Source organism: Burkholderia sp. LA-2-3-30-S1-D2 (assembly GCF_001523915.2).
Taxonomy (GTDB): Bacteria; Pseudomonadota; Gammaproteobacteria; order Burkholderiales; family Burkholderiaceae; genus Burkholderia; species Burkholderia diffusa.
In genome coordinates this window covers 1,320,470-1,378,140 of record NZ_CP013384.1, presented here as the reverse complement: position 1 = coordinate 1,378,140, position 57,671 = coordinate 1,320,470, and the positions used below count along the sequence as shown (strand labels likewise).

Sequence of the window (57,671 nt, the reverse complement as noted above, 5' to 3'; positions counted from 1 at the left end):
GCGCCTCCCCCGCCGTCACGCCGTCGTGCAGCACGATCGTCTCGCCGATTTGCGCACCGATCGTGTACAGCGGGTTGAGCGCGGTCATCGGCTCCTGGAAGATCATCGCGATGGCCGAGCCGCGCAGCCCGCGCATCTCGCGCTCGCTCTTGCCGGCGAGGTCGTGCCCGGCGAAGCGGATCGTGCCGCTCACGTCGGCGTCGCGCAGCAGCCGCAGGATCGACAGCGCGGTCACGCTCTTGCCCGACCCCGACTCGCCGACGAGCGCGACGCGCTCGCCGCGGCCGATCGCGAGCGTCACGTCGTCGACGGCCACCGTGTCGCCGAAGCGCACGTGCAGGTGCTCGAGCGACAGCAGCGGTTCGCCCGCGTTCGATACGACCGTGTCGCTCATCGCTGGCCTCCTGCCGCGCGCACCGAGTCGGCGATCCGCGTGTCGAGCGCGTTGCGCAGCGCATCGCCCATGAAGGTCAGCAACAGCAGCGTCGCGACCAGCACGCCGAACGTCGACAGCGAGATCCACCACGCGTCGAGATTGCCCTTGCCCTGCGCGAGCAGCTCGCCGAGGCTCGGCGTCGGTGGCGGCACGCCAAGCCCGAGGAAGTCGAGGCTCGTGAGCGCGAGGATTGCACCGCTCATCCGGAACGGCAGGAACGTGATCACGGGCGTCATGCTGTTCGGCAGCACGTGGCGCCAGATGATCTGCCAGTTCGTGAGCCCCATCGCGCGGGCCGCCCGCACGTAGTCCTGCGTGCGGTTGCGCAGGAACTCGGCACGCACGTAGTCGGCCAGGCCGATCCAGCCGAACAGCGACAGCAGCACGATCAGCAGCAGGAAGCTCGGCTCGAAGATCGATGCGAAGATGATCAGCAGGTACAACTCGGGCAGCGAACTCCAGATCTCGATCAGCCGTTGCCCGACGATGTCGATGCGTCCTCCGAAGAAGCCCTGCACTGCGCCCGCGGCGATCCCGAGCAACGTGCCGATCGCGGTCAGGATCAGCCCGAACTCGACCGACACGCGGAACCCGTACACGAGCCGCGCGAGCAGGTCGCGCCCCTGCGCGTCGGTGCCGAGCCAGTTCGCGCGCGACGGCGGCGCCGGGTTCGGCACGGTCGAAAAGTAATTCAGCGTGTCGTAGTAATAGCGGTTCGGCGGATAGACGACGAAGTTGCCCGGCGCCTCGAGCCGCTTGCGGACGTACGGATCGAGATAGTCGGCCGGCGTCGGGAAGTCGCCGCCGAAGGTCGTCTCCGGATACGCATGGAACATCGGGAAATAGGTCTGGCCGTCGTAGCGCACGACGAGCGGCTTGTCGTTCGACCATAGCGGTGCCGCGAGGCTCGCGGCGAACGCGACCGCAAAGATGACGAAGCTCCAGTAGCCGAGGCGCTGCTGGCGAAAGCGCTGCCAGACGCGGCGCGCGGGCGAAGGTGACACGCGCGCGCGCGCCGCGTCGATGCGGGACGACACGACGGCCCGGTTCATCGCGCACCTCGCCCGGCGAGCGCGGGCAGGCGGACAGGCGCGCCGGCTGGCGGCGTGCTGGCGGACGGTTTCATGTCAGCGCTCCAGATTGTCGAATTGAATGCGCGGGTCGACCCACACGTAGCAGAGGTCGGAGATCAGCTTGGTCGCGAGCCCGATCAGCGTGAACAGGTACAGCGTGCCGAGCACGACCGGATAGTCGCGCCGCACGACCGACTCGTACGACAGCAGCCCGAGGCCGTCGAGCGAGAACAGCGTCTCGATCAGCAGGCTGCCCGTGAAGAATGCGCCGATGAACGCGGCTGGAAACCCGACGATCAGCGGCAGCATCGCGTTGCGGAACACGTGCTTCCACAGCACGGTGCGCTCGGCGAGCCCTTTCGCGCGCGCGGTCAGCACGTACTGCTTGCGGATTTCATCGAGGAACGCGTTCTTCGTGAGCATCGTGATGACCGCGAAACTGCCGACGACCGATGCGGTGATCGGCAGCGCGATGTGCCACAGATAGTCGAGCACCTTGCCGGCGAGCGACAGCTGGGAAAAGTTGTCCGATGTCAGCCCGCGCAGCGGGAACAACTGCCAGAACGTCCCGCCACCGAACAACACGAGCAGCAGCACGCCGAGCACGAAGCCCGGAATCGCATAGCCGACCAGCACGATGAGGCTCGTCGCGACATCGAACGGCGAACCGTTGCGCACGGCCTTCGCGATGCCGAGCGGCACGGAGATCAGATAGGTGACGAAGAACGTCCACAACCCGATGCTGATCGACACCGGCAGCTTCTGCACGATCAGCGACCACACGCTCTGGTGGCGGAAGTAGCTATCGCCGAGATCGAAGCGCGCGAAGCGCTTCAGCATCAGCCAGTAACGCTCGAGCGGCGGCTTGTCGAAGCCGTACAGCGCCTTGAGCTGTGCGAGCTGCTGCGCGTCGACGCCGGTATGCGCACGCATCCCGAACGGCGCCGCGCCCTGTTCCGTCGCGCCCTTGCGCAGTTCCTGCACGGCCTGTTCGACCGGGCCGCCCGGCACGAACTGGATCACCGCGAACGTGAGCGTGAGCACGCCGACGAGCGTCGGGATCATCAGCAGCAGGCGTTTGAGGATGTAGCTCCACATAGGGCGTCGACTCGCGATCGATAGGCTGGGTTGAACGAAAGACCGGCAGGCTTCAGTGATCGGGCTTGGCCCACCAGGTCGACACGACCCAGCCCTCGGCCGAATAGTACAGCGGCAGCGTCTGTGGATAGCCGAGCGTGCGCTTGTAGGCGATTCGGTGCGTGGTGCTGTACCACTGCGGGACCGCGTAATAGCCATGCATCAGCACGCGATCGAGCGCATGCGTCGCGTCGAGCAGGTCGTCGCGCGTCTGCGCGGCGCCGAGCGCATGCAGCAGCGTGTCGACGGCCGGCGACTTCAGGCCGATGATATTGTCGGAGCCCGGCTCGTCGGCGAACTTGCTGGCGTAGCGCGAGAACTGCTCCGCGCCCGGCACCTGCACGCCCGGCAGGCGGACCGTCGTCATGTCGTAGTCGAACGCGTCGAGCCGCTTCTGCAGCAGCGCGTAATCGGCCGTGCGAAAGCGCGCGTCGATGCCGAGCTTCGCGAGATTGCGCTGGTAGGCGGTCACGACGCCTTCCATCGCCGCGCCCGAATCGTCGAGAATCTCGAACGTGAACGGCTCGCCCTGCGCGTTGCGCAACGCGCCGTCGCGGTAGGTCCAGCCGGCCTGCGCGAGCAGCGCGCGCGCCTTCAGCAGATTCGCGCGCAGCGAGCCCGGCGGGTTTGTGTTCGGTTGCGTGACCATCGGCCCGAACACGGCCGGGTCGAGCTGCGCGCGCAACGGCTCCAGCAGTTTCAGCTCGCCCGGGCCCGGCGTACCGGTCGCCTGCAGGTCGGTATCGGCGAAATAGCTGTCGAGGCGCGTGTACGCGCTATAGAACAGCTGGCGGTTCAGCCATTCGAAGTCGAACGCGAGATCGAGCGCCTGGCGCACGCGCACGTCGCGAAACTGCGGGCGGCGCAGGTTCATGAAGAAGCCCTGCATGCCCGCGCCGTTGTGCTGGCGGAATTCGCGCTTGACGAGCTCGCCGCTGTCGAAGCGCTTGCCGACGTCGCGTCGCGTCCAGTTGCGCGCGATGTATTCGACCAGCACGTTGTATTCGCCGGCCTTGAACGCCTCGAGCCGCGCGACGCCGTCGCCGTACAGCTTGTAGACGATCCGCTCGAAGTTGTCGGTGCCGATCCGCACCGGCAGATCGGCGCCCCAGTACGCGGGATTGCGCCGGTACGTAATGGTGCGGCCGTTGTCGTAGCGCTCGATCAGGTACGGGCCGCTGCCGATCGGCTGTTCGAACGCGAGCTGGTCGAACGGAATCCGCGAACCGTCCGCGCGCAGCCCCCACTTGCGCGAGAACACCGGCACGCCGCCGGCGATCAGCGGCAGCTCGCGGTTCGCGCTGCGGAATTCGAAGCGCACGGTCGCGGGGTCGACCACCACGGCCTTCGCGATTTCGGCGAAATATGCGCCGAACTGCGGTGCGGCCAGCTTGCTCTTGAGCGTGTCGAACGAGAACCGGACGTCCTCGGCCGTGACCGGATCGCCGTTCGAGAAGCGCGCGCGCGGATTCAGGTGGAACGTGACCGAGCGGCGGTCCGGCGCGATCGCGATGTCGTCGGCGAGCAGCCCGTAGGCGGATGACGGTTCGTCCATGCTGCCGGTCGCCAGGCTCTCGAACAACATGTCGATGCCCGGCGCAGGGTTGCCGCGCATCGTGAACGGATTGAACTTGTCGAACGACGTCAGCCGGTTCGGGTTCGCGAGCACGAGCGTGCCGCCCTTCGGCGCGTCCGGGTTCACATAGTCGAAATGCTTGAAACCCGGCGGATATTTCGGCTCGCCGTACTGCGCGATCGCATGGGCCGCGTGCGCGGCCGTCGCGGCGAGTACCGCCTGTATTGCCCATGCTGCCGCCGTGCGGCCGGCGGCACGTACTGCACGCGCGGCGCCGGAGCGGGTGCGCGCGGCGGCGGCCCGGGGCGAACCCTTCGTCATAGAGGCCCTGTCGGTCGATTGAGGGATGGAACGTGGGTCGATTCTACCCATTCAATTCGACGTCGAGCCAGCGTGCGGCTTTTCGCGCGTGGCGCCAACGCATCGCGACTGCCGCGCGCGGCCCGCGCAGGCAAAAGAAAACCGCCTCGCGGGCGGTCTTCATCTCATGCGCGCATGTCGATCAACGCCAGCCGTTGTGGCGGCCGTTATCCCAATGACCGTGACCGCGATCGCCGCCCCAGCCGCGGCCATGATGGCGATACCACTCGTCGCGGCCCCAGTAGCGGCGGCCGTCCCAGTAACGATCGCCGTGCCAGCCGATCACGATCGCCGGTGCCGGCGCGTAGACGGGCGCCGGTGCATACACGGGCGCCGGCTGGTAGACGACCGGCGGAGGCGGCGGCGCATACACGGGCGCGGGCGCGACGTAGACCGGAGCCGGCACGCCGACGTTGATCCCGACATTGACTCCCGCCATTGCTGCGCCCGACACGAGCAAGGCCGTCATACCGGTCAAGAGCGAGGCAATACGCAAAGTCTTCATGGATTCCTCTTCGAGTTGTTTCATGTGTGATTCGACTATAGCGACAAGCGCCGTCCCGGCATATTTCAAGTTTGTAAGAACTGATGCGCAGCGTCGCAACGGGAAGCGCCCGCTAACGTCTTGTAACAATTGGCGCCCGGCCGTCGCGTCCGCCTGCCCTGCCCGGCCCGCCTTGCCGTGCCGGCCGAGGGCCCGTTCCGCCCTTCCTGGAACATCTTTCATCCTGGCCCGCGCCCGGCGTCAAGCGGCGCAGCTTTGACGCTCGGCGGACCCGCGCTCGCGGTCGGCATTCTCGTCGACGATGCGACCGTCACTATCGAGAACGTAAACTGGCACCTCGAACAGGCCAAGGGCGTCCGCGGCGCGGTCCTCGACAGCGCGAAGCATCGGCTCGACGCGGAGTACCGCGCGGACTGCTCGCCTGCGCTGACGGCTGACGCGGGCACGAGCACGCACTGACGACCGGTGCGTATTGCGCGGCCGAAATGAGAAAAAGGCGGCACTCGCGTGCCGCCTTTTTTGCATGAAGCGCATGGAGATCGTCCGCTGCGCCGCGATGCCGTTCAGCGTGACATCATGTTCATGCTGACGTTGTGCATCACCCACAGCGTGCCGACGATCAGGATCGCCGCCGTCAGCACGGTGTAGCTGAACGCCATCACGTTCCAGCGCTGGCCGGACGAACCGTTCATGTGCAGGAAGTACACGAGGTGCACGACAATCTGCACGAATGCGAGCGCGGCCAGCGCGATCAGCGACGCGTGCGGCGACAACACGCCGCCCATCACGAGGCCGAACGACGCGGCGGTGAGCAGAACCGACAGGATGAAGCCGGCGACATAGCCGCCGACACTGCCGTGCCCTTCTTCGAGTTGAGACGAATGCGAATGAGCCATTTAGATCACGCTCGCGAGATAGACAAAGGAAAACACGCAGATCCACACGATGTCGAGGAAGTGCCAGAAGAGGCTCAGGCACGTCAGGCGCCGCAGGTCGCGATCGGTCAGGTCGCCGCCGCGCAATACGATCTGCCCGGCGAGCACGATCATCCACAGCAGGCCGGCCGTCACGTGCAGCCCGTGCGTGCCGACCAGCGTGAAGAACGCCGACAGGAACGCGCTGCGCTGCGGGCCCGCGCCGTCCGCGATCAGGTGCGAGAACTCACGTAGTTCCATCGCGAGGAACGCCGCGCCGAGCACGAACGTCACCGCGAGCCACGCGAGCAGCGCGCCGCGCCGCTGCTTGTACGCGGCCAGCATCGCGAAACCGTAGGTGATGCTCGACAGCAGCAGCGCGGCGGTTTCGACCGCGACGCCCGGAATGTCGAACAGGTCCTTCGCGGTCGGACCGCCCGCATACTGGTTGCCGAGCACCGCGAACGTCGCGAACAGCGCCGCGAAGATCACGCAGTCGGTCATCAGGTACAGCCAGAAGCCGAACACCGAGTGCGACGGCGGATGGTCGTCGTGCTCGAGCAGGGTTGCGCTCAAGGTTTTTTGCAACATCAGTTGGCCTCCAGTTCCACGTCGTCGACATGCGTGGCCACGCGTGCCGCAGGTTGCTTCTCTTCGATCCTGCGCACCTTCGATGCCGGGATGTAGTAGCCATCGTTGTCACGCGAGCTGTAGATCACCAGCGTCGCGACGATGCCGACCAGGCCGCCGATGGCCATCCACCAGATGTGCCACACGAGCGCGAAGCCCAGCACCAGGCTGAAAATCGCGACCACGAGGCCCGCACACGTATTCGACGGCATGTGGATGTCGCGGATCGTCGCCGGGTTCGGCCGGCCGTCGCCGCGTGCCTTCATGTCGGCATACGCGTCGAGCGTGCGCACTTGCGGGATCACCGCGAAGTTGTATTCGGCTGGCGGCGACGAGGTCGCCCATTCCAGCGTGCGGCCGCCCCACGGATCGCCCGTGGTGTCGCGGTAAGCCGGCAGGTTGCGGTTGCGGATGCTGACGACCAGTTGCAGCAGCTGGCATGCGATGCCGATCGCGATCAGCACGGCGCCGAACGCGGCGACCAGCAGCCACGGACGCCACGCCGGGTTGTCGTAGTGGTTCAGACGGCGCGTCATGCCCATGAAGCCGAGCACGTAGAGCGGAACGAACGCGACGTAGAAGCCGACCTGCCAGAACCAGAACGCGGCCTTGCCGAGCTTCTCGTTCAGCTTGAAGCCGAACGCCTTCGGGAACCAGTAGTTGAAGCCAGCGAGGTACCCGAACAGCACGCCGCCGATGATCACGTTGTGGAAGTGCGCGATCAGGAACAGGCTGTTGTGCAGCACGAAGTCCGCGCCCGGAATCGCCATCATCACACCGGTCATGCCGCCGAGCGTGAACGTGACCATGAAGCCGATCGTCCACAGCACGGGCGTCGTGAATTCGATCCGGCCGCGGTACATCGTAAACAGCCAGTTGAACACCTTCACGCCGGTCGGGATCGCGATGATCATCGTCATGATGCCGAAGAACGCATTCACGTTCGCACCCGAGCCCATCGTGAAGAAGTGATGCAGCCACACGAGGAACGACAGCACCATGATCGCGCAGGTCGCGTACACCATCGTCTTGTAGCCGAACAGCGGCTTCTTCGAGAACGTCGCGATGACTTCCGAGAAGATGCCGAAAGCCGGCAGGATCAGGATGTACACCTCCGGATGGCCCCACGCCCAGATCAGGTTCAGGTACAGCATCGCGTTGCCGCCGGCTTCGTTCGTGAAGAAGTGCATGCCGAGGTAACGGTCGAGACCGAGCAACGCGAGCGTCGCGGTCAGGATCGGGAACGACGCCATGATCAGCACGTTCGTGCAGAGGACCGTCCACGTGAACACCGGCATCTTCATCAGCGTCATGCCGGGCGCGCGCATCTTGATGATCGTCACGAAGAAGTTCACGCCGGTCAGCAGCGTGCCGACACCCGAGATCTGCAGCGCCCACAGGTAGTAGTCGACCCCTACCCCCGGACTGAACTGCAGCTCCGACAGCGGCGGATACGCGAGCCAGCCCGTCTGCGCGAACTCGCCGATCACGAGCGACACGTTGATCAGGATCGCGCTGACCGCGGTCATCCAGAAGGACAGCGAGTTGATGAACGGAAACGCGACGTCGCGCGCGCCGATCTGCAGCGGCACGATCAGGTTCATCAGGCCGACCATGAACACCATCGCCATGAAGAAGATCATGATCACGCCGTGTGCCGTGAAGATCTGGTCATAGTGATGCGGCGGCAGGTAGCCGGGCGCGTTGTAAGCGAGCGCCAGCTGCATGCGCATCATGATCGCGTCGGCGAAGCCGCGCAGCAGCATGATCAGCGCGACGATGATGTACATCACGCCGAGTTTCTTGTGGTCGACGGTCGTCAGCCACTCCGTCCACAGCCACTTCCAGCGGCCGGTGATCGTCAGCGCGGCGAGAATGCCCAGCACGGCCAGCCCCATGAAGGCGCCGGCCACCATGATGATGGGCTGATCGAACGGGATCGCCGATAGTGTGAGTTTGCCGAACATGCGTTACCCCTTCGTGCCGCAGGCGGCGTCCTTCAGGTCGAGGACGTGGCCATCGTTGTATTTCGCGATGATGTTGTGGAAGAGCCGCGGATCGACCGACGAGAAGTAGCGCACGGGCGCCTTCTCACTTGGCTGCGCGACGGTGCCGTACACGGTCGCGTCGAGCCGGTCGGGCGAAGCCTTCACCTTCTGCACCCAGGCGTCGAACTGCTCGCGCGGCTCGGCGAGCGTGCGGAACTTCATGTCGGAGAAGCCGCGGCCGCTGAAGTTGGCGGACGTGCCCGCGTAGTCGCCGGCTTCGTCGGCGATCAGATGCAGACGCGTCTGCATGCCGGCCATCGCGTACACCTGGCCACCGAGCTGTGGAATGAAGAACGAGTTCATCACCGAATCCGACGTGATGCGGAAATTCACCGGTGTGCCGACCGGAATCGCGAGCTGGTTCACCGATGCGATGCCGAGTTCCGGATAGATGAACAGCCACTTCCAGTCGAGCGCGACGACCTCGACGTCGATCGGCTTCACCGACGACTCGAGCGGCTTGTACGGATCGAGTTCATGCGTGGTTTTCCACGTGAGCACGCCGAGAAACAGGATGATCAGCGTCGGCACCGTCCAGATCACGACCTCGATCGCGGTCGAGTGCGACCAGTTCGGCGCGTAGGCGGCGTTTCGGTTCGATGCGCGGTAACGCCACGCGAACCACAACGTGAGCAGGATCACCGGCACGACGACGATCAGCATCGCCCATGTCGACGTCGCGATCAGCGCCTTTTCCGCGGCGCCGACGCTTCCTTTCGGATTTAGTACATCTAAATTACAGCCTGACAGGCTCAGCGCCGCGCCGATCGATATCAGCGCCGTCCAGCCTCTTGAAGCTTTTCTTTTCATCACACAGCCCGAGGGTCATTGAATCCGTTGCGTATGCCCGATGCGCATTCGATCCACGAAAGTGGCCGAATCATACGTCGCGCGGGTGCGACGAAAAACCGGTGGATGCGACAAATCATCATTGCAAAATCTGCCGTGAGACAGATTGTCGCGGGGCAATTTCACGCAGCCGGACGGCGAGCGCGAGCCGGCCGGACGCCGCCCGCGCCAGCCGCAATGGATGTGCGCACAACGACCGCGCCGTCAGGCCATCAGCCGTGCGTCGCTGCCATGTACGCCTGCGCGGGTGCGCCACCGTCCCCGGCCGGCAGCTTCGAATGGCTGGCGTCGTCGATCAGCCGCGCAACGGTCGGATCGATCGCGTCGGTGAACGGCTTCGGATCGACGCCGACCATCAGCACGATCAGCGCGAGCGACGCGAACATCACGATCTCGCGGCGGCTGAGGTCGGCGAGCTTCGCGATGCGCGCGCTCGCGATCTTGCCGAACACGACGCGCTTGACCATCCACAGCGTGTACGACGCGCTGAGGATCAGCGTGAGCGCCGCGATCGCGCCCACCCAGAAATTGACGCGAATCGCGCCCATGATGACCATGAACTCGCCGACGAAGCCCGACGTGCCCGGCAGGCCGACGTTGGCCATCGCGAACAGCAGCGCGAACGTCGCGAAGCGCGGCATGACACCCGCCACGCCGCCATACGCGGCGATCTCGCGCTGGTTCGTGCGATCGACCAGCACGCTCACGCACAGCAGCATCGCGCCCGCGACGAAGCCGTACGACACGAGCTGCACGATCGCACCCTCGACGCCGATCTGGTTGAACAGAAACAGCCCGAGCGTGACGATCCCCATGTGCGCGACAGTCGAATATGCGAGAAGCTTGCCGAGATCAGTCTGCGCGAGCGCGATCAGGCTCGCGTAGACGATCGCGAACAGCGACAGCGCGATCACGGCCGGCGCGAAGAAGTGGCTCGCGTCCGGCGTGATCGGCAGCGCGAAGCGCAGGAAGCCGTAGCCGCCGAGCTTGAGCATCGCGAGCATCAGCGCCGCGCCCGTCGGGCCGTCCGTGTAGACGTCGCGCAGCCACGTATGCACCGGCCACATCGGCACCTTGACCGCGAACGCGGCGAAGAAACCGAGGAACACCAGCAACTGCGGTGCGAAGCCGAGCTGCAGCGTGCGCCATGCGTTCATGTCGAACGTATGCGACTTCGCGTACAGGTACAGCATCGCCATCAACAGCAGCAGCGAACCCGCGAACGAGATGAAGAAGAACTTCACGGCCGCGTAGACGCGGTGCTCCCTGCCCCACGTACCGATCAGCAGGTACAGCGGAATCAGCGTCGCCTCGAAGAAGATGAAGAACAGCAGCCCGTCCTGCGCGACGAACACGCCGACCATCAGCCCCGACAGGATCAGGAACGACGCGTAGTACTGCGCGACGCGCACCGTCACCGACTCCCACGACGCGATCACGACGACGAGCGTCGTGAAGGCGGTCAGCACGACGAGCCACAGCGATGCGCCATCGATCCCGACGCGCCAGCCGGCGTTGAAGGCTGCCAGCCAGTTGCGGGTTTCGGCGAACTGCATCGCGGCCGACTGCGAATCGAAACCGGCGACAAGCGGCACGACGGCGGCCAGCCCCGCCAACGCGCCGACGAGCGCGATCAGTCTCGTGCGCTGCAGATGACGGTCGGAACCCGCACGCAGCAGGCACGCGCCGAACAGGATCGGAACCCAGATCGCCAGGCTCAGAAAGGGGAAATCAAGCATGTCAACAGGCCTTGAGAAGGTCGCGCACTGCATTGGGAACAGGCGCGACGAAGGAAACGAAATCAAATCGACAGATAGATTTCGTGGATCGCCATTGTTGGCAAAATGTAAAGCGGAATCAGCGCAAAGGTTGACGCCGCTCAAGCGCAATCGGGTTAACCAGCATAAGGCGATTGATTATTTTTTGCATCGCAGCAAAGCTTCGTTTCACGATGCCCAGATACGCCGCTGATTTTTATGAGTAATTTTTTGTAATGCGACGCAGCGAAGATCGTGTGAATCGGTGCGATGCCGCATTTTTGACTGAAGACCGATTCTTCGGGGTGCAGGCGGTGAATCCGGGGAAGGATGAATGAGACCGATTCAATCCTTACATCGATACTTTCATTTTCACTTCAATGACGGCCGATCGGCGCGATCCGGAACACCGGAAGTCGCGGCGCATTCCGTTAGCGCTGATGGCTCAGCCTGTCCCACACGCGCATCGTCACCGCTCGATAGTGGTTGTGTTGCGCGGGGAAATGGACGAAACGGCTGTCGCGCGTCGCATAGACCGGCGACGACGCGAGCGACGTCGCATCGACGATGTAGCGCGCGTCGATCATGCCCGCCTCCAACAGTTCGACATAGATCGCCTGCTGATCGCCGCCGCTCGCATAGACCGACGACCGATCACCGATATTCTCGATGCGCGCGCATATGCGCTCGACCAGTTCGCGCATCGGCGAGACGTTGCGCACGCCGATCATGCACGAGTTGATCGCCCAGGCCGTGTGATCGGTGCCGATCACGAAATCGCGGCCGTCGATCACGCTGTCGACCGTCTGCCGCTGGTCGATCGCGAGGATGTCGGCGTCGACCCAGAACACGAACGCGTGATCCGGCAGATGTTCGCGAATCAGGTGCAGCTTCGCCCAGTTCGCATCGACCCCGGCCGGCAGGAACGCGGGCGGTTCGCGATACGCGTGGTACGCATAGCCGTGTCGCGCGCAATAGCGAACGAAGTTCTCTTCGTGGAGATCGCCGTAACCCGCGATGTGCGACGTGTGCAGACTCACGAACGCGATGTCTGCATGCGGGTTCAGGTGCCGCGCCGGCTCGCGCGTTCGTTGCTGCGCGGCGCGCCAGTCATCCATTGCACGCGGCTGCTCGCCCCGCTGAACGCGCGCCGCATCGTCGACGAGCGCGAGCACGTAGCGAAAGTCGTAGTCGGGCGTCGGCGCCCATACGCCATCGATCTGCTGCCATTCCGGCGCGTGGTGCGCCACGAGCGGATGCGCGCCGACGACGCCGTCGATCGCAAGCCCGTCGCCCCACACTGTCTGGGCCGACGCGAAATAGCCGGTCGCGAGCGGCTGATCAAACGGCAGCGGCGGGAATTGCTCGGCAAGCAGCGTTGCCTCGCACGCATGTTGCCGCTCGGGCAGGCGCATCGCCCACTTGCCGAGCTCGACCACCAGCTTGCGCAAGCGCTCGCGCACGTCGGGCACGTTGCGAAAGATCATGCCGCTTGCGGCGGGCAACGGCGACTTCGACGTCTGCGTCGTGACGATCGCGTCATAACCGTCCGCGACATCCGGCAACGCATGCTGGCCGAACACGACCGAGAACGGATCGAGCACGAGCAGCAACGCACCCTGCTCCATCGCGACGAGCTGCGCGACGATCACGTGGTACTTGTGGAGCACCTGCTGACGCTCGCCGTATACGTGCGTGCCGTCGACGATCGCGTGCCGGTAGCCGCGGCCTCGCGCGTAACGTCCGTGATTGTCGACAAGCCCGTCGACGGGTCGATGCGAAAGGATGGTGAGTACGGAATGCATGCGTGCCGGAACTCCGGATTGAGCCGCGCGAGGCGATACGCCTATTTAGCGCATGAGCACCGCTCAAGTCGAGCATTGATTGGCTATCCGGACGACAGCGAGGCGACGAGCGGCGAGCCCGTCAGCGCAGCGGAAAAGAAAAAGCCCCGCAAGTCCGAGAACTTGCGGGGCTTTGTCACCGCTTTTGGCGGAGACGGAGACCGCCAAATCAATCTCCAATGACATCCATCAAAATTCAATCACTGTCAAACTTCGATGACAATTTGCCGCTCTAGTGGGTCAGTTCTGCGCGGACATCAACAACGGTGCGTTCCTAGATACTGCCCATCCATCCATTCACCGCCATTGGCCGTCGGTTTAGCCTGGCGCATCGCCAGTCCGTCCGAACGTCTCAGAATGTTACCGACAGGCGCGTTTGCGCACCGCCAACACCAGCTCCCCCGCAATACACCTGCCGTCTGCCATCCATGACCTTCGGCGCAGTCAAAGGTGTATTGCGCGCGTACTTCGTTATAGCGATCGGCTAGGCATCGCCCGCCGTGCGTCTGCGCAGCGGCGTCTTGGAATCGCGTCAGGCCATTCAGGAGCTGTACCCCTGTCAACTGGCCATTCAGTGCAGCACAGACCGTACACCCTGCCCCGCGCAACAAAGACTGGCCGCCGCATGACCACCAGTGTCCGCCATTACAGCAGAAACGGTATCGCGCAGCCGTGCCTCGCCACTTTGCGTTCAGGCAGATCGAATCGGCCGGCTGCGCGAGACGGTGCATGCAAGCCGTAGCCGCAATCTGAGCACATTCCCGGCAACCGAGTTCCCGCTGACGGATCAGGTTGCGCGGGCTGATACGGGTTACGTGACCATATTCGCATGCGAATTGGTTCTTTTCCTTCAATCCTCGACAGGTCAAATCCAGGCAAATCCGCTCATGCTTTCCGGCTGCGCTGCGCAAGGCGCGACTACGGCCCAGCACCCGGATGCGACTCACCTTGTTGAACGGACATGTGCGACAAAGATACGTTGTGGGCGGTACAAAACGTTCCGATCCCGCTGATCGCGGCGTCCAGCGAGCCACCGAGTCGATCGACGTGCAGGCCTTCCCCGTTAAGCGGTTATCATAGCAACGTCAAACGTTAGCGTGCCCGACACCATTCAGCGCAACTGCGCCGGACGAAGACTTTGCGTTTTACTGTCCGGTCGGTTCATTATTTCACGCGATGGATCATCTGCTTCCGCACTACGAACGAGAGCTTTCACTACTGCGCCGGTCAGTTGCGATCTTTGCGACACGCTATCCCAAAATTGCCGTTCGTCTCGGGATTTCCGGCGACCACTCCGAAGATCCGCACGTCGAACGAATGCTGCAGTCGTTCGCTCTCCTCGCTGCGGATATAGGAAGCCGGCTCGACGACAACTATCCGGAATTCGCCGAAGCCCTCCTCGGCATGCTGTATCCCCAGTATCTTCGAACGGTTCCTGCGTGCGCAATCGCCCAGTTCGATGTCTCAGACATGTTCGAAAAGCTCAATGAGCCATCGCTCATTGCCCGCGGCACTGAACTGGCGAGCAAAACGGAAGACTGCCTTTTCCGAACCGTATATGACGTAACGTTAGCTCCCGTGCGAATTGCGGCTGCGCGCTACGCCCCGGCAACTGCAGTTCCCTCCGACGTCGTCCTGCCCGCCGGCACAACCGGTCTGCTCTCCATCACCTTTGCAGTTGCCCGCCCCGACTTTCGCATCGAAACCGTTCCCGGCCCGTTGCGCATCCATGTCAACGGCCATCGCGAAGTCGTCGGCGCGGCAATGGATACGATGACGATGCGCACGGCAGCCGCCTTCGTCGAAAGCGCCGAACGTCGCTGGTCAACGCTGACAATGCCACCGCTCGCCGCCGCCGGCTACGATGAAGCCGAGAAACTGCTCGACGAAGACGACGGGCCGCCGGCCCTGCGGCTATTAAGCGAATATTTTGCGTTTCCGAAGAAATTCGATTTCGTTGACGTCGACCTCGCCGCACTCGCATATAAGGCGGGCTCCAGCCAGCAACTTACCTTGCATCTCGCCATTTGCGACGTTCATCCAGATTCGTGGGCGGCACAGCGATTAAAAAATCTGTCGGCGGACAACCTGAAGCTCTTTTGCACGCCGATCGTCAACCTATTCAGGCTTACGTCGCTGCCACTCAAGCGGAGTCCGACCACGAACACATACCCCGTGCAATCCCAGAATACGGACGTTGCGGGTGTCGAAGTTTGGTCTGTCGAGTCGGTCCGTGCCACGACAGGCAGTTCCAGAGCGAACATCATCCATCCGTTCGTGTCGCTCATGCACGGCAGTTCCGGAAAACCGGCCGGCCCCTATTGGGTTCTCATGCACCATAACGCGGCCTCGCCATCGGGAAAAAAGGAAACCGCGCTCAGCCTGGTCGACCTCGACGGCCGACCGGCAACCGACACCGGAATCGAACAGATAACGGCAGACGTCACCTGCTCGAATGGCAATTTCCCTCGCTCGATGCGGGCCGGCGCCGAGGATGGTGATCTGGTAAACGAGCAGGGAACGATGGTTTCACGCATCGTGATGCTGGACGCACCAACAGAAATCGTGCGATTGTCGAGCGAAAGCGACGCGGCTTGGCGGCTCCTCACGCAGTTCGCCCCGCACTCGATCGAATTAACCCGTACCGGGCTTGCGGAATTGAAACGCCTGTTCCGCCAATTCACCGTTCATTCCACGGGACACGCGAAACTGCTCGACGGACTGACGGACCTGAGCCATCGGGCCAAACAGCTCTGGCTTCCAGGAAAACCAATGCCGAGTTTCGTGCGGGGTCTGGAAGTGACGTTGACGGTCGACGAACAAGCGTTTGCCGCCGTCAGTTTGAACGCGTTCATCAGCGTAGTGGATCACTTCTTCACGGTGCACGCGCCTGTGACAAGCTTTGTCCAACTTGTCGTGATGTCGGCTAACTCCGGCGCGGAAATTCGACGTTGCACGCCGCGGCCAGGCACAATCATACTCGCCTGATTTTCCTGCCTCCAAACCGCGAAGATAAAGTTACTCTGTAGCTCGTGCCGATCAAGTGAGGCTCGATATCAGGTGACAACCGCAGGTCGCCCTGTGACCGTGCCTAGCGATCGGAACACCGTTATCTGCCATCGATTCATCGCCCTCTTCGATCAAATTCGGTTTGACGTCCGGGTGTTGGGGGCAGGTTACCTCGTCCCCCTTGCGAGCAACGAAACGGCCATCGAAGCGCATCGTCGATGAACCAGTAATCACCTTGCCGCCGTGGTCAGTGTCATCACCGACGCGAATAAGATTCATCATCGTCAAATACCTTACGGACGGTAGCGAAAGTAGTGAATTCCATAGTCAATATCTCGATTCTCCGGTTTCATCTGCATCGACGACCGCACGAGATTAATCCTACGCACATCGCTCCAGCCATAGCACGAGAAAATTACTTCCGCCAATTTAGCAAAGTGCCTCATTTTCAGATAAGCGCGGTGAAATAGCATCCAGAATATCATTAGAGCAGCGGCGCCGGTTATGCCGAGAAAGATTATGAGCGTCGTTCTTTCAACGCCATCGGCATCGCGAAATAGCAGAATGCACAACAACCCAAAAATCGGCACGAAGAGACTCAGCATAATCTTCGTAAGCCATCGATAAAGTGCTGATCTCCCTCTCGTTGCGTGCGGATACACCGCAACCACATCATCATTGACCCTTCGGACGGAATAGGCGAAGTATCGATCCCGTGGCCTCAACTCAGCAACGATCTCGACGACATCACCGTCTTTCATCGGCATCTTCCAGAGCCAGCCCTCAATCTGCTTGCCGTCGAGTTCAAATTCCACCCAGTCCGCTTCCTCCTCGGAATTTGCAGACGATTGGATCAGTCCGATCGCGGACGCACCCATGCCCGCCAACGCTGCGCCTGCAGCCGTCGCTTCTATGTAGGCATGTTGCGCTTCACTTAAGACGAAGTCCTGCTGGCGACGCCGGCACTTCAGCTTGCTGATCGTGCCTCGCAGCACCTGAACCGCATACTCTCGCTCAGAACTCATGCCATCTCCGTCATTCCCCTTCAAGGCCGATAACGAAAGTAGTGAATTCCGTAGTCAAGATCTCGATTCTCCGGCTTCATCTGTTTCGACGAATGTATCAGGCTGATTTTACGTACATCCCTCCAGCCATAACACGAAAAAATAACTTCAGCCAATTTTGCAAAGCGCTTCATCTTCAGATAAGCGCGATAAAACAAGATCCAGAATATCAATAGAGAAAAGGCACCTGCTCCGCCGAGGACTATCACGAGAGTCGTCCTATCGATACCATCTGCATCACGTGACAGCATGAAGCACATTAGGGCATAGATCGGTACAAAAAACCACAGCATGACCTTCATCAGCCATCGATAAAGGGCCGTCCTGCCCCTCGTCGCATGCGGATACACCGCCACCGTATCGTCCCCGACTCTCCGGATTGAATACGCAAAGTACCGATCACGCGGCCTCGGTTCGGCAACAATTTCAACCTCGTCACCATCTGTCATCGGCATCTTCCAGAGCCATCCCTCGATCTGCTTGCCATCGAGTTCAAATTCCACCCAGTCCGCTTCCTCCTCGGAATTTGCAGACGATTGGATCAATCCAATCGCGGATGCACCCATGCCCGCCAACGCTGCGCCAGCAGCCGTCGCTTGTATGTAAGCATGCTGCGCTTCACTTAAGACGAAGTCCTGCTGGCGACGCCGGCACTTCAGCTTGCTGATCGTGCCTCGCAGCACCTGAACCGCATACTCTCGCTCAGAACTCATGCCATCTCCGTCATTGCCTTATCGACGGCTTTTTTCTGCTGCTCCATATCCGTGTACTTTTCAACCCTTTGATCTTTGATGTGGAGAATAGCCTCTTGCCGCGTGCCAATAGCTCGCAAAAACAGATTGGCGAATACCCCATCAACATGGGACGCAACTCTTCTTCAGACTGTCGAACATCCTGATCCACTGCTCGCCTTAACGTGGTTCGCTCTGCACGGACATAGCACCAGATCGCCATCCAGAACGCACGATCTGCCGTCCTCTTGCATATCGGTACCGCTACCTTGGATTGGATACTCGCCAGGACATTCACGGCACGTTGCCATATCGTGATCCAGAGCGATACGTCTGTCGCCGTCGTACATACTTGAAGCGACCGCGATGACACGCCCGCCGGTCGTAGTCGGATCGCCATCACATACCAATGCTTTGCTCATAGTGCCCTCCAGCTAGTAAGCGGGTCAAGGTGTCTTCGCAATCTGTTCGACGAGGATTCAAGACTCGTTGTAGCGAAAAATAAGCTTCCCCATCTGCCACGTATCTTCGGGTTTCCGCAACTTCCTTGATGTTTTCGGCAGACTTACATTGGGCGGATCCTTCCAACCAAATGTGGCAAATATTTTGTTGGCCATTGGCAGTTGCTTTCTAAACCTGCGACTGATTCTATAAGCAATAAAGACGGCCGTAGCCTCCCACACGGTCCACGCAAATGCGAATACCCCTAAACTCCCCCCCCAACCATTAGGCATACCATTAGACATAGCCAACACCACGACGAGTAGCGTCGCGATCAATCCGCAACCGGTCCAAAATAATACGGACCATTTCAGAAAAAACTTAAAAACCGCTTTACTACCCCGTTCACAATGAGGATGAATTGACAGCACCCCGTCACGGCATCGCCTGATTGCATACCCTATCCACTCTGATCCAGCTCGCTCCGCTACGACCTCGACTTCATCACCATTTTCGAACACAGACAACCATATCCACGCACGAATCTGCTCACCATTCAGGCTGAAGGTCACGAGATCCCCAACCGTGTCGGTGAACTGAGTGGAAGTACTGAGGTTAAGTGCTATATCGTTCAGGCCTGCCAGCGCCGCAACAACTGCGGTACGCTCCATTGCCTCCTTGTCCGCCTCCGTGAAGACGGTGTCGTAAGAGGCACGTCGCTTCGTCAGTCCCGTAATGATCCCGCGCAAGAGCACTGGAACAGCAATCTGCTTACTTTCCATCTTTGTATCCCGTTGCAGCGAGCGCAGCCTCAAACGCCGTCTGCTGCTTTTCCAATGTTCGCCCTGTGTCCGGTGCTGTTCCAAACGGCGAGGCTGATAGCCAGTTCTCAAGGTCGTCGGGCGAGAAATAATTGTAAATGAGCGTGATCACTGTCAAGATCACCGCAACCTCCCAGCCGGTTGCTATCAAGATGAGGCGCCCGCTCAGCAATAGCCATCCGCCAGCAGATACTTCGGTCGCAATTCCGGCTGCGACTGTCTCACCGGCAAAAGCGCCGACTGACTTAAAGACGGTTCTTCCTACAAACGCTTCCAGTTTCCCACCTGCAAGGCCAGCCGCCTTACCCTCAATCCGAGCTTGAGCACCGACCATACTCGCCGACAACCTTCCAAGGAATCGCACCTTTCCCGGCGATAGATTAGCTGAACGCATCAACAACGGCGCCGAAGAGCTAATTGCCGTCAAAACGGCGACTGCACCGGACACTATGTCGAAACCTGATTTCATTAGATAGAATGCTGCCTGCTTATAATTTCCCGTCGACAATCCAGAGGCCGCTTTCTTTGCATCAGTATAAGTGGATACAAACGATGAAATTCCGCCTAAACAGCTGGACGCAACCTTCATATTTGCAAGTGCAACACTAGCTGCCGATTTGGCAAAGCTTCCAAGCCACTTACTATACGCATTGAGACCCGCCCCGACTAACGATAATGTCCCGCTTGCAATAGCCAATTCATCATCCGGCGTTTTATTCGGTTTCGTCCAAAGGAGAACATAGTTCATCATTTCGATAATGAACAATGCGCCGGAGAGCTTCACCGATGCAGTAGCCTTGTCCCGGGTAGCCGCGGACGTTTGCTTCGCGTCCGCATATAGCCTGCGCACAAGCACACCTCGATCATCGTTCGCCAGAGCTTCGTATGCTTTTGCTCGAATCTGCATCGGACTCAGCCCCGGATTCTGCGCCTTGATCTCTTCCACCTTCTGCTTCAACACAGAAGTCATCTGACCTTCCCATGCGGCCAGCTTTACCGTAATACGCTTCGCATCCTCTAGGGCGATACCGCCGCGGACGATCAATGCTCCTTTGATAAGGATGCCGCCAATGGTACGAGATATCGGACCAAAAACATTGACCAATGCTCGTCCAGACCACATCATCAATCGATCGATCTGCAAAGCCTTGATCGGTCGTTCGGTCGCAGAACCCGCTCGCTCATGCTTAAATACCTCGTCCATCTTTTCATAGAACTTCACAAATGACTTCAGATAGCCAAGATCGACTGCAATTGACGCTTGCTTCGCGTCATACCACGCCGAAGCTTGATCTATGATCGATTCGCTTTTTGTAGCCTGCACCCTGGCCAGGAACGTTTTCATCTCCTGACGAATATCTGTCTGGTTATAAGAAAAAGCTCTCCAGAAATAGCTGCGCTCATCAGTCGGATCCATGTTATTGATGAGCCTTTCGACAATACGAAGCCCCACATCAGTCGCCGGCAATCCAGCATATGCTTCATCAATCAAGCCGTGAAACGCCATGCCGTCACCCGGATCGTCGGGATGATAGTCGTTGAGGGCATGTCGAAACGTATCGGAGGAAAGCCAAGCGTCGCGATCTGGCACACGCTGCTTCTGCAATTGTTCGCACTTGCTGGTGACCTGATCGAACCAAATGCTAAAGCTGTTCGGCCATTTCCCGCCCCTGATACTCGCTTGGTATTTCCGCCAAGCCTTGTCGCCTGCGCTCTGTTTTTCTTCAGGCGTAAGTTGCCCCGCCTTTTCAATCTGCTCCTGCGCACCGGGCATCATTAACCCCATGCCTTCATAGCCACCGAGCCCCGCAGCCATCATCCCCTGACGCAGGGTACTCTCACTTAACGCCGCACCACTGCGAACCGACCTTTCGGCCGCTTCTATAGACTGCATTGCATCCACACGAAGCTGTTGTGCACTGGTGTAGCGCATCAGCATGCCGACAGGATCGTTATGGAATCCGGCGAGCTCGTGCACAATGCCAATCCCGTCCCACAACGCCAGCAGCATCGGTTTATGAGGCGCACCACCAGCATTCTCCCCAATCTCGTTCATTAGCCTGACCAGGTCCTTGCTAGCGGAACCAGACGGCGAGGTCTGGCGAATGTGCAAGGGATAACGTGTGGCTTCCTGCTCCCAAATGGTGTCGTCAGTCGCACGCCCATACTCATCAATGGCGATCGGCTTGGCGGGCGGAGCGAGCAAGTCGGCTTTCAATCCCGGCTGATACTCGACGATCTGATCTATCCCGGCCTGAGTTGCAACGGTCGCATGTCCGGCCTCGCCTTTTTTCATGCCGAACATGCCGCTTCCCGACTGGATCCATGCGGCCGGCATGATCACCTGCATACGTTCACCACGCAGCTTCGCATCCGTCGCATACTTCTGGAATACTTCTTTGATCCACGGATACTCGGAGAAAGCGATGAAAACCCGCGTCGCCTTCTCGGGCTTCTCGATCGAGATGACGTCCATAGGCACCGCACCGCCACCCTGTGCGCACGCCGGGTCTGTCTTCGGTACCGACGGCAACGGAATCGTCTGCTTCCAGAGCCGTCCGTCTTCGGTTACCCGATAGGCTTCCCAGTAGTTGCTGCCACGTGCTCCCTTCTCGTAAAAAAGATAAAGCCAACCCTCTCGGAGCGTTCTTAGACTGTAGTGATGCGCGGTCAGTGCGATGTCCATGACACCGGGACCGACAATGCCGGGAGGCATCGCATTCGACATGGTTTTCGGCACAACGGCATATCGAACTGGCAGAATCGCAAGACCCGATTTCATACAGTTCGGACACGTCGCGGTACAAGTCAGCGGAGTGTTTGCCATGATCTGAGAGGTGGCCTCGCTCGTTCGGACAGTTTTCTGAGAGTTTTAAGTGGACCGTCCAGGGCGATCATGCTGCCGATTTGATCGCAGGCAGCGTCGCGAAGTATGCCTCATCGGGCGTCTGATCCGCCAGGCTCGAATGAGGCCGTTTGCGGTTGTACAGCTCAATGTATTGGCCAATGGAGCGCCGGGCATGGCTTACCGACTCGTAGGCTCGCAAATAAATTTCTTCGTACTTGATGCTGCGCCACACGCGCTCGACGAACACGTTGTCGCGCCAAGCACCTTTGCCGTCCATCGACAGTCGAATGCCTCGGCCCAGCACCGCCTCGGTGAATGTTCCCGCCGTGAACTGGCTGCCCTGATCGGTGTTCACGATGTCGGGGTGCCCATGGCGGGCGAACGCTTCTTCCAGCGCTTCAACGGCATGCACGGCCTCCAGCGTGATCGCCACGCGGTGCGCGAGGATCTTGCGACTGGCCCAGTCCACCACCGCCGTCAGATACACGAAGCCTCGCGCCATGGGAACGTAGGTCGTGTCGAGTGCCCAAACCTGGTTGGCCCGCTCGATCTTCATGCCGCTCAGCAGATACGGCCAGACCTTGTGCTGCGCGTTGCGCCGACTCGTGTTCGGCTTGCAGTACAGCGCCTCCACGCCCATGCGCTTCATTTGCGTGCGTACGCGGCGCCGGCCGACCTCGTAGCCTTCCCGGCGCAGCAAGCGCGCCAGCATCCGGGCACCGGCAAACGGGAACTCCAGATGCAGTTCGTCGATCCGGCGCATCAGCCGTTGATCGACTTCGCCCACAGGCCGCGCCCGGTAATACGCGCTCGATCTCGCGATACCAACCAGCCGGACTTGCTGCGAAACCGGCAACGCATGGCCACGGTCAATCATCGCTTTGCGCTCAGCAATCCCGCCTTGGTGAGCGCGCCGCTTAAAAAATCATTTTCCAGGCTGAGTTGGCCGATCTTGGCGTGCAGGGTCTTCACGTCTACCGGTGGCTCGCTAGACACCGGGCCAGCCGCACCGAACACGTCGGCCGCGCGCTCCTGCAACTGCCGTTTCCATTCTGTGATCTGGTTCGGATGCACATCGAACTGCTGCGCCAGTTCGGCCAGCGTGCGCTCGCCCTTGACAGCCGCCAGGGCCACTTTCGCTTTGAACGCCGCTGAGTGCGTGCGTCGGGTTCGTTTCGTCATTTCCTCGGTTCCTTTGCCTGCATTATCGCTGGCTCAGGCCCCGGCCGTTCCACTTATCCCGCTGTCCGATTTTGCGCGGCCACCTCTATGTACGATCCACCGGCCCCGATCCAGATCTCCTTGTCCGCCGAAATCACGACTCGACCGTCAACACTGGTGATATTCAGATCCTGCTGCGAGCTCAACGCCATGGCATCGCTTTTCGCCTGGATCTCTACCTTACCCTTCGCCGCAAACAACTTGATTCCGGCGTTCTGCGCGAACAGGCTAATCTTCTCCATCACGCTTACGATCAGCGATTTGCCGGCCGCCACGTGCGTGCTTTTACCGCTGACGATATTGACTTGCTGATTGGCCGTCAGTTGCGCTGAATCCTGAGTCGACAGCCCCAAGCCCGCAGGACTCGCCATCAGCATGATCGGTGTCGAAAAGCCATTCGCGTTGCCCGTGCCACCGCCTGCCGTGCGACCGCCGCTACCAGCGCCGCCGCTCACGCTATAGTGCGTCGCATCGGTGAACTTCTTGAGTGCGTCCTGCCCCTCCCGCAAGCTTTCGGCCTGATTCGCCGAGCTCGCCTGCGACGTCAAATCCACAACGGTTTCCGCACTGGCTAACTGCTCGGACTCAGCCGTTACATTCAACGGTTGGTTCGCCGTTGTCGGGTGGGTAGATACGAACAAGCCCTGCCCCGCCCGGATGGCGCCGTAGGCGTCTGACTTGAGGTCAAAGCCGCTTCCAAGGAAAGCACCACGCGTATTGTCGGTCTGCTGGATCAGGTACCCCAGGTGCAAGTGGGACTGATAGCTGCTCGAGTAAAGGTGAACCCGGTTCTGTTGCGTCGAGTCGTCCATTACGAGCTGGTTGTAGCCAGTGCCGCCGTACTCACGCGAGCGTTGACCGGACAGCAAGCCGTTCGTGTGCCACACCGGCTGCGTCGCGCCCCCGTACATTCTCGCGATGATGACAGGCCGGTCACAGTCACCTTCCATGAAACCGACGACCACTTCGTCACCCTTGCGCAGCGGCTGAATCCCACCTCGATTCGAGCCGGCATCAAGGAACGTCGGGCGCACCCAGCACGACGCGCGCTCATCCTGACCATTGCGGCGATTCCAGTGGAACCACACCTTCACCCGGTTCAGTGAATCGGTATACACCTCTTCCCCGCTCGGCCCCGCGACGATTGCATTCTGCAACTGCATCACCGGCTTCTTATGTTCGAACGGGCTACGGAACGGAACGTTGCGCGGTTGCGCCTCGACCACCACATGAAAGAAACCTTCGCTGCCGTCTGCGTGGCGAACCGTCGCGCCAGCTTTCGCTTGCGCAACTTCCGCAGCCAGCCCGTCGGGAAATTGATCCGCCTCGTCCAGACCAGGCAGGTTATTGCAAATCAGCCAGTCAACCCCAAGCAGAACAAATTCGCGATCGGGTTGACTACCCGCGTCATGCACCGGATGACCACGAAGTTCAAAGCGCCGCCCCGGCATCGCGCAGCGCAAGCCGCCAATTCCATGAAAACGTTTCATCCGCGATTTGCGCTCTTCAAGGCGAATCTGAGCAAGACGCTCACCTTGCTCACGGTCCGACCACATGTACGCGCCAGGGTAGTCATAGATTTCCCCATCGGTCGGCAACTCGCCGTTCACGTCCGTCACACCCTGTACCTGCCGAGGGAGATCGGGGCGCTTGTAGTCGAACGAGCGCGACGTCAGTTGTGCACTGTCAATCTGACGCTGCTCCTGCCACTGCGCGAACCCGTCCAGTTCCCCGCTGATTTCCGTGGGACCGAACTCGACAACGGGCTGTTTCAGTTGCGGGACGAAATAAACGTCGTCCGTCAAAACCATCGTGTGCGAGCGGCCATTTTCGGCTTGCTCGAAGTACGGAAATACGCCTACCTCCTCCATGCTCCGATAGACGAAATTCAGGTCGTATTCCCACTGCACGCGATTCGAGTAGGAAGGCAACGGCTTGTGCAGATCGATGCGGAACGCGCCCCGTGCTTGCGGGTGCTCATTGAAGACGTCCACTAAAATCTGCTCGCCGTTCTGCTCCTGCCAGTCGCGCATATCGCGGCGCAGGCGCAAGAAATAGAGCCAGGACGAGAACGCCAGCTTGTAAAAAGTCAACGGCCCATCCGCGCCCAGCCTGCTGAATCGGTGAACGTAGCCATGGATCGGCATGTATGAGCCGTCCGTCTGCTGAATCCAGAGTGTGACCGGCTTGGCGAGTAGCGCACTCAGTTCAATCTGGCTACCGCGTGGCGAAACGGCATCAATCACGAATTCGTAATCGCGACCGAGCCGAGCCGTTCCTTTCACATAGAGCGGCAATAACCAGTCGACGCCAAGCGGCGTGTCGAGTTTGACAAGACGATTGTATTGCGCGTCGCCCAGACGCAACGTCTTATAAAGTGCGGTGTGGCCCATGCAGCTTTCCCTTGGTTGGTATTCAGGTGGGGTTTCTGCCGAGGGCTGATTATAAATGCCTTTCGGAACAAGACGATAGTGCGCCTCGCAGACCGACCTATCTCGAATACATTGGCAGCCTGAAGTTCGTGCGTAAAATTGCCGGAATCTCACAATCTTTCTGAAAAAAATTTCCGACTGCTTCGTGAGCCAGATTTTTTAAATCACATATCACCTTCCTGAGCCCGGCCAGCTATGGCCGCTCCGTCGATGCATTTCCGCATCGGCGCAATTCGCTCAGGAGTTTCCGTGATTATTGATTTCCACCGAGTCTTAACCCACCGTTTTCATCTAAATCTGACCCACCCCGAGACAGCCTAGTACATCCATTCCGGTGGGGATAACTCTTCGTTTTCAGCCGGTTTCGCTGCTCTCTTCCTCGTTGCCTTTGCTTTGGCAGATCGTGTGCTCTTACAGCTTTGAGAGCAGATGGACCAGCAGTGCGCCACCGGTCTGGCTGAACGGCAGATAGCCCAGTTCATCGAGAATCACCAGATCGACGTGCATCAGCTTGTGGGCGATCTGGCCTTGTTTTCCGGTCGACTTCTGGAGCTCCAGTGCGTTGGTCAGCTCGATGGTCGAGAAGTAGCGCACACGCTTGCCGCGGCGTTGGACGGCCTCGATTCCGATCGCTGAAGCGAGATGGGTTTTCCCGGTGCCGGGCCCGATGAACACGACGTTGTGCGCACTCGCGCAGAACGACAGTTCGCTGAGTTCGCGCATCACCGCTTCATCAACGTGTGCCTAGGCGAAGTCGAAGCCGTTCAGGTCACGGTGAGCCGGGAAGCGCGCAGCGGTCATTTGATAGGCGATCGAGCGCACCTGCCGTTCGGCGGATTCGGCCATCAACAGCTGCTTCATGAAATGCTCCGGCTCGAAGTCCGTGTGGCGCGACTGCGCGAGCAGCTCCGGCCGCGTGCTCGCCGTGCCGTGCAGTTTAAGGCCCTTGAGCTGGGCCGCGATATTGTTAGGCATGACGATCATCCGGTGGGTTGGCGCGCAGCGTCTCAACGGCTCACGTCGTCGGCCGCGGGCTCTTCCTTGAGCTGGAGTTTCGTCGTGGCGAGGCTGCCATTCGTGACGGGCGCCCTCAGCCTGCTCAGCACGTTCAGGACGCGCGCTGCGCTGGGGTGTCCTGAATCCAGCGCAGCCAGTACGGTGTGCAGCACCGCATTGAGCCCGTGTTCGCGCTCGAACAGGTAGTGGCTGCACATCGCTTCGAACCGCGCGTTGACCGCGCGCTCCTTGCCGCGGCCAACCTTGTCCACGGCGGTCTTCATATTGTCATAGATGCCGCGCCGGGGCACGCCGTCGAACGCGGCGAATGCGCGGGAGTGTGCGTCGAACAGCATCTCGTGGCTCTGGGTGAGATCGGCGACAAGCTAGAACGCGCGGCTGGCGTTCAGCTTGATGTGGGCGACGTCCAGGCGTCGCCGCAACCCGCCGATTACGGCATATTCGCAGTTCCAGTCGAACTGGAAGGCTTCGCCGGGTTCGAAGGCGAGCGGCACGTACGCCTTCCTGCGAGGTGCTTCGGCCTGCTCCTCGTGCCAGCGCCTCACGAATGCGCTAACGCGGCCGTAGCTGCCAGCCTAACCCTCGCCGCGGATCGCCTCGAACATGAACCGCGCGGTGCGCCGGTCACGCTTCGGGCGATGACTGTCCGCACGCAGCCAAACCGTCAGCAGCGCGACCCACTCGTCGATGACGCTCGGGCTGACGCGCTTTGGATACTGTGGCTCGACGGCATCGAACTGCCGCAACCAGTTGCGCACCGTGTTTCGGGACAGCCCCGCACGCCTCGCAATCTCGCGTAGCGGAACCTTCTCGCGGAAATACATCCGCCTGATCTTGGCCAATATGCCCACCGTGATCACCTTTGCATCCCCTGCTCAAGGACTGAGCAGGGGATGCAATCACGTGGGGCGAAATTCGATGAAAACTACTGGCTCAGGTGGGTCAGTTCTGCACGGACATGAACACACAAGCAATGATGGTCTTTACCAGAGCCGTCTTGATCGCCACGGCAGCCCCCATCTCGTTTTGTTCTCGAGTATAGGTTGAACGCGAGCCACAATAGAAAAAGCCCCGCAAGTCCGAGAACTTGCGGGGCTTTGTCACCGCTTTTGGCGGAGACGGAGGGATTCGAACCCTCGATCCAGGTTTTGGCCCAGATGCTCCCTTAGCAGGGGAGTGCCTTCGACCTCTCGGCCACGTCTCCCAAACCTTCGCTCGCACCAGGGAGGCAGTGCGACGAGAACAAGATCATATAGGGTTTGGAGCCGTTGGTCAATTTCTATGATGCATTTTCTTCAATGCATCACAAAAAATTCACGCGGCCTGATCAAGTTCGAATGCCTTGTGCAGCGCGCGAACAGCCAGCTCCATGTATTTCTCGTCGATCAGCACCGAAATCTTGATTTCGGACGTCGAGATCATCTGGATGTTGATGCCCTCTTCCGACAGCGTGCGGAACATCTTGCTCGCGACGCCCACGTGCGAACGCATGCCGACGCCGACGACCGACACTTTCGACACCTTCGGGTCGCCCTGCACGCGCTCTGCGCTCACATGGCCCTGCACCTGGTTGGTGAGGATGTCCATTGCCTTCTGGTAGTCGCCGCGGCCGACCGTGAACGTGAAGTCCGTCTTGCCTTCCACGCTCTGGTTCTGGATGATCATGTCGACGTCGACGTTCGCGTCGGCAACCGGGCCGAGGATCTGATACGCGATGCCCGGCTTGTCGGGCACGCCCATCACCGCAATGCGTGCTTCGTCGCGCTGGAACGCGATGCCGGAAATGACTGCCTTTTCCATGGTCTCGTCTTCTTCAAAAGTAATCAGGGTGCCCGAGCGCATTTCTTCGTCGAGCGCAATCAGCGGATCGGTCAGGCTCGACAGCACGCGCGTCTTCACCTGGTATTTGCCGGCGAATTCGACCGAGCGGATCTGCAAGACCTTCGAGCCGAGGCTGGCCATTTCCAGCATTTCCTCGAACGTCACGCGATCAAGGCGTCGCGCCTCTTCGACCACGCGCGGGTCGGTCGTGTAGACGCCGTCGACGTCCGTATAGATCAGGCACTCTTCGGCATCCAGCGCGGCCGCGACCGCCACCGCCGACGTGTCCGAGCCGCCGCGGCCCAGCGTCGTGATGTGGCCATCAGGATCGACGCCCTGGAAGCCCGTGATGATCACGACCTTGCCGGCGTTCAGATCGGCCTTCACGCGCTCGTCGTCGATCGAGTGGATACGCGCCTTCGTGAACGCGCTGTCGGTCTTGATCGGCACTTGCCAGCCGGCATAGCTCACGGCCTCGACGCCGATTTCCTGCAGGGCGATCGACAGCAGGCCGACGCTGACCTGCTCGCCGGTCGACGCGATCATGTCGAGCTCACGCGGGCTCGGCTGGCTCGAAATCTCTTTCGCGAGCCCGAGCAGACGGTTGGTTTCGCCGGACATCGCGGACGGCACGACCACCATCTGGTGCCCGGCCTGATGCCATTTTGCGACGCGTTTCGCGACGTTCTTGATGCGCTCGACCGAGCCCATCGAAGTGCCGCCGTATTTGTGTACGATGAGTGCCATTGTCGTTCTGAACAGAAGGAGAAGCCGCACGGGCGCGCTGGGCAGGCCGCGTTGCCGTTCGGTCACGCGGCTTGTGGCTGTGGACGGACGACGAGGGGGACGGCTGGGACGCAACACGCAAGCGTGACGGATTTTGCCCGGAAGGCCGATCAGGCCGCGCAAACCGGGTACGTCACGCGGAAAACCTGCACAAATCGCTCAAAAATCGAGCCGAGCAAACGACCGAGCGTACCCGATAGAGGCCCGCTTGACAAGCCGCCCGCCGGTTTGGCAAGCGTTCCGGCGCTGTTTACCAAATGGTGAAAACCGGCGCGCGATCGCGCGGCCGGAAGCGTGCCGGCGCTACGCGATCAGCAGGTCGGGACGCCACTCGATCCGGCGCCACCCACCGTCGCCGGACAGCCCGTCGCCATGATTCACGCCGAGCCGCGGCACGTAGACGAGCCGGTCGCCCGCGAACAGCAGCGGCACGTCACGCTGCCAGGCCGGCACGCCGCGCTCCTGGAACAGGTTCTTCAGCGTGCGGCCCGGGCCGCCGGGCGACGTACGCAGCCGCTCGCCGCCCGCGCGGGCGCGCGCGGTGAGCACGGCGCTTCGCAGCAGCGCCTCAGGCACCGCGCCGTCGCTGCCGGCTTCGGCCGGCGCGAATACGAACGTGCCGCGCCATGCCGGTACGTGCCAGACTTCCTGGCCGTCCCACGCAAGCGAGGATTCGGGGTGCGGCGTTCCGGCACCGTCGTCGGCCGGCTCGGCGCTGTCGCCCGCCTCCCAGTACACGGTGTCGCGATAGAGTCGCAAACACTGCCCGGCGTGATCGATCCGCAACGCATGCGAGTCGTGCGCGGCGCGCAGTTGCCGCATCATGTTCGCGAGCCGCCCTGCCGATGCGCCGGGCAAGCCGAGCCGGCGCATCCAGAAACGCAGCAGGTTCGCGCCGCGCGCGTCGTCGAACGCGACCAGCGCATCGCGCGACAGCGCGTGGCCCTCGTCGCGCGCGGCGCCGGCGAAATCCAGTTCGGCGAGATCGTCGAGCAGCCGTTGCGCGGCGGCCGCATGCTGGGCCGCGCGGCCCAGCGCATCGCGAAAGCCCGGGAAATGCACGGCGAGCGACGGCAGCACGTCAAGGCGCAGCGCATTGCGCGCATAACGCGTATCGCTGTTCGATTCGTCGTCGATCCACGTCAGCTCGCGCTGCGCCGCGTAGCGCTCCAGTTGCGCGCGCAACAATCGCAGCAGCGGCCGCACGCGCTCGACGCTCGTACCGTCAGGGCGATAACGCGGTGCCATCGCGGCCAGGCCCGCAATCCCCGCGCCGCGCAGCAACTGCAGCAGCACGGTCTCCGCCTGGTCGTCCGCATGCTGCGCGACCCAGAGCGCGGCCACGCCATGACGTTCGCACATCGCGTCGAGCGCCGCATAGCGGCGCTCACGCGCGGTCGCCTCGACACCGAGGCCGCTGTCGCGCGGCACGTCGACACGCTCCGATTCGAACGCGACGCCGAGTCGCTCGGCCGCCTCCTGCGCATGCGCGACCCATGCGTCGGCGTTCGCACTCAGGCCGTGATGCACGTGCAGCGCGACGCAGCGCGATGCGCCCGCCACGCGCACGGCCGCGTCGAGCAGCACGGTCGAGTCGAGGCCGCCGCTGTACGCAATCGCGATGCGCGCATTGGCCGGCAGATCGGCAAGCGCAACGCCGACCGCGTCGAGAACGACGCGGTCGGCGGAGAATTCGGTCGAGGGGATCACGAGACGGACGCGCGCCGGACGGCGCGCGATGCGAACACGCCGGTCATGCGCCGGGCGTGGTTTCCTTGAACTTGCCGTAGGCCATCAGGCGCTCGAAGCGGCGCTCGCGCAGCGCATCGATGCTCATGCCCTGGAACTGGCGCAGCGAATCGGCGAGCGCACGGCGCAGCAGCGCGGCCATGCCCTTCGGATCGCGATGCGCGCCGCCGAGCGGCTCGTTGATGATCTTGTCGATCAGGCCGAGCGCCTTCAGGCGATGCGCGGTCAGGCCCAGCGCTTCCGCAGCCTCGGGTGCCTTCGCGGCGCTCTTCCACAGGATCGATGCGCAGCCTTCCGGCGAGATCACCGAGTAGGTCGAGAACTGCAGCATCATCACGGTGTCGGCCACGGCGATCGCGAGCGCGCCGCCAGAACCGCCCTCGCCGATCACGGTCGTGATGATCGGCGTCTTCAGTTCGGCCATCACGTACAGGTTGCGACCGATCGCCTCCGACTGGCCGCGCTCTTCCGCGCCGATGCCCGGATACGCGCCCGGCGTGTCGACGAACGTGAAGATCGGCAGCCCGAACTTCTCGGCAAGACGCATCAGGCGTTCGGCCTTGCGATAGCCTTCCGGACGGGGCATCCCGAAGTTGCGCGCGGCGCGTTCCTTCGTGTCGCGGCCCTTCTGATGGCCGATCACCATGCACGGATGGCCGCCGAAGCGCGCGAGACCGCCGACGATCGAAATATCGTCCGCGAATGCGCGGTCGCCATGCAGTTCGTGAAAATCGGTAAACAGTTCCGCAACGTAATCGAGCGTGTACGGACGCTGCGGATGCCGCGCGATCTGCGAGACCTGCCACGGGGACAGATTCGCGTAGAGGTCCTTCGTCAGTTGCTGGCTCTTCTTCGACAGCCGCTCGATTTCTTCCGAAATATCGACAGCCGAGTCGTCCTGCACGAATCGCAGCTCTTCGATCTTGGCCTCGAGTTCGGCGATCGGCTGTTCGAAATCCAGAAACGTGGTCTTCATGTGTTCGAATCCTTGGGTCTTGCAGCAGCGCGTATTCTACCCGCGCGGGCGACGTGCAAGACCGGTTCTCAACTATTGATGTTTAAAACCCGATAGCCGTCAATCGGCGCCGGCGTCCGGCGTGTCGAGACTGCGCCACATGTACCAGGTCGCGACGGTACGCCACGGCTCCCAGTTGGCGGCCACTTCACGCGCCTCGCTGCGCGTGACGGGCTCCCCGCTGAAATAATTGACGCTGATCGCGCGGATCAGGCCCGGATCGTCGAGCGGCAGCACGTCCGGCCGCGACAGGTTGAAGATCAGGAACATCTCGGCCGTCCAGCGACTGATGCCGCGGATCTGCGTGAGTTCGGCGATCACGTCCTCGTCGTCCATCGACGTCCATTTGTCGACGTGCAGCGCGCCGGACACGAAGTGTTGCGCGAGATCGAGAATATATTCCGTCTTGCGCTTCGACAATCCGCACGCGATCAGCTTGTCCGCGCCGAGCCGGATGACCGGCTGCGGTGCGAGTTTCGGACACGCATCCTCGATGCGCGCCCACAGTGCCTGTGCGGACGGCACCGAGATCTGTTGGCCGACGACCGAACGCGCGAGCGTGACGAACGGGTCGCCGCGCTTCACGAGGTGTGCGGGGCCGAACTTCGGGATCAGCTTCTTCAGGATGCGGTCGCGCTTGACGAGATCGGCGCACGCCTTGTCCCAGTATGCGGGACGCACGGCACCGTCAGCGCCGTCGACTGCCGCATCGGCTGCACGCACCTTGCGGGCCGCGTCGGCGGCCGCCATCGCGACCTCCGGCTGCGCCGCATCCGCGCCCTTCCCGCGCGCTGGCCTCGCATGACCGTTGAGCGCGCCGTTCGGCACGGCGCGCGTCGCGTCCGCCTTGGCCGCTGGCGCGCGCTTGGCCGCCGGACGCGCGGCGAGCGGAGTCGCGCGCCTGACCGGCGCTTTTCTGGCCGTTGCCATCTTGCCTCCTACCTGACGGATCGGTCAGTGGAACGCACCGCGCTCATACGCGACGCCATTCGGTCGATCCGCCCGGTTTGTCTTCAAGTGCGATGCCGGCGTCGAGCAGTTCCGCCCGAATCCGGTCCGCTTCGGCATAGTCCTTCGCTTGCTTCGCCGCGACACGCGCGGCGATCTTCGCTTCGATTTCGTCGGCTGCGACCCCGCCTGCCTGTGCGGCACCAGTGCCCTGCTGCAGGAACGCGCGCGGTTCGCGGCCAAGCAGGCCCAGCAGGCCCGCCAGCTGTTTCAGTTGCCGCGCGAGCGAGGCATCGCGCGTGCGGTTGACTTCGCCCGCCAGCTCGAACAGCGTCGCCACCGCGACCGGTGTGTTGATGTCATCGTTCATCGCGGCCGCGAAACGCTGCGCATGCGGCTCGTTCCAGTCGAGCGCGAGCGCGTCCGGCTCGACATCCTTCAGCGCCGTATACAGGCGCGTGAGCGACGCGCGCGCATCGTCGAGATGCACGTCGCTGTAGTTGAGCGGCGACCGGTAGTGCGTGCGCACGATGAAGAAGCGCATGACCTCGGCGTCGTAGCGCTCGAGCACTTCGCGGATCGTGAAGAAGTTGCCGAGCGACTTCGACATCTTCTCGTTGTCGACCTGCACGAAGCCGTTGTGCATCCAGTAGTTGACGAACGTCTCACCGGTCGCACCTTCGCTCTGCGCGATCTCGTTCTCGTGGTGCGGGAATTGCAGATCCTGCCCGCCGCCGTGGATGTCGAAATGGTTGCCGAGCAGCGAGCAACCCATCGCCGAGCACTCGATGTGCCAGCCCGGGCGGCCCGTCCCGTACTTCGACGCCCACGACGCGCCCTCCGGCTCGCCGTCCTTCGCGCGCTTCCACAGCACGAAATCGAGCGGATCCTGCTTCGCGTCGTTCGCGGCGACGCGTTCGCCCGCGCGGAGGTCGTCGAGCGACTTGCCCGACAGCTTCCCGTAGTTAGCGAACTTGCGCACCGAGTAATTGACGTCGCCGTCGGTCGCCTGGTACGCGTAGCCGTTCGCCTCGAGCGCCTCGATCATGCCGAGCATCTGCGGGATGAACTGCGTCGCGCGCGGCTCGACGTCGGGCCGCTGGATGCCGAGCGCGGCTTCATCCTCGTGCATCGCGTTGATGAACCGGTCGGTCAGCGACTTGATCGTCTCGCCGTTCTCGACCGCGCGACGGATGATCTTGTCCTCGATGTCGGTGATGTTGCGCACGTACGTGACCCGATAGCCGATCGCACGCAGCCAGCGCTGGACGAGGTCGAACACGACCAGCATGCGCGCGTGGCCCACGTGACAATAGTCGTAGACGGTGATTCCGCATACGTACATCCGCACTTCGCCGGGCTGGCGCGGCACGAAAACTTGCTTGTCACGCGCGAGCGTGTTGTAGATGCGCAGTGATTCCATAGAGATGAACCGTGAGCCGAAGGAAACCGCCCTGGCGAAGCTCGCCCAGCATGCGAAACGGACGGACCATCTGCCGCGGCACCAGGCCGCGCGTCCTCGATATCACATGGGGCGGTCAGGCTGCAAGCACAGCGGTGACGGCCACGAGAGGCTAAGAAAGACTGTCTGCCGCTCGCCGGAACGCGCAGACGTTTTGTTAGAATGGCTCGGAGTATAACATTCCGATTTACGCCTATGAAACCTCATCGCGGCCGCGCGCCGAGCGCTGCGACCCTCGTCGCGACCACCGTCATGAGCGTCGCGCTGACGCTTTTCGCGGCTCCCGCGGCGCATGCGCAGAAGGCCCCTGCGGTCGCCGACGGCACCCCCGAAATCGACGCGTCGATCGCCGGCAAGCAGTGGAAACAGGCGCTCGCGCAGCTCGACGCGCGCATCGCGTCGAACCCGCACGACGTGCAGGCGCAGTTCAAGCGCGGCACCGTGCTCGCCCGCCTGAACCGCGACGACGACGCGATCCAGCAGTTCGTCGCGATCACGCAGGCCTACCCCGAACTGCCCGAACCGTACAACAACCTCGCCGCGCTCTACGCGAAGCACGGCCGCTACGACGAAGCGCGCAGCGCACTCGTCACCGCGACGCAATCGAACCCGAGCTACTCGCTCGCATACGAGAACCTCGGCGACCTTTATCTGCGCCTCGCGGCCGAATCGTACAAGCGCGCGCAATCGCTCGGCCGCACGAGCGGCGCGATTGCGCAACGCCTCGCCGACCTGCAGAAGATCGTGTCGCCGCCGAAGGCGGCAGCGAACGCGCGCGCCGTCACGCCCGCCACGCGCGCGTACACCGATCGCGCCGCCGCGAACGTGAGCACCACTACGCTGCCGATGTCGCCGACGTTCCAGTTCAATGGTCCGTCCGGTGCGCTGACAGCGCCGTACGTCGCGCCGTCGCAGTAAGCGGCGCAACCTTCCTTCCCTCCCAATCTGAGGATCGCAATGAAACGTCTGTTGCTGGCGCTTGGCGGCGCCGCCCTTCTCGCGACCGCGCCCGCGTTCGCGCAATCGGCCACCGCGCACCCCGTCGTGCAGCTGAAGACCTCGCAGGGCGACATCCGCGTCGAGCTCTATCCGGAGAAGGCGCCGAAGACGGTCGCCAATTTCCTCGATTACGTGAAGGCCGGCCAGTACAACGGCACGATCTTCCATCGCGTGATCAAGGGCTTCATGATCCAGGGCGGCGGCTACAAGACCAACTTCGAGGAGAAGCCGACCCGCGCGCCGATCCCGCTGGAAAGCCGCAATGGTCTGAAGAACCTGACGGGCACGATCGCGATGGCGCGTACCAGCGATCCGAATTCGGCCACCGCGCAGTTCTTCATCAACACGGTCGACAACAGCGGCCTCGACTACCCGAACCCGGACGGCAACGGCTATGCGGTATTCGGCAAGGTCGTGTCGGGCCTCGACGTCGTGAAGAAGATCGAAGGCGTGGCGACGACCTCGCGCGGCCCGATGCAGGACGTGCCGGCCCAGCCGGTCCTGATCGAGTCGGCCAGCATCGTCTCGAAATAAGCACCTGCCGGCACGTCCGGCGCCACACGCGGCCGCGTCGCACGACCGGCCGCGTGCCATTTAAACCGCCTTACCGAAGGGAATTCATCATGGTTGAACTGCACACGAACCACGGCGTGATCAAGCTCGAGCTGGACGCCGCCAAGGCACCGAAGACGGTCGAGAACTTCCTCAACTACGTGAAGAAGGGTCACTATGACGGCACGGTGTTCCACCGCGTGATCAACGGCTTCATGATTCAAGGCGGCGGCTTCGAGCCCGGCCTGAAGCAGAAGCCGACCGACGCGCCGATCGACAACGAAGCGAACAACGGCCTGAAGAACGACAACTACACGATCGCGATGGCGCGCACGAACGATCCGCACTCGGCGACCGCCCAGTTCTTCATCAACGTGAACGACAACGACTTCCTGAACCACTCGTCGCCGACGCCGCAGGGCTGGGGTTACGCGGTGTTCGGCAAGGTCGTCGAAGGCCAGGACGTGGTCGACAAGATCAAGGGCGTCAAGACGGGCAACGCGGGCTTCCACCAGGACGTCCCGACCGACGACGTCGTGATCGAAAAGGCCGTGGTGGTCTGACGCATAGTCCGTTACGGAGGCACTTCGATGTTGCAGGAGAGTCCGCCGCGAAGCGTCTCCGCGGGCGTGCCGGGCGAGCGCGAATACGCGCAAGCCGCACGCCCGTTCCTGTTTCTCTCCGATCTGCACTTGAGCGAGGCGATTCCGAAGACGGTCGCCGCGTTCGAGCATTTCGTGAAATACACGGCCGACAGCGCCGACTCGGTATTCATCCTCGGCGACCTGTTCGAATACTGGATCGGCGACGACGTGCTCGACCACGATCCGTTCGCGGCGCGCATGGCCGCGCTGATGCATACGTTCTCGGAACGCGGAATCGCGCTCTACGTGATGCACGGCAATCGCGATTTCCTGCTCGGCCGGCGCTTCATGAAGGCGGCCGGCGCGATGCTGCTGCCGGACCCGGCGCTGATCACGTCGTTCGGCCAGCGCATCGTGCTCGCGCACGGCGACGCGCAATGCACGGCCGATCGCGGCTACCAGATATTTCGGCGGTTTGCCCGCAATGGCATCGCGCAAGCACTGTTTCTCGCGTGGCCGTTCCGCTGGCGTTGCGCGCTCGCGCAACGGATGCGCTCGAACAGCGAAGCGGGCCGGATGCGCCCCGCTTCGCCGCGCTACGACGTCACGCGTGAAGGCATCGCCGCGTTGTTCCGGAAGAGCCGCGCAAGCGTAATCATTCACGGCCACACGCATCGCCCCGCAAGCCACGCCGAACCGGGCGGGATTCGCTGGGTACTGCCGGACTGGGATCTCGACCACGGCAAGCCGCGCGGCGGCTATCTGCGCGTCGACGCCGAAGGCATCCACGCGATGCCGCTCGACTGACTCGATCGGCACGGCCGGCCGCCGCCGGCATGCACTGCGTTACGACTGGCGCTCGAGCGCCTTGCCTTCCAGCACCGCCGACAGCCTGCGCAGATCGAGACGCGCTGCGTCCGCGCCCTGCAGCGTTTCCAGATGCGCGCCGAGTTGCTCGAGCGCCGCGACGATCTCGTCCACGCGCCGGCTTTCCTTTGCCGCGTGGTCGATCAGGCCGTGAATCGCGAGTGACATCGGGTCGTCCGCGTTCGGCGTGATCCCATACGCGCAGAATGCGGCGCGCTCGGGCTGCGGCTTCGATTGCGCCGGCATCACGATGCGCGCCGGATTGCCGACCGCGGTGCCCCCTGCCGGCACCGGCTTCACGACGACCGCGTTCGAACCGATCTTCGCGCCCGCGCCGACCGTGAAACCGCCGAGCACCTTCGCGCCCGCGCCGACGATCACGCCGGCCTCGAGCGTCGGGTGGCGCTTCGCGCCGCGCGTGAGCGACGTGCCGCCGAGCGTCACGCCCTGATAGATCGTGCAGTCGTCACCGACGATCGCGGTTTCGCCGATCACGACACCCATCCCGTGATCGATGAACACGCGCCGGCCGATCGTCGCGCCCGGGTGAATCTCGATACCCGTCAGGAAGCGCCCGGCCTGCGACGCGAAGCGTGCGAGCCAGTAGCGTTTCGCGCGCCAGCATGCATGCGCGAAGCGATGCAGCACGAGCGCGTGCAGCCCCGGGTAACAGGTCAGCACTTCCCAGGCACTGCGAGCGGCGGGATCCCGCTCGCGAATCGTCGCAACGTCTTCGCGCAGTCTAGTGAACATGATCTGGTCTGGGCTGGGAAAAGGCCGGCGTGCCCCGCCGGCAATGGCCGGCCGTTATCGCACCGGGTAATTTGCTTATGACGTCCGCCGATTGTAGGGCCACTCGCGCGCCGCCGCACGGCGTCGCGCGTTCACCCCGCCGGCGGCACGGGTATTCGTGCGGAACGCCCGTCGCAGCCTGCCGACAAGGCCATCCGGTCGATCGGCGAGAACCAGGTCACCGACGTCGAGCGGCCGATGCAATGCGGCATTCGCGGCGGGAACGCCGCCGCCCGGCGCGCGAGCGCCCGGCAGCCGGCGTGCCGGACCGCTTACGCGTCGCCGTCGGGCGTGCCGGATTTCAGCAGGATGTACTTCGCGATGCCGCGCAGGATGTTGACTTCCTCGCGCTCGAGACCGGTGCGTGCGAACAGGCGCCGCAGCCGCGGCATCAGCTTCTTCGGGTTGCGCGGATCGAGAAAATCGAGCGCGATCAGCGCGTTCTCGAGGTGCGCGTACATCCGCTCGATCTCATCGCTCTGCGCGAGCGTGCCGGCTTCCGCCGGCGCCTGGTGCGACGGCTCGCCCCCCTGCTCCAGGAGCGCGACGCGCAGTTCATACGCGAGCACCTGCACGGCCTGCGCGAGGTTCAGCGAGCTGTAAGCCGGATTCGCCGGGATGTGCGCGAGCGCGCTGCACTGTTCGACGTGCTCGTTCGCGAGACCCGTGCGCTCGTTGCCGAACACGAACGCGACGTCGCCGGTGCCGACCTGCGTGCACGCCTGTTCGGCGGCCGCGCGCGGCGCAAGGCGCGGCGGCCCGTATTCGCGCGTGCGGGCAGTCAGCGCGATCGACCAGTGGACGCCGGACAGTGCGTCGCCGAGCGTGGGCACGACATGCGCGGACGCGAGGACGTCATCCGCGCCGCTCGCCATCGCGATCGCTTCGGGGTCGCTCTGCACTTGCGGCACGCGTGGCGCAACCAGTACGAGCCTGGAGAAACCCATCGTCTTCAGCGCGCGGGCGGCCGCCCCGACATTGCCGGGATGGCTCGGCTCGACGAGCACGAAACGGGTGGACGTGAAGCCGCCGGACGGCGGCAGGGGCGAGGCCGTGCCCGATTCGGACGGCGCGGCGGGGTTCTGCGGGGTTTCCACTACATACGACTCGGTTCGTCAGAATGGCAGTATGGTATCGCCATCGCCCCGGCAAACCCACTCGTCCGGACGGCCAGTGGGGTTTCCCCGCATTCCGGCCACCTGAAACTCTCGAAAATCGGGTAAAATCATGCGTTTACGTGTCGCATCCCGTGCGACACGGGTCGTACCCTGCTCTTTGTCAATTCGCGTCTCATCTTGCCCGGCACGTTTGCGCCGTTCCGGGCGGTGTGTTCCACTTCGTGGCGGCCCGTGCCGCCGGCTACAGGATCCAGGCTCATGCATCCCATGCTCAACATCGCTGTCAAGGCTGCGCGCCGCGCCGGACAGATCATCAACCGTGCCTCCCTCGACCTCGACCTGATCGAGATCCGCAAGAAGCAACAGAATGACTTCGTCACCGAAGTGGACAAAGCCGCCGAAGAGGCGATCATCGAGACGCTGAAGACCGCCTACCCCGACCACGCGATCCTCGCGGAGGAATCGGGCGAATCCGAGAACGAATCCGAATTCAAGTGGATCATCGATCCGCTCGACGGCACGACCAACTTCATCCACGGCTTCCCGTACTACTGCGTGTCGATCGCGCTCGAGCACAAGGGCGTCGTCACGCAGGCCGTCATCTACGATCCGAACAAGAACGATCTGTTCACGGCCACCCGCGGCCGCGGCGCGTACCTGAACGACCGCCGCATCCGCGTCGGCCGTCGCGACCGCCTGGCGGACGCGCTGGTGGGGACCGGCTTCCCGTTCCGCGAAAAGGACGGCCTCGACGCATATGCGCGCCTGTTCACCGAAATGACGCAGGCGTGCACGGGGCTGCGCCGTCCGGGCGCGGCCGCGCTCGACCTCGCGAACGTCGCGGCCGGCCGTCTCGATGCGTTCTTCGAGCAGGGCATCAACGTGTGGGACATGGCGGCGGGCAGCCTGCTGATCACCGAAGCCGGCGGCCTCGTCGGCAACTACACGGGCGACGCCGACTTCCTGCATCGTCATGAGATCGTCGCGGCGAACCCGAAGATCTACGCACAGATGATCCCGATCCTGAACCGCTACAGCCGCGTGCATCCGGCAGCGGAGTAAATCCGGGCCGCGCCCGCGCGGCGCGGCTGACGCAGCACCGCTGCCGCCAGCACGCCGCCCCGCCCGTCTCAACACCGCCACGACTTCGTGGCGACCGTATCCGAATACTCATGTTACGGCTAAGCGAACTTAAACTCCCGCTCGACCACCCCGAGAGCGCCCTCGAGGCCGCGATCCGTGCGCGCCTCGCGGAGCTTGGCGTGCCGGCAGACGGGCTCCTCCGTTACACGGTGTTCCGCCGTGCGCACGATGCGCGCAAGCGCGCCGACATCAAGCTCACGTATATCGTCGACGTCGAAGTCAAGGACGAAGCGGCCGTGCTTCCGCGACTCGCCGGCACGCCGCATTGCGGCGTGACGCCCGACATGGCGTACCACTTCGTCACGAAGGCGCCCGAGCACGCCAACTTCCTGCGCCCCGTCGTCATCGGCATGGGGCCGTGCGGCCTGTTTGCCGGCCTGATCCTCGCGCAGATGGGTTTCCGCCCCATCATCCTCGAGCGCGGCAAGGCCGTGCGCGAGCGCACCAAGGACACCTTCGGCCTGTGGCGCAAGAGCATCCTCAATCCCGAGTCCAACGTGCAGTTTGGCGAAGGCGGGGCCGGGACGTTTTCCGACGGCAAGCTTTACAGCCAGATCAAGGATCCCCACCACTACGGCCGCAAGGTGCTCGACGAATTCGTCAAGGCCGGTGCGCCGGAAGACATCCTGTACCTGAGCCGGCCGCACATCGGCACGTTCCGCCTTGTCAGCATGGTGGAAAAGATGCGCGCGACCATCCACGAACTGGGTGGTGAAGTGCGCTTCGAAACCCGGGTCGAGGACATCGAAATCGACCAGGGCAAGGTGCGCTCGCTGACGCTGTCGAACGGCGAAACGCTCCGGTGCGATCACGTGGTGCTGGCCGTGGGCCACAGCGCGCGAGACACGTTCCAGATGCTGCACGAGCGCGGCGTGTACGTCGAAGCGAAGCCGTTCTCGCTGGGTTTCCGGATCGAACATCCGCAGGGGCTGATCGATCGCAGCCGCTTCGGCAAGTTCGCGGGTCACAAGCAACTCGGCGCGGCCGACTACAAGGTCGTCCATCACTGCAGCAACGGACGCGCGGTCTACAGCTTCTGCATGTGCCCCGGCGGCACGGTGGTCGCGGCGACCTCCGAGCCGGGCCGCGTGGTCACCAACGGCATGAGCCAGTATTCCCGCGCCGAGCGCAACGCGAATGCGGGCATCGTCGTCGGCATCACGCCGGATGACTATCCGGGCGGACCGCTTGCGGGCATCGCGTTCCAGCGCAAATGGGAAGAACGCGCGTTCGAGCTCGGTGGCGGCGATTACAGCGCCCCGGGCCAGCTGGTCGGCGATTTCATCGCGGGCCGGCCGTCGACGTCGCTCGGCTCCGTGGTGCCGTCGTACAAACCGGGCGTGCGCCCGACCGATCTCAGCACCGCGCTGCCCGACTACGTGATCGAAGCCATTCGTGAAGCGCTGCCGCAGATCGACAAGAAGATCGCCGGCTTCGCGATGCACGACGCGGTGCTCACCGGCGTGGAGACGCGCACGTCGTCCCCGATCCGGATCCGGCGCAAGGACGATTACCAGAGCGTGAACATCGAAGGGCTGTATCCGGCCGGCGAAGGCGCCGGGTATGCAGGCGGCATCTATTCGGCAGCGATCGACGGTATCGAAGTCGCGCAGGCGGTGGCGCTCGATCTGATGTCGTCGCACACGTCCTGATATTGCAGGCCGGGCTCGGCGCACGTATGCCCATGCGCCGAGTCAAGCCTGCATTTTCAATGCTTGCCCGGGGCGAGCTCCAATCGCCACATCGGGCCGACGGTCTCCGACCGTGATCTCCGGCCTTTGCGATGCGCCGCGGCCATTCAGAGGCCGATATGCCGAACACGACTGACGCCAGGCCTGATTTCGCTTTGGTACACTTGGCGCTCAAATTCTCTACGTTTCCACGCATCCATGGCCGCCGCACAGTCGGACAACGCGTCATCTGATTTCATGCCGGCTGACCTCAGGCAAAGCGTGATTACGCAGACGTTGCCGCATTCCCAGGTCGGCATCAGCCGACTGAAGACATCTCGTAGAAACATTGGCCGAACTGCGCCATATGAACTTGAAGACGCCGATCTCGTCGTGTTGCAATTGCGTGCGTTCGGCGAACAGGAATTGTGGCTTGACGGACGCGTTGCCCGCTTTGTCCCCTATGACGCAGGGACCGTCACGATTCATGACCTCGATCGCAGTTGGGTTTCCGACCTGAAGGGGGCGTTCGACTGCATCCATTTTCACCTCCCTCGCCGAACGCTGGAGGAGACAGTCGATGAAATCGGAGGCAGGCAGCGACCACAGCTTTACTTGCCGCCGCATTTGAGTGCGACGGATCCGATCATCCATCGGCTGGGCCACGCTCTGCTCCCCGCTTTAGCGCAGCCCGAGCATGCATCTCAGCTTTTTGTCGACCATGTCGCGCTCGCCTTCCAGGCGCATGTCGCGCGCCTGTATGGCGGCGTCAGCGAGCGCCGGGAGAAGTCGACCTGCAAACTCACTGCGTGGCAGGAGCGAATGGCGAAAGGACTTCTTCTCGAACACCTTACCGGGAACATATCGATTGCCGATGTGGCGAAAGCATGCGGCCTGTCTCGCGGCCATTTCGTCAAAGCCTTTCATCAGACCACCGGGTTACCGCCCCATCGCTGGCTGATCAATCAGCGCATCGAGCAAGCAATGATGTACATGCGCACGTCGTCCATGCCCCTGCAAATGATCTCGGATGCATGCGGCTTCGCCGACCAAAGCCACTTCACGAGAACATTTACGCGCGTCACCGGCGTTACACCGCGTCGTTGGCGCACGGACAACCTTTGAGGGTCGCATGAGCGACGCCTCGCTTTCGCAAGCGGGCATCTCTTTCTTGTCCGGCATGATCCGACAAGTCTTGGCGCACAAAGCTACGCCAAGACCTGCGCCACGCCGATCGATCGTCACTGCGCAGGTCGATCGCTGCGCGTGACCAGATTTCCCTTTAGTGCCGCGCTCATCGGCATGTCAAGATTCGCGCCATGTGGCGGAATAGGTGATTCAAACCATTTCGCGTACAGGCGAGTGAATTCGCCACTCTTCATGAGCCGAGTGAGCGTGCCATCGACGAGTCGCTTGAACGCCGGATCGTCTTTGCGCACCATGCATGCGTATGGCTCCACCTGCAACGCGTCTCCCGCCACGGCCCACGTACCCGGGTCGTCCGCGTTGGCCCTGAGCCCATAAAGCAGAACGTCATCGAGGGCGAGCGCTGTCGCTTTGTCGTCCGCGACGATCTTTAGTGCGTCGGCGTAGTCCTTTGTCAGCACGACTTCGGCATCGATGTGCTGCGCTTCGAGTTGGCGTCGCAGCGTTTTTTCGTTCGTACTCCCGCTGACTGTCACGACGGCCTTATGAGCGAGGTCGGCATAGTCGCCAATGCGTGACGCCCGTTTTGCCATCAGCCGCGTACCGGCATAAAAGTAATTGATCGAAAACGCGACGTCCTTGCCGCGCGCCGACGTGTTTGTCAGAGGTGGCCTCGCTCGTTCGGACAGTTTTCTGAGAGTTTTAAGTGGACCGTCCAGGGCGATCATGCTGCCGATTTGATCGCAGGCAGCGTCGCGAAGTATGCCTCATCGGGCGTCTGATCCGCCAGGCTCGAATGAGGCCGTTTGCGGTTGTACAGCTCAATGTATTGGCCAATGGAGCGCCGGGCATGGCTTACCGACTCGTAGGCTCGCAAATAAATTTCTTCGTACTTGATGCTGCGCCACACGCGCTCGACGAACACGTTGTCGCGCCAAGCACCTTTGCCGTCCATCGACAGTCGAATGCCTCGGCCCAGCACCGCCTCGGTGAATGTTCCCGCCGTGAACTGGCTGCCCTGATCGGTGTTCACGATGTCGGGGTGCCCATGGCGGGCGAACGCTTCTTCCAGCGCTTCAACGGCATGCACGGCCTCCAGCGTGATCGCCACGCGGTGCGCGAGGATCTTGCGACTGGCCCAGTCCACCACCGCCGTCAGATACACGAAGCCTCGCGCCATGGGAACGTAGGTCGTGTCGAGTGCCCAAACCTGGTTGGCCCGCTCGATCTTCATGCCGCTCAGCAGATACGGCCAGACCTTGTGCTGCGCGTTGCGCCGACTCGTGTTCGGCTTGCAGTACAGCGCCTCCACGCCCATGCGCTTCATTTGCGTGCGTACGCGGCGCCGGCCGACCTCGTAGCCTTCCCGGCGCAGCAAGCGCGCCAGCATCCGGGCACCGGCAAACGGGAACTCCAGATGCAGTTCGTCGATCCGGCGCATCAGCCGTTGATCGACTTCGCCCACAGGCCGCGCCCGGTAATACGCGCTCGATCTCGCGATACCAACCAGCCGGACTTGCTGCGAAACCGGCAACGCATGGCCACGGTCAATCATCGCTTTGCGCTCAGCAATCCCGCCTTGGTGAGCGCGCCGCTTAAAAAATCATTTTCCAGGCTGAGTTGGCCGATCTTGGCGTGCAGGGTCTTCACGTCTACCGGTGGCTCGCTAGACACCGGGCCAGCCGCACCGAACACGTCGGCCGCGCGCTCCTGCAACTGCCGTTTCCATTCTGTGATCTGGTTCGGATGCACATCGAACTGCTGCGCCAGTTCGGCCAGCGTGCGCTCGCCCTTGACAGCCGCCAGGGCCACTTTCGCTTTGAACGCCGCTGAGTGCGTGCGTCGGGTTCGTTTCGTCATTTCCTCGGTTCCTTTGCCTGCATTATCGCTGGCTCAGGCCCCGGCCGTTCCACTTATCCCGCTGTCCGATTTTGCGCGGCCACCTCTGTCGTCGACCCGCACTCCAGATCGTAGGTGCCATTGACGAGCAGCGGAATTCGATTTTGACCGGTGACCGGCACGTAAGCGACCTTCAGATCCGGTCTGCGAAGTACCTTGCGAACGTCGTCGACGATTGCTTCCGTTACGTCCATCGAAAAGCCGACGGCTTTATGCGGTGTCAGCAGATAGCTGAACGGCACGGCGGCTTCCCTGTACGAAACAACGATTTGATTGGACCGGGAGATTTTGTCCAACGTCTGCGCATTGGCGGTCATCGACGCGGCACACCCCGCGAATAATGCGGCAAGCATGGCAAAGGACGGGGATCTCATGATGCCTCTTTCACGACGTCTTCCCTGCAGAAGCTCGATTTGCCGAGCCGGCCCCGTCAGTAGCGGACCGCACGTCGTATCCCTTGCCGCGCGTCAATCAATTCCGACGTGAATTCACTTTAAGCGGAGTCGATCGCCCCCGATTGACTCAGGTCAACGGCGCAGCGGCCTCGGAACACGTGCCGGGACGGAGTTTCAGCACGACGCCACAACCCGTATCGAGATCCGGTTGGTCGACAGGCCGCCTGCCCGCCTTGGCTGATCGATAAGCGTCATGCCGGCAAGACAAGCGCCGGCGCTATCCCTTGGGACCATCCGACCGGCCAAGCCGCACGAGCCAGAATTGTTGCCGGACACGGAGTCGTATCGCGCGATCAGCTGGCCTATCGGCCAACTTCGACCGTATTCGTCAAAGCCGCTGGCAAACCTGGGCAACTCAAGCAACAACTTCATGCCGGATCTATGACCACGCTGTCGCCCGAGGCCTTTGAAGGCCACACGCCAATCATGCAGCAGTATCTGCGCCTTACCTGATAAGGCTCGGCGCACGAACCTACGCGACGACCTACGCTGGCTCTTTCGAGGATCGACCGTTACCCACCGATCACAGACATCCAGCAGGCGCTTAGATCTGCTGCTGCCCGCCATCGACGAACAGCTCGATGCCGTTCACGAAGCTCGCGTCGTCCGACGCAAGGAACAACGCAGCGCTTGCGATCTCTCCGGGCTCGCCGAGGCGCCCCATCGGGATCTGGGCAGCCAGGTAATCGGCAAGACCCTGGCGTTGGACTGCATCGTCACCGGCGAGGTCGAGCAAGCCGGGCGTGCGCGTCGCGCCCGGGCTGATTGTATTAACCCGGACGCGGCGATCCTTCAGATCGAGAATCCAGCTGCGTACGAAGGCGCGCACCGCGGCTTTCGAAGCCGAATACACGCTGAATGCGGCCGTGCCCGCGCTGCCTGCCGTTGAACCGGTAAGAATCACCGACGCCCCCTCGGCGAGCAGCGGCAACGCTTTTTGCACCGTGAAGAGCACGCCCTTCACATTGCGATCGAAGGTGTCGTCGTAGTGTTCTTCGGTGATGCTGCCAAGCGGCAGCATCGAACCGCCGCCGGCGTTGGCGAACAGCACGTCGAGACGCCCCTGTTCTTCCTTGATCTGCGCATACAGCGCGTCGAGCTCACCCAGCTTTGTGGAATCGACACGTACCCCCGTCGCGTTGCCGCCCGCTTCGCGGATGCCCTTCACTGCGGCATCTAGTTCAGCCTGACGGCGGCCGGTGAGGTAGACGTGCGCGCCTTCTGCCGCGAAACGCTGTGCGGTGGCGAGGCCGATGCCGCTGGTTGCGCCGGTAACGAGTGCAATCTTGTTGTCGAGCTTGCGTGCCATGGTGCTTCTCCTTTCGTTCGGTAAGTGGATGACTGCGTTCGGTGTTTCGTGCTGCGATGTGAGGAGAATATCGACGCCCAAGGCTTATCGAAATAGAATTGATTGCAATCAAACGTTGCAAAAATGAAAAGATGAGGGGAAATGGCGAAGCTGCCTGATTTCGAAGGACTTGCTATGTTCGCGAAGGTCGCGGAGGAAGGATCGTTCGCGGCCGCGGCGCGCGCGATGGGCGTGTCGGTGGCGACGGTCTCGCGGGGCGTCGCCCGTCTCGAAGACCGGTTGGGTGCGCGGCTCTTCAACCGCACGTCGCGCCAACTCTCGCTCACCGAGTTCGGCCGGACGATCTGCGATAAGGCCGGGGAGATCTACCGTCAGGCCGAAGAAGCAGAAAGCGCCGCGCGCGAGATGTCGGTGCAGCCGCGCGGACTGGTGCGCCTGGCTGTACCGATGTCGTTCGGGCTGCGCTGGGTCGCGCCGCTGCTGCCCGCGTTCTTTCGCGCGTATCCGGAGGTGTCGATCGACCTGCATCTTTCGGATGCGTCAGTCGATCTGGTTGCCGATGGGTTTGACGCCGCACTGCGCATTGCCGCGCTGCCTGATTCGTCGCTGGTGGCACGACGCCTGTGCCCGGTCACACAATTCGTGGTGGCGTCGCCCGCGTACCTGAAGCGCGAAGGGCGGCCCGCGCATCCGCGCGAGCTGGCGGACCGGCCATGCCTTTCATACGCATATCGCGCGCGCAGCGATTTGTGGCGCTTCACGAACGCTGCAGGCGAGGAGGAGCCGGTCAAGCCGACCGGCCCGTTGCGCGTGACGAATTCCGATGCGCTGCTGCCCACGCTGCTCGACGGCCTCGCAATTGCCGAGTTGCCCGAATTCATCGCCGCCGAATATCTGGCCGATGGCCGCCTTGAGGCGATCCTCACCGACTGGTCGCTGACGAAGGGCGGCCTTTACTTCGTCACGCCATCGGCGCGTGCACGTCCGGCGAAGGTGGCGGTGCTGTCCGATTATTTTGCGGAGCATCTCTCGGAGCCGTCATGGCGATGGCCGAAGTAACGCAGTGGCGAGGATGAGCCCACACTCTGGATGGCCGAGCATCATTGCATTGCCGCAATGATGGATCTCAAGCAATTCCATTTCGCAAATATCGCGCGCCCCGTATCGTCCTTCCCACTCACTGGACGACATCATGTCAAAGGTTATCGGCGACAACTGGCCGAATGGCGAACTTCGAGGTGTCCGGTTCGGGCCGCTGGTAAACTTGGGCAACCAAAGCAACTTTTCCCGATCACATGAGCACGCCCCCCACGGCCGCACCTGCAACCGTCACGCCAATGATGCAGCAGTACCTGCGCATCAAGGCCGATCACCCCGACACGCTCGTCTTCTACCGGATGGGCGACTTCTACGAACTGTTCTTCGAGGATGCGGAGAAAGCGGCGCGTCTGCTCGATCTAACCCTCACGCAGCGCGGCGCATCGGCCGGCACGCCGATCAAGATGGCCGGCGTCCCGCATCACGCGGTCGAACAGTATCTGGCGAAGCTCGTGAAGATGGGCGAATCGGTCGCGATCTGCGAGCAGATCGGCGACCCTGCGACGTCGAAGGGGCCGGTCGAGCGCAAGGTCGTGCGCGTCGTCACGCCCGGCACGCTGACCGACGCGGCGCTGCTGTCCGACAAGAACGACGTCTACTTGCTCGCGATGTGCGCGGGCCACAACAAGCGTGGCGTGGCGGTCAACATCGGCCTCGCGTGGCTGAACCTCGCAAGCGGCGCGCTACGGCTCGCCGAAATCGAACCCGAGCAGCTCGGCGCCGCGCTCGAACGCATCCGGCCGGCAGAGATCCTCACGGCGGACGGCGCGACCGACGCCGTGCCCGCCGGCGCCGGTGCGATCAAGCGCGTGCCGGCATGGCATTTCGATATCGCGTCGGGCACGCAGCGCCTGTGCGACCAGCTCGACGTCGCGGGCCTCGACGGCTTCGGCGCGCATTCGCTGACGAGCGCATGCGGAGCTGCCGGCGCACTGCTGCTGTACGCGGCCGCCACGCAGGGTCAGCAGCTGCGTCACGTGCGCAGCCTGAAGGTCGAGAACGAAACCGAATACATCGGGCTCGATCCGGCAACGCGCCGCAACCTCGAACTGACCGAAACGCTGCGCGGCACCGAATCGCCAACGCTGTACTCACTGCTCGACACATGCTGCACGACGATGGGCAGCCGCCTGCTGCGTCACTGGCTGCATCACCCGCCGCGCGCGTCCGTCGCCGCACAGTCACGCCAGCAAGCGATCGGCGCACTGCTCGAAGCGCCCGTGAACGCGAGCCTCGACGCCCTGCGAACCGCACTGCGCCAGATTGCGGACGTCGAACGGATCACCGGGCGTCTCGCGCTGCTGTCCGCGCGCCCGCGCGATCTGTCGAGCCTGCGCGACACGTTCGCCGCGCTGCCCGCGCTGCGCGAACGCATCGGCGCGATCGTCGCGAATGCGGATGCGCTCACGCGCATCGACGCGGCGCTCGAGCCGCCCGCCGAATGTCTCGACCTGCTGACGAGCGCGATCGCCCCAGAGCCTGCCGCAATGGTGCGCGACGGCGGCGTGATCGCGCGCGGCTACGATGCGGAGCTCGACGAGCTGCGCGACATCTCCGAGAACTGCGGGCAGTTCCTGATCGATCTCGAGGCGCGTGAGCGTACCCGCACGGGGATCGCGAACCTGCGCGTCGAATACAACAAGGTGCACGGCTTCTACATCGAGGTCACGCGCGGCCAGACCGACAAGGTGCCCGACGACTATCGCCGCCGCCAGACGCTGAAGAATGCCGAGCGCTACATCACGCCCGAACTAAAGACTTTCGAGGACAAGGCGCTGTCCGCGCAGGAACGCGCACTGGCCCGCGAGCGCGCGCTGTACGACGGCGTGCTGCAGGCACTGCTGCCGTTCATTGCCGAGTGTCAGCGCGTCGCGTCGGCGCTCGCGGAGCTCGACGTGCTCGCCGCGTTCGCCGAGCGCGCCCGCACGCTCGACTGGGTCGCACCCGCCTTCACCGACGAAATCGGCATCGAAATCGAACAGGGGCGTCACCCCGTCGTCGAAGCGCAGGTCGAGCAGTTCATCGCAAACGACTGCCGGTTCGGCGCCGAGCGCAAACTGCTGCTGATCACCGGCCCGAACATGGGCGGTAAGTCGACCTTCATGCGGCAGACGGCGCTGATCGCGCTGATGGCATACGTCGGCAGCTACGTGCCGGCGAAGTCGGCCTGCTTCGGCCCGATCGACCGGATATTCACGCGAATCGGCGCGGCGGACGACCTCGCCGGCGGCCGCTCGACCTTCATGGTCGAGATGACCGAAGCGGCTGCGATCCTGAACGACGCGACACCGCAGAGCCTCGTGCTGATGGACGAAATCGGCCGCGGCACGTCGACGTTCGACGGCCTCGCGCTCGCATGGGCCATCGCACGTCATCTGCTGGCGCAAAACGGCTGCTACACGCTGTTCGCGACGCATTACTTCGAGTTGACGCAACTGCCCGCCGAATTCCCCCAAGCCGCCAACGTCCACCTGTCGGCCGTAGAGCACGGTCACGGCATCGTGTTCCTGCACGCGGTCAACGAAGGCCCGGCGAACCAGAGCTACGGGCTGCAGGTTGCACAACTCGCGGGCGTGCCGGCACCGGTGATCCGCGCCGCGCGCAAGCATCTCGCGTATCTCGAACAACAGTCGGCCACGCAGCATACGCCGCAGCTCGACCTGTTCAGCGCGCCGCCCGCCGTGACCGACGAACTCGAATGCGCGGATGCGCCTCCACCGTCCAACATCCCGCATCCGGCACTCGAACGGCTGCGCGACATCGATCCCGACGACCTCAAGCCGCGCGACGCGCTCGACCTGCTGTACGAACTACGCACGCTCGTCCGCTCGCACGATGCCGACGGGCACGCATAAGCGCACCCCGTCGGGTTGGCCGGCCCGCGCCACCGCTGGGCTGGCCGCGGCGGTGCTCGCGCTGGCGCAGGCCGGCGCGCTGGCCGCGCCGCCCAAACGTGCCGCCGCCCCCTACTCGTTCGCGGTCGTGTCGGGCGTCATCGATACGCCGGCCGACGAGCCAGCCGCGCAACGGCTGTTCGAATCGATCGCGCGCGAGCGCAATCTGGCCTTCGTCGTCTATGCGGGCAACATCAAGGGCGCAAAGGAAGCGTGCCGCGACTCGCTGTATACGCAGCGCGGCGCGATCCTCGACGCATCTCGCGTGCCGCTCGTGTTCATTCCCGGCCACGACGACTGGGTAACCTGCAACACGGCGGCCGGCGGCAACTACGACCCGGTCGAACGTCTGGACTTCCTGCGTCAGACGCTGCTGGCCGACGCGGCACTGCCCGACCCCGGCGCGCTGCAGATCACGCGCGAAAGTGAAGTCGCCCGATTCCGGCCCTATCGCGAAAACGCGCGCTGGCTGCATGACGATGTCGTCTACGTCGCGCTGAACGCACCGGCACCGAACAACCACTATCTGACGGCCGGCGGGCGGAACGGCGAATTCGAGGACCGCATCATCGCGAACGGCTTCTGGATCGACCACGCGGCCGAATATGCGAAGCGGCACGAAGCGCGCGCGATCGTGGTGATTTTCGAAGGCGATCCGCAGTTCGATCGCTATGAGCGTGCCGAACGCTTTGCGTGGTTGCGTTTCAACCGGCCGCGCGTCCGCGACGGTTTTCGTGAACTGAAACGAACACTGGTGAAGGCGGCGGCGGTATTCCGCGGCCCGATCCTGGTGGTGCACGCGAGCAGCGAGCCGCTTGCGAACGGCTTCCTGATCGATCGCCCGCTGCATGCGGACAACGGCGTGCTGGTGGGAAATGTGACGCGTGTCGCGATCGGACCGCGTCATCCGGCGAGTCAGTGGGTGAAGGTCAACGTGTCACCGGCACGGCAGACGATCTTCAACGTGAGCGTGCAGGACGTCCCGAAGAATCTGCCGACCCCGCCCGCGCTGCCGGTCGTGCCGCGCGATAACGTCCCGCTGCCGCAGATGCCGGAGATCCCGGCCTTGCCGGCATTGCCCGACTCGTCGTCGGTCGCGCCGCCGCTTCAAGGCGACGGCACGACACCGGACGGCGCTTCGTGGCCCGCGCCGCGCCCTGCTTCAGGGCCGGCGCCCGGCCTGCCTGCCAGCTCAGTGCAGGGTACGCCCTGACGGTGCGTCGCCTTCCTCGTCCTCGTCTTCGTCCTCGTCGACGATTTCGAGGCCTTCCGCGCCATGCGCGTGCTCATGCTCGATCTCGTCTTCGGTCGCTTCGCGAACGTCCTTGACCGTCAGTGCGAAACGCAGCGCCATGCCCGCAAGCGGGTGGTTGCCGTCGAGCACGACCTTGTCCTCGGCGATGTCCGTGACCGTGTAGATCAGCGAATCCACTTCCTCGTCGCCGTCTTCCGGCGTGCCTTCGAACTGCATGCCCACTTCGATCGGCTCGGGAAAACGATCGCGCGGCTCGATCTTCACGAGTTCGGGATCGTAGTCGCCGAACGCGTCCTGCGGCTCGAGCTGAATCTGCGCCTGGTAACCGGGCTCCTGGCCGTCGAGCTGTTCCTCGATCTTGGGGAACGTGCCATCATAGCCGCCGTGCAGATAAACCATCGGCTCGTCGCTTTCCTCGATCAGATTGCCTTGCGCATCCGACAGCTTGTAAGCGACCGACACGACGGTGTTTTTTGCGATTTTCATCCAATTCTCCCAAATACAAGTCTCATTATACGATGCGCAACCGGTCTCAAGCCGAACCGCGGGATGCCGCTGCCGCCCCGCTCGGCGCGCCGCCTTCCGATCTTCCCACACCACTGCTCGGCGGCCTCTCGCCGGCGCAATTCATGCGCCGCTACTGGCAGAAGAAGCCGCTGCTGATCCGCCAGGCGATCCCCGGCGTGAAGCCGCCGGTGACGCGCGACGCACTGCTCGAGCTGGCAGCCGACTATGACGCCGAATCGCGACTGATCACCCATTTTCGTAACAAGTGGCAACTGGCCCACGGTCCCTTCGAGCCGGGCGCGCTGCCTGCCGTTTCGCGAAAGTCCTGGTCCTTGCTCGTGCAGGGGCTCGACCTGCACGTGGACGCGGCACGCGCGCTGCTCGACCGCTTCCGCTTCATCCCGGACGCACGCCTCGACGACCTGATGATTTCGTACGCGACCGACGGAGGCGGCGTCGGCCCGCACTTCGACTCGTACGACGTATTCCTGCTACAAGTCGAGGGCCGGCGCCGTTGGCGCATCGGTGCGCAGAAGGACCTGTCGCTGCAGCCGGACGTCCCGTTGAAGATCCTCGAGCATTTTGAGCCGAGCGACGAGTGGGTGCTGGAGCCGGGCGACATGCTGTACCTGCCGCCGCACATCGCGCACGACGGCGTGGCCGAAGGCGAATGCATGACCTGCTCGATCGGCTTTCGGGCGCCGTCCGCCGGGGAGCTGGGCGCGCAATTCCTGTATTACCTCGCGGAACGCGGCGGCCTGCGCGACGAGCGTGGCGACGCGCTTTACCGCGACCCGAAGCAGCCCGCGGTCGACACCCCGGCGCAACTGCCGCCGGCGATGGTCGAGCGCGTCGCCGAGATCGTCGATGCGATCCGCTGGCGCAAGCGTGACGTCGCCGAATTCCTCGGTTGCTACCTGAGCGAACCCAAATCGAACGTCGTATTCGAGCCGCCGGCGCGCCCGCTGTCCGAGGCCGCGTTCGTCACGCAGGCGTCGCGCCGGGGCGTGTATCTCGACAGACGGGCCGCATTGATGTATAACGCGCGCTCGTACTTCATTAATGGCGAGGAAGAATCGCTCGAGCAGGCCGGCGAATGGCTGCCCGAACTGGCCAATCTGCGCCACATGGAGGCGAAACGGTTTGTAACACTATCCCGGGTTCCCTCAATGACAGCCTTGCTGCACGAGTGGTATTGTGCGGGCTGGATACGGGTCGGAAACCGGATTTAGTGAGCCGCCCCGTATGCCCGTGCAGGTCAAATTCTGTATGGGAAAGACAACGTATTGACCCCGCATTTGTCGACGGTCGATAGGAAAGTGCATATAATTTCCGCCCAAGCCGTAGGGAAGATTCACGCTCTAGAAGTGCGTCTCCACCAGCGGCCCAGGTCGGTGTTGGAGCACATTACCGGTATTGTTTCGCGCTGTTGCTTACCTTTAACCATAAAAGGACGTGATCATGAAGAAATCCCTCCTCGTAGCTTCCCTGTTGGCTGCTGTTGCACTGGCTGCTTGCAACAAGAGCGCTGATCAAGCTGCTTCGTCGGCTGCTAGCGACGCATCGGCTGCTGCTTCGTCGGCTGCTTCGGCAGTTGCTGGTGCTGCGAGCGACGCAGCTGCTGCTGCTTCGTCGGCTACGGCTGCTGCGAGCGACGCAGCTGCTGCTGTGGCGTCGGCTGCTTCGGCAGCGACGGCTGCTCCGGCTTCGGGCGCAAGCCAGTAAGCCTCAGCATCAGCTGAAAAAAAACCGGCCCTTCGGGCCGGTTTTTTTACGTCTGTCGGTTGCGCGCATCGTATCCGGCGGCAGGACCGGCCAAGAGCCGTCCCGGGCGTCCGATCCTGCGCCTGCTCAGCCGAGCGTCAGCCAGTCGAAGCCCGCGTCCTGCGTGGCCACGACCACTTCCTCCCCGTCCGTTCCCAGCACGCCGGCCAATGCCTGGCGGGCCAGCTCGGGCCGGTTGTTCTGCTGGCTCAGGTGCGCCGCGACGAGGTGCTGGAGGCGACTGCGTTCGAGCGATGCGAGGATGCCCGCGGCGGCGGCGTTGCTCAGGTGGCCGTGATTGCCACCGATCCGCGCCTTCAGCGACTGCGGATAGCGGCTCCCGGCGAGCATCTCGGTATCGTGGTTGGATTCGAGCACCAGCGCGTCACAACCGCTCAGAACGGCCGTGATATGCGGCGTGGCCATCCCGACGTCGGTCAGCACGCCGAGCCGGCGGCAACCGTCCATGAAGACGAACTGGAGCGGTTCCCGCGCGTCATGGGGCACCGTGTATGGCATCACGGCCAGATCGCGAATCGCAGCTGTCTCGTCGCCCCACAACACGTGGAGATCGACATCGGCTTCGTCCGCGCCCACCGCGCGTGCCGTGCCCCAGCTCATGTAGAGCGGCAGCGACCCGCGCCGCGCGAGCGTCAGCGCGCTGCCGACGTGGTCACTGTGTTCGTGGGTGATGAGGATCGCATCGAGATCGTCGATGCCGAGATTCAGGCGGCCGAGGCGGCGCTCGACCTCCTTCGCTGAAAAACCGCAGTCGAGCAGCACGCGGGTGGTCGTCGTGCCGCTTGCGACCTCGACGACCAGCGCGTTGCCTTCGCTGCCGCTACCGAGGCTGGCGAAGCGCACGCGATCAGTTCAACTGGGCGTGCAGCAGCGAAATGATCCGCTGCGCGTCCGACGAGTTGTCGACCTTGCCGGTCGCGTCGACCACCGCGACCTGCGTGCCGCCACTGCCCTGCGCGCGCACGTTGACCAGGTATTCCTTGCCCGGCTTCGCCGCCGACGGGCCGCCGTAAAACAGCTTGCCGAACAGCCCGTCACGCTTGAGCTCTTCCATCGTGTTCGCGTAACGGACCGTGTACAGGCCCTTCTCGCGGTCGCGATTGTCGACCGCGAAGTTGGTGCGGTCGAGCGCGAGACCGACGCGCAGCCACGCACGGTCGAACGATTCCGCCAGTTGCAGCGTTGCGGCACCGCTGCTCGTATCGCTCACTTGCGCCGGCGCCGTCGCGGGACGCGCATCGGTCAGCAGCCGCTTCGCCTGCGCGTCGCTCAGGCCGAACTTCTGCATCAGCTTCGTCAGGAACACAGCCTCGAGCACCGGATTGCGCGGACGCTCTTCCCAGCGCGACGACGTGCCGCCCTGCGGGCCGACCATCATTTCCTCCATCGCGCTGTGCGTGATCGAGATGTCGGTGTTGCCGTCCGGCGTGCGGTTCACGAGCGTGCGGAAACGGTCGCGCGTGCCCGACGAGTACGCGAAGTCGATGACCTTGCCGATCGTGCGGCGGAACCAGTCATCGGGAATGTTCGCGCGGTTCTCGGCCCAGTCGGTGGCCATGATGCCGGTCGACGGTGCGTCGGTCTTCAGCGAAAACCCATTCTCCTGCCAGAATTCCTTCAGGATCGGCCACAGCTGCTCGGGCGTGCGCCCGTCCACGACGAGCCAGCGGCGGTCGCCGTCGCGCTCGATATGCATGCCGAGCGGATCCTGCGCGCTCGGGACACCGTCGGTCGCGTTGCCGGCGGCCGTCGTCGCCCGCGGCGGCAGCGTGCCGAGACCAGCGTTGCTCGGCGGCGCGACGAATTGCTGGGTCGTCGGCACCGGCTTCAGGTCGCTCGGCACCGCGAGCGGCGGCGCCGAACCCGTGTTCTTGTAGTTGACCCGGTCAGGAGCCAGATAATCGTTCAGCGTATCGCAGCCGGCGAGCGCGCCCAGCGCCAGCGCCACCACCGAAACCTGGATGGCGCGAGAGGAAAAGGCGAAACGTTTCATGAAATCCTTCGTCTTGCTAGAACGCTCGTCAGGAGCGGCGCCGGACGGAGCCGGCCGGTGCGGGTTGATGAGGGGTCGAGCCGGCGGCCGCAGGACGCGGCCGCCTGAGCATCAGAGGACGCCGGCCTCGACGAGGGCCGAACGCACGACGTCGTGACAGCGCTCGTCGAGCGGCGTGAGCGGCAGGCGGATGCCGCCCTGCATCTTGCCCATCGCCTGCAGCGCCCACTTCACCGGAATCGGGTTCGCCTCGACAAACAGGTTCTTGTGCAGCGACAGCAGCTTCATGTGCAGCTCGCGCGCCGTTGCGACGTCGCCGGCCAGCGCCGCACGGCACAGGTCGCTCATCGCGCGCGGCGCGACGTTCGCCGTCACCGAGATGTTGCCGTGGCCGCCGAGCAGCATCAGCGCGATCGCGGTCGGGTCGTCGCCGCTGTAGATCGCGAAATGCTTCGGCGCGGCCTTGATCAGGTGCGCGGCGCGATCGATGTTGCCGGTCGCGTCCTTCACACCGATGATGCCCGGCACCTGAGCGAGGCGCAGCGTCGTCTCGTGCGCCATGTCCGCGACCGTACGGCCGGGCACGTTGTACAGAATCACCGGCAGGTCGACCGCCTCGGCGATCATCTTGAAGTGCCGGTACATCCCTTCCTGCGTCGGCTTGTTGTAGTACGGCACGACCTGCAGCGTCGCGTCGGCGCCGACGGCCTTCGCATGCTTCGTCAGTTCGATCGCTTCGGCAGTCGAATTGCCGCCCGCGCCCGCGATGATCGGGATGCGCTTCGCCGCATGCTCGACCGCCGTGCGGATCATCAGGATGTGCTCTTCGACGTTGAGCGTTGCCGACTCGCCGCTCGTGCCGACCACGACGAGTGCGTCGGTGCCTTCCGCGATGTGCCAGTCGATCAGTTTGCGAAACGCCGGCAGGTCAAGACTGCCGTCTTCGAGCATCGGGGTGACGATCGCGGGGATGCTGCCGCGGATTTGAATGCCGTCTTGGGTGCCGTTAGCCATGAAACGCGATTGATTGTTGTACCGGTAAACGTTGAGATTGTAGCGGATTAGCCGGGCAGTTCGTAACGTGGAATTCCCGCCCCCGCTGTCGGGGTCG

General features: G+C 63.0%; 47 protein-coding genes, 1 tRNA gene and 6 pseudogenes (2 of these 54 running past the window's edge). 16 read left to right on the top strand and 38 right to left on the bottom strand.

The window, feature by feature from the left end; genetic code table 11:
- The 5 genes from WS66_RS19110 to WS66_RS19090 all read right to left on the bottom strand — a co-directional run.
- Positions 1-394 carry the 5' portion of an ABC transporter ATP-binding protein gene (locus tag WS66_RS19110; RefSeq protein ID WP_059599479.1) on the bottom strand. The gene continues 1,229 nt to the left of window position 1, outside the view, so 394 of the gene's 1,623 nt are visible here — the first part of the coding sequence; it begins with the start codon at positions 392-394; its stop codon lies off the left edge, out of view.
- Positions 391-1,488 carry an ABC transporter permease gene (locus tag WS66_RS19105; protein ID WP_059599480.1) on the bottom strand — a complete coding sequence of 366 codons (1,098 nt, stop codon included), beginning with the start codon at positions 1,486-1,488 and terminating at the stop codon, positions 391-393. Before WS66_RS19105 ends, WS66_RS19110 begins: the two co-directional genes overlap by 4 nt.
- A 75-nt stretch (positions 1,489-1,563) precedes the next feature.
- Positions 1,564-2,607: a microcin C ABC transporter permease YejB gene (locus tag WS66_RS19100; protein WP_059599481.1), complete on the bottom strand. Its 1,044-nt coding sequence runs from the start codon at positions 2,605-2,607 to the stop codon at positions 1,564-1,566.
- 52 nt (positions 2,608-2,659) lie between these two features.
- Complete coding sequence (locus WS66_RS19095; RefSeq protein ID WP_059599482.1) at positions 2,660-4,543, bottom strand: extracellular solute-binding protein; 1,884 nt, start codon at positions 4,541-4,543, stop codon at positions 2,660-2,662.
- 181 nt (positions 4,544-4,724) lie between these two features.
- Positions 4,725-5,087, bottom strand: a complete 363-nt coding sequence (locus WS66_RS19090; protein WP_059599493.1) for a hypothetical protein — start codon at positions 5,085-5,087, stop codon at positions 4,725-4,727.
- 255 nt (positions 5,088-5,342) lie between these two features.
- Here WS66_RS19090 and WS66_RS34900 point away from each other — a divergent pair.
- Positions 5,343-5,468 (top strand): annotated as a pseudogene (locus tag WS66_RS34900) (efflux RND transporter permease subunit); the annotation flags it as partial.
- Between the two features lie 182 nt (positions 5,469-5,650).
- Here WS66_RS34900 and cyoD read toward each other — a convergent pair.
- The 5 genes from cyoD to WS66_RS19060 all read right to left on the bottom strand — a co-directional run bounded on the left by cyoD (position 5,651) and on the right by WS66_RS19060 (position 11,267).
- Positions 5,651-5,983: a cytochrome o ubiquinol oxidase subunit IV gene (gene cyoD, locus WS66_RS19080; RefSeq protein ID WP_006759069.1), complete on the bottom strand. Its 333-nt coding sequence runs from the start codon at positions 5,981-5,983 to the stop codon at positions 5,651-5,653.
- Positions 5,984-6,592 carry a cytochrome o ubiquinol oxidase subunit III gene (cyoC, locus tag WS66_RS19075; protein WP_059599484.1) on the bottom strand — a complete coding sequence of 203 codons (609 nt, stop codon included), beginning with the start codon at positions 6,590-6,592 and terminating at the stop codon, positions 5,984-5,986.
- The gene (gene cyoB / locus WS66_RS19070) at positions 6,592-8,598 is read right to left on the bottom strand and encodes a cytochrome o ubiquinol oxidase subunit I (RefSeq protein WP_059599485.1); all 2,007 of its coding nucleotides are present in this window, start codon (positions 8,596-8,598) and stop codon (positions 6,592-6,594) included. Before cyoB ends, cyoC begins: the two co-directional genes overlap by 1 nt.
- A 3-nt stretch (positions 8,599-8,601) precedes the next feature.
- Complete coding sequence (gene cyoA, locus WS66_RS19065) at positions 8,602-9,489, bottom strand: ubiquinol oxidase subunit II (protein WP_059450408.1); 888 nt, start codon at positions 9,487-9,489, stop codon at positions 8,602-8,604.
- Positions 9,490-9,740: 251 nt separating this feature from the next.
- Positions 9,741-11,267, bottom strand: coding sequence for an NADH-quinone oxidoreductase subunit M (locus WS66_RS19060; RefSeq protein ID WP_059599486.1), 1,527 nt, complete (start codon positions 11,265-11,267; stop codon positions 9,741-9,743).
- Here WS66_RS19060 and WS66_RS33715 point away from each other — a divergent pair.
- A complete protein-coding gene (locus WS66_RS33715; RefSeq protein WP_124622379.1) occupies positions 11,266-11,499 on the top strand; it encodes a hypothetical protein in 234 nt (77 codons plus the stop codon). The genes WS66_RS19060 and WS66_RS33715 overlap by 2 nt on opposite strands.
- A gap of 217 nt (positions 11,500-11,716) precedes the next feature.
- Here WS66_RS33715 and WS66_RS19055 read toward each other — a convergent pair whose 3' ends face one another.
- Positions 11,717-13,090 (bottom strand): hypothetical protein, encoded by a 1,374-nt coding sequence (locus tag WS66_RS19055; RefSeq protein WP_059599487.1) that lies wholly within the window; start codon positions 13,088-13,090, stop codon positions 11,717-11,719.
- A gap of 1,215 nt (positions 13,091-14,305) precedes the next feature.
- On the opposite strand from WS66_RS19055, the gene tssF reads away from it, so the two are divergent.
- Positions 14,306-16,117, top strand: a complete 1,812-nt coding sequence (tssF, locus tag WS66_RS19050) for a type VI secretion system baseplate subunit TssF (protein ID WP_059599488.1) — start codon at positions 14,306-14,308, stop codon at positions 16,115-16,117.
- Positions 16,118-16,168: 51 nt separating this feature from the next.
- Here tssF and WS66_RS19045 read toward each other — a convergent pair whose 3' ends face one another.
- The 12 genes and pseudogenes from WS66_RS19045 to WS66_RS18985 all read right to left on the bottom strand — a co-directional run bounded on the left by WS66_RS19045 (position 16,169) and on the right by WS66_RS18985 (position 29,281).
- Positions 16,169-16,420 (bottom strand): PAAR domain-containing protein, encoded by a 252-nt coding sequence (locus WS66_RS19045; protein ID WP_059599489.1) that lies wholly within the window; start codon positions 16,418-16,420, stop codon positions 16,169-16,171.
- An 11-nt stretch (positions 16,421-16,431) separates the two neighbouring features.
- A complete protein-coding gene (locus tag WS66_RS19040; protein WP_059599490.1) occupies positions 16,432-17,163 on the bottom strand; it encodes a putative type VI secretion system effector in 732 nt (243 codons plus the stop codon).
- Positions 17,164-17,183: 20 nt separating this feature from the next.
- Positions 17,184-17,915 (bottom strand): putative type VI secretion system effector, encoded by a 732-nt coding sequence (locus WS66_RS19035; RefSeq protein WP_059599491.1) that lies wholly within the window; start codon positions 17,913-17,915, stop codon positions 17,184-17,186.
- 164 nt (positions 17,916-18,079) lie between these two features.
- The gene (locus tag WS66_RS19030; RefSeq protein ID WP_236872980.1) at positions 18,080-18,283 is read right to left on the bottom strand and encodes a PAAR domain-containing protein; all 204 of its coding nucleotides are present in this window, start codon (positions 18,281-18,283) and stop codon (positions 18,080-18,082) included.
- Positions 18,284-18,412: 129 nt separating this feature from the next.
- Entirely contained in the window at positions 18,413-19,156 is a 744-nt protein-coding gene (locus WS66_RS19025; protein WP_082728837.1) for a putative type VI secretion system effector, read from the bottom strand.
- Positions 19,146-21,977, bottom strand: coding sequence for a T6SS effector BTH_I2691 family protein (locus WS66_RS19020; RefSeq protein ID WP_159086558.1), 2,832 nt, complete (start codon positions 21,975-21,977; stop codon positions 19,146-19,148). Before WS66_RS19020 ends, WS66_RS19025 begins: the two co-directional genes overlap by 11 nt.
- A 112-nt stretch (positions 21,978-22,089) precedes the next feature.
- Positions 22,090-23,225, bottom strand: a protein-coding gene (locus WS66_RS19010) for an IS3 family transposase (protein ID WP_442859285.1) whose coding sequence is annotated in 2 segments (ribosomal slippage) — positions 22,090-22,961 and positions 22,961-23,225 — 1,137 coding nt in all. Because the reading frame shifts where the segments join, the coding sequence is not laid out codon by codon here.
- Positions 23,226-23,278: 53 nt separating this feature from the next.
- Complete coding sequence (locus WS66_RS19005; protein WP_082729074.1) at positions 23,279-25,657, bottom strand: type VI secretion system Vgr family protein; 2,379 nt, start codon at positions 25,655-25,657, stop codon at positions 23,279-23,281.
- A 453-nt stretch (positions 25,658-26,110) separates the two neighbouring features.
- A pseudogene (locus WS66_RS19000) lies at positions 26,111-26,671 on the bottom strand (ATP-binding protein); the annotation flags it as partial.
- Between the two features lie 209 nt (positions 26,672-26,880).
- Positions 26,881-27,564, bottom strand: a pseudogene (gene istA / locus WS66_RS18995) (IS21 family transposase); the annotation flags it as partial.
- A 259-nt stretch (positions 27,565-27,823) separates the two neighbouring features.
- A tRNA-Ser gene (locus WS66_RS18990) sits at positions 27,824-27,917 on the bottom strand.
- Between the two features lie 110 nt (positions 27,918-28,027).
- A complete protein-coding gene (locus WS66_RS18985) occupies positions 28,028-29,281 on the bottom strand; it encodes an aspartate kinase (RefSeq protein ID WP_040144529.1) in 1,254 nt (417 codons plus the stop codon).
- Between WS66_RS18985 and WS66_RS34895 the strand changes: the two are divergent.
- A pseudogene (locus tag WS66_RS34895) lies at positions 29,264-29,501 on the top strand (hypothetical protein); the annotation flags it as partial. The gene WS66_RS18985 and the pseudogene WS66_RS34895 overlap by 18 nt on opposite strands.
- Before the next feature lie 122 nt (positions 29,502-29,623).
- On the opposite strand, the gene tilS reads toward WS66_RS34895, so the two are convergent.
- The 4 genes from tilS to cysS all read right to left on the bottom strand — a co-directional run bounded on the left by tilS (position 29,624) and on the right by cysS (position 34,455).
- Positions 29,624-31,030: a tRNA lysidine(34) synthetase TilS gene (gene tilS / locus WS66_RS18980; protein WP_059607909.1), complete on the bottom strand. Its 1,407-nt coding sequence runs from the start codon at positions 31,028-31,030 to the stop codon at positions 29,624-29,626.
- A gap of 43 nt (positions 31,031-31,073) precedes the next feature.
- Positions 31,074-32,045 (bottom strand): acetyl-CoA carboxylase carboxyltransferase subunit alpha, encoded by a 972-nt coding sequence (locus tag WS66_RS18975; protein ID WP_059607910.1) that lies wholly within the window; start codon positions 32,043-32,045, stop codon positions 31,074-31,076.
- A gap of 99 nt (positions 32,046-32,144) precedes the next feature.
- A complete protein-coding gene (locus tag WS66_RS18970) occupies positions 32,145-33,014 on the bottom strand; it encodes a DNA-3-methyladenine glycosylase family protein (RefSeq protein ID WP_059607911.1) in 870 nt (289 codons plus the stop codon).
- A 43-nt stretch (positions 33,015-33,057) separates the two neighbouring features.
- Complete coding sequence (gene cysS, locus WS66_RS18965) at positions 33,058-34,455, bottom strand: cysteine--tRNA ligase (protein WP_059607912.1); 1,398 nt, start codon at positions 34,453-34,455, stop codon at positions 33,058-33,060.
- Positions 34,456-34,689: 234 nt separating this feature from the next.
- Between cysS and WS66_RS18955 the strand changes: the two genes are divergently transcribed.
- The 4 genes from WS66_RS18955 (at position 34,690) to WS66_RS18940 (ending at position 37,436) form a co-directional block, all read left to right on the top strand.
- A complete protein-coding gene (locus tag WS66_RS18955; RefSeq protein WP_059607913.1) occupies positions 34,690-35,412 on the top strand; it encodes a tetratricopeptide repeat protein in 723 nt (240 codons plus the stop codon).
- 39 nt (positions 35,413-35,451) lie between these two features.
- Entirely contained in the window at positions 35,452-36,027 is a 576-nt protein-coding gene (locus tag WS66_RS18950) for a peptidylprolyl isomerase (RefSeq protein ID WP_012364186.1), read from the top strand.
- 89 nt (positions 36,028-36,116) lie between these two features.
- On the top strand, positions 36,117-36,608 hold the full coding sequence (locus tag WS66_RS18945; RefSeq protein ID WP_006483987.1) for a peptidylprolyl isomerase: 492 nt from the start codon (positions 36,117-36,119) through the stop codon (positions 36,606-36,608).
- Positions 36,609-36,635: 27 nt separating this feature from the next.
- Positions 36,636-37,436 carry a UDP-2,3-diacylglucosamine diphosphatase gene (locus tag WS66_RS18940; protein WP_059607914.1) on the top strand — a complete coding sequence of 267 codons (801 nt, stop codon included), beginning with the start codon at positions 36,636-36,638 and terminating at the stop codon, positions 37,434-37,436.
- A gap of 39 nt (positions 37,437-37,475) precedes the next feature.
- Here the strand turns inward: WS66_RS18940 and cysE are convergent, their stop codons facing one another.
- Together cysE and WS66_RS18930 are read right to left on the bottom strand one after the other, a co-directional pair.
- The gene (gene cysE / locus WS66_RS18935; protein WP_059607915.1) at positions 37,476-38,249 is read right to left on the bottom strand and encodes a serine O-acetyltransferase; all 774 of its coding nucleotides are present in this window, start codon (positions 38,247-38,249) and stop codon (positions 37,476-37,478) included.
- Between the two features lie 311 nt (positions 38,250-38,560).
- Entirely contained in the window at positions 38,561-39,385 is an 825-nt protein-coding gene (locus WS66_RS18930) for an RNA methyltransferase (protein WP_059607916.1), read from the bottom strand.
- Between the two features lie 279 nt (positions 39,386-39,664).
- Here WS66_RS18930 and WS66_RS18925 point away from each other — a divergent pair, with 279 nt between their 5' ends.
- The 3 genes from WS66_RS18925 to WS66_RS18915 all read left to right on the top strand — a co-directional run bounded on the left by WS66_RS18925 (position 39,665) and on the right by WS66_RS18915 (position 43,344).
- Positions 39,665-40,468: an inositol monophosphatase family protein gene (locus WS66_RS18925; protein ID WP_059607917.1), complete on the top strand. Its 804-nt coding sequence runs from the start codon at positions 39,665-39,667 to the stop codon at positions 40,466-40,468.
- 110 nt (positions 40,469-40,578) lie between these two features.
- The gene (locus WS66_RS18920; protein ID WP_059607918.1) at positions 40,579-42,201 is read left to right on the top strand and encodes an NAD(P)/FAD-dependent oxidoreductase; all 1,623 of its coding nucleotides are present in this window, start codon (positions 40,579-40,581) and stop codon (positions 42,199-42,201) included.
- Between the two features lie 237 nt (positions 42,202-42,438).
- On the top strand, positions 42,439-43,344 hold the full coding sequence (locus WS66_RS18915) for a helix-turn-helix transcriptional regulator (RefSeq protein ID WP_059607919.1): 906 nt from the start codon (positions 42,439-42,441) through the stop codon (positions 43,342-43,344).
- Between the two features lie 116 nt (positions 43,345-43,460).
- Here the strand turns inward: WS66_RS18915 and WS66_RS18910 are convergent.
- From WS66_RS18910 to WS66_RS18890, 4 genes and pseudogenes are all read right to left on the bottom strand, one after another.
- A pseudogene (locus WS66_RS18910) lies at positions 43,461-44,027 on the bottom strand (transporter substrate-binding domain-containing protein); the annotation flags it as partial.
- Between the two features lie 62 nt (positions 44,028-44,089).
- Positions 44,090-45,225 (bottom strand): IS3 family transposase gene (locus WS66_RS18905; RefSeq protein ID WP_442859285.1). Its coding sequence is split into 2 segments (ribosomal slippage): positions 44,090-44,961 and positions 44,961-45,225, totalling 1,137 coding nucleotides; the frame shifts between segments, so codons are not numbered across the junction.
- Positions 45,226-45,290: 65 nt separating this feature from the next.
- Positions 45,291-45,638 (bottom strand): annotated as a pseudogene (locus WS66_RS18900) (transporter substrate-binding domain-containing protein); the annotation flags it as partial.
- 625 nt (positions 45,639-46,263) lie between these two features.
- Entirely contained in the window at positions 46,264-47,028 is a 765-nt protein-coding gene (locus WS66_RS18890) for an SDR family NAD(P)-dependent oxidoreductase (RefSeq protein WP_059608377.1), read from the bottom strand.
- Positions 47,029-47,169: 141 nt separating this feature from the next.
- Between WS66_RS18890 and WS66_RS18885 the strand changes: the two genes are divergently transcribed.
- From WS66_RS18885 to WS66_RS18875, 3 genes are all read left to right on the top strand, one after another.
- Positions 47,170-48,087 (top strand): LysR family transcriptional regulator, encoded by a 918-nt coding sequence (locus WS66_RS18885; RefSeq protein WP_059608378.1) that lies wholly within the window; start codon positions 47,170-47,172, stop codon positions 48,085-48,087.
- A gap of 236 nt (positions 48,088-48,323) precedes the next feature.
- Positions 48,324-50,981, top strand: a complete 2,658-nt coding sequence (gene mutS, locus WS66_RS18880) for a DNA mismatch repair protein MutS (protein ID WP_059608379.1) — start codon at positions 48,324-48,326, stop codon at positions 50,979-50,981.
- Positions 50,962-52,233, top strand: a complete 1,272-nt coding sequence (locus WS66_RS18875; RefSeq protein ID WP_059608380.1) for a hypothetical protein — start codon at positions 50,962-50,964, stop codon at positions 52,231-52,233. The genes mutS and WS66_RS18875 overlap by 20 nt, the downstream gene beginning before the upstream one ends.
- Here the strand turns inward: WS66_RS18875 and WS66_RS18870 are convergent.
- Positions 52,213-52,761, bottom strand: coding sequence for an FKBP-type peptidyl-prolyl cis-trans isomerase (locus WS66_RS18870; RefSeq protein ID WP_059608381.1), 549 nt, complete (start codon positions 52,759-52,761; stop codon positions 52,213-52,215). The genes WS66_RS18875 and WS66_RS18870 overlap by 21 nt on opposite strands.
- Positions 52,762-52,793: 32 nt before the next feature.
- Between WS66_RS18870 and WS66_RS18865 the strand changes: the two genes are divergently transcribed.
- Both WS66_RS18865 and WS66_RS34890 read left to right on the top strand, forming a co-directional pair.
- A complete protein-coding gene (locus WS66_RS18865; protein ID WP_059608382.1) occupies positions 52,794-54,014 on the top strand; it encodes a cupin domain-containing protein in 1,221 nt (406 codons plus the stop codon).
- Positions 54,015-54,068: 54 nt separating this feature from the next.
- A complete protein-coding gene (locus WS66_RS34890) occupies positions 54,069-54,314 on the top strand; it encodes a hypothetical protein (protein ID WP_011657350.1) in 246 nt (81 codons plus the stop codon).
- Positions 54,315-54,633: 319 nt separating this feature from the next.
- Here WS66_RS34890 and WS66_RS18850 read toward each other — a convergent pair whose 3' ends face one another.
- From WS66_RS18850 to WS66_RS18835, 4 genes are all read right to left on the bottom strand, one after another.
- On the bottom strand, positions 54,634-55,410 hold the full coding sequence (locus WS66_RS18850) for an MBL fold metallo-hydrolase (RefSeq protein WP_059608383.1): 777 nt from the start codon (positions 55,408-55,410) through the stop codon (positions 54,634-54,636).
- Positions 55,411-55,414: 4 nt separating this feature from the next.
- Positions 55,415-56,560 (bottom strand): outer membrane protein assembly factor BamC, encoded by a 1,146-nt coding sequence (bamC, locus tag WS66_RS18845; protein WP_059608384.1) that lies wholly within the window; start codon positions 56,558-56,560, stop codon positions 55,415-55,417.
- Positions 56,561-56,671: 111 nt separating this feature from the next.
- Positions 56,672-57,574 carry a 4-hydroxy-tetrahydrodipicolinate synthase gene (gene dapA / locus WS66_RS18840; RefSeq protein WP_059608385.1) on the bottom strand — a complete coding sequence of 301 codons (903 nt, stop codon included), beginning with the start codon at positions 57,572-57,574 and terminating at the stop codon, positions 56,672-56,674.
- A gap of 47 nt (positions 57,575-57,621) precedes the next feature.
- Positions 57,622-57,671, bottom strand: partial view of a class I SAM-dependent methyltransferase gene (locus WS66_RS18835; protein ID WP_059608386.1) — the 3' end only. The gene runs 553 nt beyond the window's last position; only the last 50 of its 603 coding nucleotides appear in the window; its start codon lies beyond the right edge, outside the window — the gene reads right to left on this strand; its stop codon occupies positions 57,622-57,624.

Coding starts and splice junctions, on each gene's coding strand:
- WS66_RS19105 (WP_059599480.1), bottom strand. CDS start 1,488: ATGAACCGGGCCGTCGTGTCGTCCCGCATCGACGCGGCGCGCGCGCGC.
- WS66_RS19100 (WP_059599481.1), bottom strand. CDS start 2,607: ATGTGGAGCTACATCCTCAAACGCCTGCTGCTGATGATCCCGACGCTC.
- WS66_RS19095 (WP_059599482.1), bottom strand. CDS start 4,543: ATGACGAAGGGTTCGCCCCGGGCCGCCGCCGCGCGCACCCGCTCCGGC.
- WS66_RS19090 (WP_059599493.1), bottom strand. CDS start 5,087: ATGAAGACTTTGCGTATTGCCTCGCTCTTGACCGGTATGACGGCCTTG.
- cyoD (WP_006759069.1), bottom strand. CDS start 5,983: ATGGCTCATTCGCATTCGTCTCAACTCGAAGAAGGGCACGGCAGTGTC.
- cyoC (WP_059599484.1), bottom strand. CDS start 6,592: ATGTTGCAAAAAACCTTGAGCGCAACCCTGCTCGAGCACGACGACCAT.
- cyoB (WP_059599485.1), bottom strand. CDS start 8,598: ATGTTCGGCAAACTCACACTATCGGCGATCCCGTTCGATCAGCCCATC.
- cyoA (WP_059450408.1), bottom strand. CDS start 9,489: ATGAAAAGAAAAGCTTCAAGAGGCTGGACGGCGCTGATATCGATCGGC.
- WS66_RS33715 (WP_124622379.1), top strand. CDS start 11,266: ATGTCAACAGGCCTTGAGAAGGTCGCGCACTGCATTGGGAACAGGCGC.
- WS66_RS19060 (WP_059599486.1), bottom strand. CDS start 11,267: ATGCTTGATTTCCCCTTTCTGAGCCTGGCGATCTGGGTTCCGATCCTG.
- WS66_RS19055 (WP_059599487.1), bottom strand. CDS start 13,090: ATGCATTCCGTACTCACCATCCTTTCGCATCGACCCGTCGACGGGCTT.
- tssF (WP_059599488.1), top strand. CDS start 14,306: ATGGATCATCTGCTTCCGCACTACGAACGAGAGCTTTCACTACTGCGC.
- WS66_RS19045 (WP_059599489.1), bottom strand. CDS start 16,420: ATGATGAATCTTATTCGCGTCGGTGATGACACTGACCACGGCGGCAAG.
- WS66_RS19040 (WP_059599490.1), bottom strand. CDS start 17,163: ATGAGTTCTGAGCGAGAGTATGCGGTTCAGGTGCTGCGAGGCACGATC.
- WS66_RS19035 (WP_059599491.1), bottom strand. CDS start 17,915: ATGAGTTCTGAGCGAGAGTATGCGGTTCAGGTGCTGCGAGGCACGATC.
- WS66_RS19030 (WP_236872980.1), bottom strand. CDS start 18,283: ATGTACGACGGCGACAGACGTATCGCTCTGGATCACGATATGGCAACG.
- WS66_RS19025 (WP_082728837.1), bottom strand. CDS start 19,156: ATGGAAAGTAAGCAGATTGCTGTTCCAGTGCTCTTGCGCGGGATCATT.
- WS66_RS19020 (WP_159086558.1), bottom strand. CDS start 21,977: ATGAAATCGGGTCTTGCGATTCTGCCAGTTCGATATGCCGTTGTGCCG.
- WS66_RS19005 (WP_082729074.1), bottom strand. CDS start 25,657: ATGGGCCACACCGCACTTTATAAGACGTTGCGTCTGGGCGACGCGCAA.
- WS66_RS18985 (WP_040144529.1), bottom strand. CDS start 29,281: ATGGCACTCATCGTACACAAATACGGCGGCACTTCGATGGGCTCGGTC.
- WS66_RS18975 (WP_059607910.1), bottom strand. CDS start 32,045: ATGAAGACCACGTTTCTGGATTTCGAACAGCCGATCGCCGAACTCGAG.
- WS66_RS18970 (WP_059607911.1), bottom strand. CDS start 33,014: ATGGCAACGGCCAGAAAAGCGCCGGTCAGGCGCGCGACTCCGCTCGCC.
- cysS (WP_059607912.1), bottom strand. CDS start 34,455: ATGGAATCACTGCGCATCTACAACACGCTCGCGCGTGACAAGCAAGTT.
- WS66_RS18955 (WP_059607913.1), top strand. CDS start 34,690: ATGAAACCTCATCGCGGCCGCGCGCCGAGCGCTGCGACCCTCGTCGCG.
- WS66_RS18950 (WP_012364186.1), top strand. CDS start 35,452: ATGAAACGTCTGTTGCTGGCGCTTGGCGGCGCCGCCCTTCTCGCGACC.
- WS66_RS18945 (WP_006483987.1), top strand. CDS start 36,117: ATGGTTGAACTGCACACGAACCACGGCGTGATCAAGCTCGAGCTGGAC.
- WS66_RS18940 (WP_059607914.1), top strand. CDS start 36,636: ATGTTGCAGGAGAGTCCGCCGCGAAGCGTCTCCGCGGGCGTGCCGGGC.
- cysE (WP_059607915.1), bottom strand. CDS start 38,249: ATGTTCACTAGACTGCGCGAAGACGTTGCGACGATTCGCGAGCGGGAT.
- WS66_RS18925 (WP_059607917.1), top strand. CDS start 39,665: ATGCATCCCATGCTCAACATCGCTGTCAAGGCTGCGCGCCGCGCCGGA.
- WS66_RS18920 (WP_059607918.1), top strand. CDS start 40,579: ATGTTACGGCTAAGCGAACTTAAACTCCCGCTCGACCACCCCGAGAGC.
- WS66_RS18915 (WP_059607919.1), top strand. CDS start 42,439: ATGGCCGCCGCACAGTCGGACAACGCGTCATCTGATTTCATGCCGGCT.
- WS66_RS18890 (WP_059608377.1), bottom strand. CDS start 47,028: ATGGCACGCAAGCTCGACAACAAGATTGCACTCGTTACCGGCGCAACC.
- WS66_RS18885 (WP_059608378.1), top strand. CDS start 47,170: ATGGCGAAGCTGCCTGATTTCGAAGGACTTGCTATGTTCGCGAAGGTC.
- mutS (WP_059608379.1), top strand. CDS start 48,324: ATGAGCACGCCCCCCACGGCCGCACCTGCAACCGTCACGCCAATGATG.
- WS66_RS18875 (WP_059608380.1), top strand. CDS start 50,962: ATGCCGACGGGCACGCATAAGCGCACCCCGTCGGGTTGGCCGGCCCGC.
- WS66_RS18870 (WP_059608381.1), bottom strand. CDS start 52,761: ATGAAAATCGCAAAAAACACCGTCGTGTCGGTCGCTTACAAGCTGTCG.
- WS66_RS18865 (WP_059608382.1), top strand. CDS start 52,794: ATGCGCAACCGGTCTCAAGCCGAACCGCGGGATGCCGCTGCCGCCCCG.
- bamC (WP_059608384.1), bottom strand. CDS start 56,560: ATGAAACGTTTCGCCTTTTCCTCTCGCGCCATCCAGGTTTCGGTGGTG.
- dapA (WP_059608385.1), bottom strand. CDS start 57,574: ATGGCTAACGGCACCCAAGACGGCATTCAAATCCGCGGCAGCATCCCC.